Genomic DNA, 57,671 nt, shown 5'->3' on the forward strand with positions numbered 1-57,671 from the left:
GAGACGATCACCCGCTCCGACTTGTAAAGACCTGACGATTTCAACCCGTCGAGTTCCGAGCGGAGATGCGAAAGAAAAGCACTGGTCATGGCGGGTAAAACCTCACTCTGGCTGACGGCACTCTTGGTGTCGCTGCACTGGGAAATCCATATTGAAACAACGAGGACGGGACGGTTTCCCGATCGTTTGCCCCGTTCGTCCGGCCCTCAAGCGCTACCGGCAGGCTGGCTGCCGCAAGCGCGTGAAGGCCGACGCTCGGCGCTGAAGTCAGGCCGCGACTGCAAACCCGTTGCGGCACAACTCCTTGAGTTCGTCGAGCGACATCGCGTCGAGATCAAGGGCTTTGAGAAGGTCGTTTTCCGCAGTGAAATCGCGGCCATACATTGCCGAGAAAATTCGAATGCCCGCCTCATGCAGTTCCGCGGGGTGGCCAGCGAGACGTCCGATCTTCGCCGTCATGACCAGGCCGAAGGGCACGTCTTCCGTCACATAGCGACTATCGGCGGTGGTCGGGCCGCTGCCACCATTGCCAGCCTCGTGCATCTCCTGGTTCATCTGGGAGATGGAGCTCATCGGCACGTGGAACGAGAGGTGGAAATGCTGAAAGATGTTGCGGACCTCAAGGCCGAGCTTGCTGGCGATGGCGATGCGCTCCTGGTCGAGGTCCTCAAGAAGGCGTCCGACGTTCGGCGTCACGTTCTGGCCCTGGCTCCAACTTTCGCCGCGCTCCATCCGGGTCATGTTGCCGAGCGCGATGCCCATGTGGTTCTGCGGATTGAGGTTGGAGAGCGCAATCGCCATCAGGCTGCCGCGGTCGAGGAAACGATCGCCGAACAGCGACTGGCAGACCGCGAGGCCCTTGGCGCTCTCTGACGCCGGCACCGTCGCAAGATCGACCTGCTTGCGGATCGTGTTCACATTGACCGAGGTCGGGCTCAACTGCCTGCCCGACACCGCCGTCGTGCCCCATGCAACGATCGGAACGACGACGCCGCGCGCTGCCAGCAGGCGCGATAGGTACAGCGCGCCAAACGATGCGTGCGAACTGAAGATGACGATCTGCAGCGGCGTGATATGCGGCGCGATGGCGTCGAGGACAGTCTTGTGGCCATAGGCCGGCAGCGCAATGACAAGCGCCTCGGCACCTGCAACGAGATCCTGCGCACTTGCTGCAACGGCCGGATGGAAGGTGCCCTTGATCGCTCCTTCGGCAACCAGCGCCTGGCCGCTGGCCAGGGCGCGCGTCCGCTCGCCGGATGGCGACCACAAGGTCACTTCGTGGCCTTGCTGTTCAACAAGCGCCGCCGTTCCAAAAGCGATCGAACCCGCGCCGACTATTCCTACCCGCATTGTCATTCCCTTTTCTGCTCATGAATTCGGCCGGCTGGCCGATCGTTATTTCGGACGTATCGACGTTCTCGGCGTGTTCGGTCCGACGTCGCCGGAAGCAACCACCAGGAATGCCCCCGCCCCGACAGGACCGACGCTCGTCAGCGAGTGTGGGACGTCGGCCGCATAGCGTGCGGTTTCTCCGGCCCGCACGATCATCGTGTTACCGGCGCTGCGCACCACGATCTCACCCTTGGTGCAGTGCAAATGCTCGACGGTCCCGGTCTCATGCGGGTCGCTCACCAGTTCCCCTTCGGCCTCAAAGCTCAGCAGGTACCATTCGATCAGCGACACCATGCTGGCCGGGGACAGGATCTGCAGCGTGCAACTGCCGTCCGCACTGCGGATGGTCGGCGTCAGGTTTCCCGGCTGGAGATCGATGATGGAACCGCCGCGCTCTTCACTTGCGCCGCTGACCAGACTGTTGAGGTCGATCTTGAGCGCACGCGTCAGATGCCACAGCGTGCCGTAGGTCGGGTTGGCGTTGCCGCGCTCTATTTCCGACAGCATGGAGCGCGACACGCCCGACATGGCAGCCAGTTCGGCGAGTGTCAGATTCAACTCTTTTCGATATGCCTGCAAGCGTGGCCCTATCTCGGGCGGGTTGACCAACACCATGGTTTGTCCCTCTTTGCCAATCGAGTGAGTGCCTCCTCCTGTCATTCCCTGATCGGCTCGCCGAGCGTGTGCATAAGCCGGTTGGCCCAGCCGAACAGAGACGTGGACAGAATGAGATCGAGGATTTCCTCCTTACCTAAACCGGCCTCCACCAGCGCCGCCATATCATCGGCGCTTGCTTCGGACGGGCATTTCGAAAGCTTGACTGCAAAATTCAGGATCGCCTTCAGCCGCGGCTCGATCTCGGCATCGACGCCATCGGCGAAAATGGCTGCGATCACATCGGCACTTTTGGTCAACTGGTTGTAGCGACTGGCATGAACGGCCGCGCAATAGATGCAACGGTTGACGATGGAAGCACCGACGGCCCCGATCTCGCGCTCGGCGCGTGACAGGCCGCCGCTATTATACATCACCCCGTTGAAGAGCGGGCTTCTGTGCGTCAGCGTTTCGACGTCATGCGCCAGCACCAGCACGTAGTCCGAGACCTTGGTGTTGGATGGTGTGACCTTGAGCGCTTCGAGCTGCTCGGCGCTCGCATCCGCCAGGTTGAGCGGCGTCACATAGGGCTTCCAGACCGGAATATCGGTGGTGAAGTCGTGCACGATCTCGCTCATGCCAGCCCCCGCATCAAGTCCAGGCCGACGGCAACCCTGATCTGGTAGCTGACGAAAGCGACAAGTTCTGAAAGCCGCACGATGTCGTCATCGGCAAGGCCGGCTTCCTGAAGCAGTTCGATGTCGCGACGGGTTGCCTCCTTGGGCGCATGCGCCACCAGGTCGACGTGGCGGATCAGCGCCTTGGCGCGGATATCTTTGCCACCGTCGAACCAGATATCGGCCATTCGGGCAGCGGCGTCCGGCGCACCCGCTTTTTCCAGCAATGCCTCGAAATGATCCTCGAAAGCCTTGTCATCATTGATCTTGGCGATGCGCCAGGCAAGTGCAGCGCGCTCGGCATGCGACAGGCCGCCTGGATTTTCCGGGGTCAGCGCACTGTCATGCGTCTTCTGGGTCAGCACCATGATGTCGGCCCGCCCCGACACGACGCCGGCGATCGCACTGCCGGCCCCGATGCCGACGATCGCGGCAATCACGTCTTCGTTCTCAGCCATGTCGTCCTCCTATGCCTGCTTGCGATCGTTGACCGTTACGCTGTCCGGCAAGGGCGATGCCGTCCATTCGTCGCCGCGCAATTCGGGCGTGTCGTAGTCAAGCAAACGCTGCCAATATTGGTCGAAATTCTCACTGTAGAGCTTGGCTGCGATCTCCCGCACCAGCCACGACGCGCCCTCGCTGATACCAGGAATGTCACCGCTGACCTTGCCGAGGCTGGCGGCCGCGCCCGAATTGAAACTGTGGATGTTGGCAAGCCACGGCGCCTGGCCCGGTTCGCGCTCGAGGAAGCTGAAGTCGTCGGCGAGATAGGGGAACCGGCCGAGCTGGTCATTCTCTTCGCCCGCGGACGGCGTGAAGCGGTCTTGCCACAAAAGGATCTTGTCGGCGTAGCCGTCGAGCTCCTTGCGCGCCAGCGGATCGACGCCGAAGCCAGTGCCCAGAATGAGGAAATCCGTGCGGACCGACTTGCCCTGCGACGTCTCGATGGCGATCTCGTCACCGTCGAGTTCGACGCTTTCGACCGCGGCGTCAAAATGGAAATAGGCGTTCGGATGACGGCTGACGCGCATCGTCGAACCACGCGGCGCGGGTGTCTGGGTGCGCAGCGAGTAGTTCATGATCTGCCACCGCCTGGCGTCACCCAGCTGCGGGAATGCGGCGGTGAAGCCGAAGGAGCCGATACCCATCAGCTTGTTGATGCACGGCATTTCCTTGCGCCGGATGAGATGGCGGACTTCGGAAGCCCCTGCCTCCAGCGCCTCTGCAGCGTTGTCGACGGCCGACGCGCCGACCCCGACAACCACCACCCGCTTGCCGCTGAGCGCAGCAAAGTCAATCTCGTGGGAGGAATGCGCCCAGAATTTCGCCGGCAGATCGCTGACGAAGTCGGGAATGCTCGGATGACCCATGCCGTCGCGGCCGGTCGCCATTATCACCTTGCGGGCGAGCACCGACGTTTGCCGGGCGCCCTTGCCCGTTGTCGTCAGCCGCATGAAAGCGCCTTCGGGCCGGATCGCCTTGACCTCAACGCCGTTTTCAACCGGCAGGGCGAGCACCTTGCGGTACCAGCGCAGATATTCCATCCACATCGGACGCGGGATTTTGTCGAGCGCTGCCCATGCCTCATCGCCGAACTGGGCAACATACCAGGCACGGAAGGTCAGCGAGGCCATGCCATAGGCTGGGCCGGTCAGTTGCTTTGGCGAACGCAGGGTTTCCATGCGCGCATAGGTCAGCCACGGCCCTTCAAGGCCCTCGTCGCTGCGATCGAAGATGCGGATGTTTTGAATGCCAGCGCCGATCAAGGCGAAACTGGCGACGAGGCCGCACATGCCGCCACCGATGACGACGACGTCATGGACCTGTTCTTCGCAAGCCGTGGGCACGACCCAGTTTGCCGGCGGATAGCACAGGCAGGCTAGGTCGTCTCGGACACGCTGCTCCAGCTCCGGCAGGCTCGTCGCCGCCGATGGGACCGGTGTCTCTACGTTATAGGCCATGGTTCACCTCCGTCGCCCAATGGAACTTAAGTCCGCATTGGCCGCCTTGCCTGCTTGTGGACCCGCACCAATGCGATGCGGGCCGTTAGTTGATTATTTGTGAGCGTGCCGGTCAGGAATGACCGTCGCCGTCTCGGGCTTCCAACCGACCCAGATGTCCTCGCCGTTAAGTTGCGCGACATCGCTTGGATGCACAAGGGTGTTGAGCAAGGTGCCCTCGCCGACTTCGACCATCAGCGACGTGTGGTTGCCCTTGAACACCCGTTGACGGATCTTGCCCTTGATGCGGTTTCCGCTCGTCGGCTCGGCGGCCGAACAATGGATCGCCTCCGGCCGCAGGACGACGTAGAGATGCTCGCCGGCCTTCGGCGAAAGCCCGCCTGGGTTTGCCTTGATGGTAATGCCGTTCCAGCTGAGGGCCGCGACATCGCCTTCGGTTCCGACAACGGTGCTGCGCAAAAGGTTGGTCTCGCCGATGAAGTTGGCGACGAAGACCGAGCCGGGGCGGCCGTACAGCGTATGGGGATCGCCCATCTGCTCGATCCTGCCCTTGTTCATGACCACGATCGTGTCGGACATGGTCAGCGCTTCCTCCTGATCGTGGGTGACGAACATGAAGGTCTTGCCGGTCTTTTCCTGAATGGCCTTGAGTTCAATCTGCATCTGCTGACGCAGCTTGGCGTCAAGTGCGGAGAGCGGCTCATCGAGCAGCAAGACGTCCGGATCTGGCGCAAGGGCGCGCATGAGCGCGACGCGCTGGCGCTGGCCACCGGACAGCTCGGCCGGCAGACGATTGGAATAGTCCTGGAGCTGGACCAGTTCCAGCAGCTCCGATACCCGGCGATGAATGGACCGGTTGTCGAGGCCCTTCAGCTCGAGGCCGAAGGCAATGTTCTTGGCAACGGTCATATGCGGAAACAGGGCATAGTCCTGGAAGACGATGTTGACGTTGCGCTTGTTGGGTGGAACCTTCGTGACATCCTTGCCGCTCAACAGGATGCGGCCGGACGTCGGCGTCTCGAAGCCGCCAAGCATGCGTAGCGACGTCGACTTTCCGCATCCGGAAGGTCCGAGCAAGGTGACGAACTTGCCTGCCTCGATGCTCAGGTTCAGGTTGTCGACGGCGACGTGCTTGCCGTAGCTCTTGTTGACATTGTCGAATTGGACGACGGGTTCCATCAGCGGGTCCTCGCGCGGCGGGTGAGATGTTCGGCGTACAGTCCGACAGCGGCCGTAACCACGAGGACAAGTGTCGCCATTGCGTTGATTTCGGGAGACATGCCGCCCTGCACCTTGGCAAAGATCAGCATGGGCAAGGTCGGACGATAGCCACCAAGGAAGAAGGTTCGGACAAAATCGTCGATCGACAGAAGCACGCAGAAGATCATGCCGCCGAGGAGTGCCGGCCCGAGATAGGGCAGCGTCACGCGGAAGAAGGCAACGACGCTGTCGGCACCAAGATCGCGGGCCGCATCGACGAGGTTGCCCGGCATCGAGCGCAGGCGGGTGAGCGCCATGACGACGACGAACGGCACGGCGTGCACGGTGTGGCCGAGGATGATTGCAGCCGTTCCCGTTGGCATATCGATGGTCGAGATGAAGATGCGCAGCGAAATCGCCGAAATCATGCCGGGCACGACCGCCGGCAGACAGGCGAGCGCGAAGATGATGACCTGGCCGCGGACGCCCTCGGCAACGATGAGCATGGCTATCCAGACGCCGAGGGTCGTCGCCGCAAGCGTCGTCGCTCCCGCGATCATGATCGAATAGAGGCAGGCTTCCAGGAACTGCTTGTCCTGCATCACCTTGACGTACCAGTCGAACGTCCACTCCCCGATCGGGAAGGCGACGAAATTGGCGCCCTTGAAGCTCATGGCCATCATCAGCGTGAGCGGTAGAAGCAGATAGAGGATGAAGGCCCAGTAGAACGCCGTCAGTGATGCGCGCGGGGCATCGGAAAACAGGGTGCGCATTAGATTGCTCTCCTTTTGCGCCCGCCGACCAGCCGCATGAAGATGGCGGCGGCGACAAGAGCGGTCACCAGCATGATCAGGGCGAAGGCGGCACCAACAGGCCATTTGTCGCTGGCGCCATGGAAGAAGCCGCTGATCGTTTCGGGAAACAGCACGGTGTTGGGGCCGCCGAGCAGCATGGGGGTCGCAAAGACGCCGATGCATGTGAGAAAGACCAGGCAGCAGCCCGATACGATGCCGTCGCGCGACAGCGGCAGAATGATCCGGCGGAAGCGCGTGAACGGACCGGCACCCAGATCGGCAGCTGCATCGAGCAACGGCGACGGGATCTTTTCGATCGCCGAATAGAGCGGCAGCAGCATGTAGAGGCAGATCAGATAGACAAGGCCGAAGCCCAGCGAGAAGGATGTATAGAGCATCGGGATCGGCCGGTCGATCACGCCGATCTCGCGCAGCAGAACGTTGACCGCGCCACGGTTGGCAAGCAGCATGATCACCGAGAACGTCCGGATCAGCTCGCCCGCCCAGAACGGCACGAGCAACAGCAAAAGCGCCTTGGAGCGGCCCTCGGGCTTTACGACCTTGGCGACGTAGTAGGCAACGGGATAGACGACCACCAGGGTGGCAGCGGTCGCCGCCGTCGCGAAGATGAAGCTCTTGATCAGAGGCGTGAAGTAGATCGATTCCCGAAAGAAGATCGCGTAGTTGTCGAGGGTGAAATGCGACTCCACGCCCGGTTGGACCGGATAGTGCGACAGAAGGCTGATCTTCAGCATCTGATAGATCGGCCCGACATGCAGCATGATCAGCCAGATCATCGGCACACCGGCCAGAAGGATGATGCGACCGATCCGCGACTCCACTGCCGCTCCCAGCGTGTGCCGGTAAAGCGCGGAGTTGACGACCTTGGCTATGCCGGTCGAATATTTCGGCACGGCCGCCTCGTGCAGCGTGCCGTATCCGGCTGTCGTGTTGCTACTCACCATGAAACGATCTCGGTTTGGCGCAGCCCGACCGGCACCGCGCGGCGTCGCCGGCAGTCGGTCATTGCGCGTTGTTGGCTGGAAGGGGCTCGCAGACCGGCAGCCATCCCGGAGCTTGCCGAAGCGCTCCGGGACAGGTGCAAGCTATGCGAAGCGTCGCCCGATCAGGCCGCCTTGACCTCTGCGGTCGCGCGGTCGATCATTTCGTTCTTCATGTCGCGGTTGACCGACGAGAAGAAGATGATGCGGTCGACTTCTTCCTGCGGAAGCGTCGAGGCAAGCTTTTCGCGCTCGTTCAGCAGATCGCCGACGCCGTTCATGGTCGAGCTGTAGCCCGACTGGCGGGTCATCGCAGCGCCGACTTCCGGGTTTGCGAGGATGGCGTCGAGCAGCTTGTAGGCATTTTCCGCGTTTGGCGCGTTGTTGACGACGTTGAGCGTGTAGCAGAAGCCGAACGTGCCTTCCTTCGGCACCGACAACTGGATCGGATGACCGTCGATGATCAGCTTCGCAGCCGGGCCCGACCACGAATGGGCGAGATAAATGTCCTCGTTGATGAACATCTGCTGCACTTCAGAACCGGCATCATAGTACTTGCGCACCATGTCCTTGTTCTTGATCAGGAAGTCGCGCGCTTCGTTGGTCGCCTTCTGGGCAACGTCTGCTTTGCCGGCATAACTGACGAAGTCGCCGTCATGGCCGAGATATTGCATGACGATGGTCATGAAGTCGCTGACGATGTAGGAGGTCTGGCCTTTGAACTGCGGATCGAACATGATCTCCCAGCTCGGCGCTTCCTTCACATAGTCGACGTTGCGGGCGAGCCCCTCGTAGCCGGCCAGGATCGGCAGGCCCCACAAATTGCCGTCGACACGCGCCCAGGGAGCGTCCTGATAGGCGGTGTTGAGATTTTTCCAGTTGGCAATCTTGCCGGTGTCGAGCGGCTGGAGCAGCTTTGAGCTGATGAACTGCGAATAGCGGTGGCCAGCAACAGTGACGATATCGGTCGAAGGATTGGCACCCTCGGCGGTGAGCAGGTTGTACTGCTTGCCCTGGTCGTCGGTCAGGCGGATGCGGACCTCGATACCGGTATCCTTCTGGAACTTGTCGATGAATTCCTGCGGCAGGAACTTATCATAGGTGGTGATGTTAAGGACACCATTGTCAGCCCAGGCCGGGCGCGGACGAATAATGTAAGGCGCCGCAAGAACAGCCCCTCCTGCGCCAAGCAGTTTCAGCGCAGTTCTACGGTTGATGGATACAATTTCACTCATTTAAGTCCCCCTTTTTTAGTTTTGACTTGTGAGAGCAGGTATTTTGGAATGTCTATACGCGCTGCGGACGCATTGGTCCGCCGGCAACATGGCTGCCTGGGCGTGATTTTGAAGAAAAGGCCTCCCCGCCTTTGTCCGGTATACCGAACTTTGTGTCCGCTAAACAGGAATTGACCTGTATAATGGATGAATGTCAAGCAGCCTTTATGGGAAAGTTACTGGGTCTCGCACTGGACAGGTCAAAACCAGGCCTGAGAGATGGCGCTGAGATCACACGACGGAGACCGCGCAGCACAATTGCATTAGCTCTGTCACTGAAAGTCGTGCGCAAGAGCGATTGCTTTCCTATATCGAGAAATGCCAAATCCGGCACAGTGACATGTTTTCGATGAGACAGGGTTGAACTTGATGACCGAGAAATCCCCCGCCGATAATTTCCCCGCCGGCTATGAGCTTCCTAAGGTCTGGACCTGGGAAGCGGGCAATGGCGGCGCGTTCGCCAGCATCAACCGCCCGATCGCTGGCCCGACCCACGACAGGGCACTGCCCGTCGGCAAGCACCCGCTGCAGCTCTACTCGCTCGCCACGCCCAATGGCGTGAAGGTCACGATCATGCTCGAGGAGCTTCTGGCTGCCGGCCATTCGGGCGCAGAGTATGATGCCTGGCCAATCCGCATAGGCGATGGTGACCAATTCGGTTCCGGCTTCGTCGAGGCCAATCCGAACTCCAAAATCCCAGCCATGATGGACCACGCGCCGAAGGGCGGCGGAGCACCGGTCCGCGTCTTCGAATCGGCTTCCATCCTGCTCTATCTCGCGGAAAAATTCGGCGCCTTTCTGCCGTCGGAGCTTCGAGCCCGCACGGAAACCTTCAACTGGCTGTTCTGGCAGATGGGTTCGGCCCCCTTCCTCGGCGGCGGTTTCGGCCATTTCTACGCCTACGCGCCGATGCACATCAAATACGCCATCGACCGCTATGCCATGGAGGTGAAGCGTCAGCTTGACGTGATCGACCGCCATCTGGAAGGCAATCAGTTCATGGCCGGCTCCGAATACACCATTGCCGACATGGCGATCTGGCCCTGGTACGGCAACCTCGCACTCAATCAGGCTTATGGCGACGCCGGCACGTTCCTCGATGTCCAGAGCTACAGGCACGTCCAGCGCTGGACGGCCGAAATCGCCGCCCGTCCGGCGGTCAAGCGTGGCCGTATGGTCAACCGGCTGAGCGGCGACCCGTCAGAGCAGCTACACGAACGCCACGACGCCTCCGACTTCGACACGAAGACGCAGGACAAGATCGAGCAGAAACAGACAGCGTAAGGAGAATAGAATGGCGAAGTTGGCTGATATGACGAAACACCGGGGTTTTCCCTACGCCATGCCGGGTACAGGCATCCAGTTCGTCATCCGTCGCGCCAATCCAAAGGGGGCAACGCCGATCAAGGCATTGCCCCGCCATGCCCGGCCGGGCTCGGGGGCGCACCGCATCGACGCGGCATTCCTCCACGCCCTTTGGCATCATTTCGGCGCGGAGCCGTTCGAGCGCGGCAATCTTGACGCCGCCCGGCTTAACCTCCTGTTCGGTCGCGAGGTTATGGCTGTCGAAAAGGATTTCGATCCGGTGTCCTATGAGGCCCTGCTCGTCATCAACGAAAAGGTCGCCCGCCAGAGCTTCCCGGAATCCTTCCAGGACGTCTTCGAGGTGTGAAGGTAACGGGCCGCGATCAGTGCAACTTCCGCGGCCCGCACCAGCAGATACCGGGATCAACGGCGACATGAGCCAACCGTGAGGCGGATGGAAACTCTCCGGACACGGACGCGACAATGCCTCGGCGCGATGCAGGCCCCGACCCACACAAAATCCGTCGGGTAACGCTTGAAGAGTGAAACGACGCGAGTGTGGGCGAAAAACTTGCGAACGCTGTGGTGAACAAGGGATCCCGATGAAAACGAAGATCGCGAAGACGGTGTTCGCCGGCGCGGCGGCACTTCTGGCAACATCCGTCGCCATGCCCGTCCTTGCGACCGATGGAACTGTCGTCATCCGCAATGCCGCGATCCATACCATGGCATCGTCCCAGGATGAGGCGCAAGCTCTGGCGATCGATGCCAAGGGCATCATCGTCGCCGTCGGCAAGGAAGCCGATGTGCTGTCGAAGGCTGGACCGGATGCACGTGTGATCGATCTCGGCGGCAAGGCGGTTCTGCCAGGCTTTCAGGACGCCCATGTCCACCTCATCGCGGCCGGCGTCAACGAGATCCTCTGCGACTTCGAGCCTTTCGCGACATTGAGGCAGACCCGAGAGGCGATCGAGGCCTGCGACGCCGAGACGGAGAGCGAATGGGTCCTCGGCTCAGGTGTGAGCATGCCGCATCTGCTTGACCAAACGGACGACCCGGTTGCGGTGCTGGACGATATCGTGCCCGACCGACCGGCTCTCATCCTGGATGACATCGGACACGGCGCCTGGGCCAACAGCAAGGCGCTCCAGGCGGCGGGTTATGACACGATAAAAGGGTACCCGCTTGGCGGAATCATCCTGCGCGATCCCGGGACTGGCCGGCCCAACGGCATCGTTCTTGAAAATGCCCAGCAGAAGCTGCGCAATCTGGCTTTTCCCGATACGCCTGAAAACGAAGAGTTTGTCTATGAAAGCATGCTGCCGACGCTGAAGACCTTCGCAGAGAACGGCATCACCACGATCAGCGATGCCGGCGGGTTCTGGCCCCAGGGTCACGTCAAGGCATGGGAGACAGCCGAGCAAAACGGGACGCTGACGGTGCGCGCCTTCAACGCCCTCTACGTTTACCCGGATCTGCCTTTCGACGAGCAAATACAGAAACTCGCGAAGCTCTACAGCAAGGATCCGGATCGGCTCCTGAAGTTCAACTAGGTGAAACGCTATGTCGATGGCATTCTTGAGCAGCGCACCGGTGCGGTGCTGCAGCCCTATCTGAAAGGGCCGGGCATCGATCATGGCTTCGACTCAGGATTCCTCTACTTCGAAACAGCGGTTTTGAATGACTACGCACAAGCCCTTTCGCGACTCGGCTTCAAATTGCACTTCCATGTAACGGGCGACCGGGGCGCGCGCTTTGCGCTTGATGCGATCGATCAGGCGGACAAGAAGGCCGGCCCGCATCGTCTGACGCACCTCTATCTGCTCGACCCGTCGGACTATTCCCGCTTTCGCGAGACGGGGACGGTTGCTGATTTGCAGTTGGCGCCAAGCTCGCTCGCACCTGATTACATCGCCTTCATCCGCAAATTCGTTGGTAAGCGCGCCGATCACATGATGCCGGCGGCGAGCCTCGAAAAGAGTGGCGCGACCGTGGTGATGAGCAGCGACTTCGACGCGGATGAGCTCTCGCCGCTGGTCAAGATCCAGGCCGCCCTGGAACGTCCGAAGGAAGGGGCGCGGGATGTGCGCACCGCGGTCAAGTGGATGACCGTCAATCCCGCCCGGCTCCTGAACCAGGAGGACCGCACCGGAACGCTCGAAGTGCGAAAATTCGCCGATATCGTGGTTCTGGAGCGAGATATCTTTGATATCCCGATCAACGAGATTGGAGAGACAAAAGTCGAGGCGACCCTGCTACAGGGTAAGCCGGTCTACGATGCGGACAAACTTTTCCAGCCAAGATGACGTACCGCAAGCGGCTATCTCGTCGCGCAGCCCGGGTTCGGCACGAAAATCCCGAACTCGATACTCCGGCACAACCAGCTCGGGCAGCGAACCAAACTGCAGCGCCTGAAGGGCGCTGGAACTGCTGCAAAAAATGCGCCACCTCTGCCCCGCGCGGAAGCCTGCCCCGTTTGAAGGCCGCCGGCTAGTTCGGAGCGATTGCCTTGACACCGGCAGAACTGAGTTGGCCGCACCGCCAGACGCCGTAGCCAGCGTGGGTATCCCAGTCATAGTAGAAAGCGGCTTCCAATCGTCCTGCCGACATTAGGTCGTTAAAAACCGATCGTATCGCCGCAACCGCGTCGGTGCGCTTCTGGTCGTCGAGCGGGCAGGAACGGGCGGAGTTTGCCACACCCCATTCGGTGATCCAGCAGGGCTTGCCCGCGTCCCCTGCCCCGCAGAAACGAAGGAGTTCGCGGATATCGCCGGCAAGCTTCGGCCCCGCCTTGCGCCCCGGATAGACATGAATGCCATAGGCATCGACGTGCTCGTCGAGCCCACGCAATTTGAGAAGCGTGATCACTTCTTGCGGGTCCAGGCGCTCCATGCCCCGTTGGTCCGCCTCCCCGGCGCTCATGTCGGACAACCCGGCCGAAACGACCACGGCGTTGCGGCTATGGTTCGTCGCCTTCAGCTCCTGCCGGGTAATCCTGGCAACCTCCACATAGGTTGCCAATCCGCGTTCGAAGGCCTGCCTGTTGCGGATGTCGGAGGCACGGCGCGGCGTCGCAGAACCGGGTTTTCGAAAAACGACGAGATCGCCATTGTAGGCGCTGTAGTTGATCTCGTTACCGGGCTCGACGGCCATGAGCGTGACGCCGGCATCGTCTAATCTGCGCAACGTCGCATTGAGGTTTTTACGGTACTTCCCCGGATCGAGGTCGGAAAGGCGGCGAATGTCCCAGATCCGCCCGAAGCCGGTCCGGGCGCGAACCTCATCGGCATAATAATCCGGGTTGGTGAGCTGAATCTCCAGCAAGATCTTCAACCCGAGGCCATGGGCGATCTCGATCGCGTCGATGCTCCGGTCAACCGGGGCCGACAGGGAGAGCCGCACGTGGGTTGCACCGCTTGCGGCGATGTCGCCCAGGATTTTTCTCTGCTCGCCGGGCGTCAGCCAAGCGAGATTGACCCTGTTGATGCCGACGATACCGGCCGGGTTTTGATCGCGTGCGATCGCCGAGCCGGTGCAGAAGACAGGAAGCGAAAGCAGCGCGCAAAGAAGGACTCTGTGCGCTGCAACCTTCCATGCGACGCGCTCAGATCCCGATCTGACCAAGTACATTTCTGAAGTTGGCTTCACAGGCCCGATAACGGTCGATGGCCGCCTCTGCGTCAATCTTGGACAGGAAATTCGAGAGGTAGGTCCGCTTGTCCGCGTCGCGGTTCCAGGTTCCCGCCTCGATATAGGGGAAGCCGATGAACTCCAGCATTTCGCGCATGCGATCGTCCACCGCGATCATCAGCGCTGGCACACCGGCCTGCATGCCGATGATGCAGCCGTGGAACCGGCGACCGAAGCACATGTCTCTTGTCGTCGTCCAACCTCGCCATTGATTGGTATCGAAGAAAGCGATCAGCTCGTGTTCGCGCTGCCACTTCTCCTTGTGCTTGTACTGCGTCGCTCCGGTAATCCGGCCACTGGCACGATCGTAGACCGGGATCATGTCGTCTCCCGGCAGATCAAGATTGTAGGCGATGACCTCGTCCTGGACGACATAGCTGGCGACGGACTTCGGCCCGAGCAACGCGTGCGCGTCGACGATCGTATCGGCGACGCTGCCGAGGTAACCGCCGAAGGCGATCTTCTGCGCATCGGCCAAAGCCGGATTGGCGAGTGCCGTGAGCGAGCGGACCATCTCGTTCGGCGCGAAATAGAGTGAGGGGCAGCCCGTTGGCTTGACGAATTTCATCCCCTGCTCTCTCAGGAACTCCGCGGTAAAATAGCCGCGCGTCAGGAAGAAGCTTTCCCGGTTTCTGAGAACGTCCAGGAACTTGAGCGTCCCGGCCGGCAGCAACTCCTTGAGGCCTTCCTTGCGCTGGATGCCGATGCCCATCACCACCACGGGCATCTTCAGCTTGGCGAAAACCTCTGCTTCGAGGTCAGCGGAATATCCGGGCCGCAACAGGTTGGCAGAAGCGAAGACGCAGATATCGAATTCGCGGTTTGCCTGCTCGTAAACATCGTCGGAGGTGCGGTTGTTGACGAGGTGCCAGAAGGGCACATAGGTGACGTCGTGCCCGCGCAGGCTTTGGGCTGCCCCTTCGCCGATCAGGTAGTTGCCGGTATTGGCGATTTTCCTGACCTGGGAGAGGAAGTCCTTCTTCGCCGACACCTCGTCGAAATAGGGGCGGTGGTGCACCGTCATGCCGGCAACCGAGCCGATCGTGCGCTGCAGATACGAGGGGATCCCTGTAAGTAAGATACGCATAACTGTCCTTTGAACGAGCCCTTGGGAGGATGCCGGGTTCAGCCAGAGCGTTTCCAGCTCGAACGGAGCCGCAGAAACGCTCTGTCTCTTTGTTTTTCACGCACTTCCTGACGGAAAACCGCGTCGTACTTTCCTGAAAATGCTCTACTGACCGATGCCGATTTCGCGCAACGTAGAACGGAACGCACGCTCCCGATCGGAATATCTGTCGACGAGTTCCGAGGCATTGAGCTTCCTCAGATGGCCGGCGACGAATTCGCTGCGGTCCTCGGCGCTGTCGATCTCGTTGATGTCGACCGCCGGCAATCCGGTGTAGCCGAGCATTTCGCGCATGCGGTCGTCTACCGCGACCATCAGGCTCGGCACGCCCGCCTGCATGGCGATGATCGAGCCGTGGAAACGGCGGCCCAGATTGAAATCCATCGACGAAGCCCAGGCTCGCCACTGGTTGGTATCAAAGAAGGTGCGCACCTGGAAAGGCTTGCCGAGCCTGTCGGCGCCGGGATAGGCGAGGTCGCCGACCATCGTGCCCGACGCCGTGTCGTAAACGCGCCCCTCCGCGTTGGGCTCGACGCTCATGTCGAAATGGAGGAACTCGTCCTGGACAACGTATTGCGGGACGCTGTTGCCACCGGGCAGAGCCTTCGCATCCAGGACCGTGTCCTGGTTGCCGCCGAGGTAGCCGGAGAAAATGGTGCGCGCCTTGCCGACATCGACCTCAGGCAGTTTTCTGAGCGATTTCCGCATATTGTCGGGCATGAAATAGACGGACGGGCAGCCCGTCGGCCGCACGAAGTTAAAGCCTTGATCTTTCAGGAAACCTTCCGTCTCGAAGCCGCGCGTCAGGAAGAAGTGCTCGCGATCCTTGAGGATGGCGAGGAGCCGCTTGGTTCCCTCCGGCAGATTGTTCTCGAGGTCCTTGCGGTTCTGCTGGCCGATGCCGAGCATGACGATCGGCATCTTGAGCTTCTCGAGCACATCCGCCTCGGCGTCCGCCGAAAGGCCCTTGCGCAGCAGGTTGGCGCAGGTGAAGACGCAGATATCGAAATTCGCGTTGAACTCGTCGAGACCGACGCCATTCTTGGCGCAATTATAGAGATGCCAGAACGGCACGTGCTTGGCGTGGGGTGAAAGCGCACGCAGGGCCCCTTCGCCGATGAGGTAGTTGCCGGTGTTGCTGATGTTGCGCAGCTCCTGCAGAAACTCCTCTTTCGTCTCCGGCTGTTTCTGGCGCTCCGCATAGGAGACGGACAAACCGTGGGCGCCGTTGACGAGGCGGGTGTAGTGACCGGGAATACCGGTCACAAGAATCCTTGCAGGCATGCAATCGACCTTTCTGCTTGATAAACCGGCGTGGCTCAGCCAGCCGCCCGGATACCAGCGTCTACCGCTGTATCCGCTGGAAAGACGGCGGTTCTCGCCTGGGACGAATTGTCGACCCAGGTGTCGCACCACGCGAGAAACTGCGAAAACGAGGATGTCCACGAACGACGGGATGCAGTCTTGATGCAGCCCTCTATCAGCGGAGCAAGCTGGTCCGGGTTGAGGGCAACCTTTTCGATGGCCTCAGCCATTAACCTGACGACTTCGGGATCGGCCGCCGCATGGATCAGCACACCGTCTTCGCCGTCGATGATGAGCTCGTCGACGGCCCCAACCGCCGTGGCGATGGGAACGCATCCGAGCTGCTGCGCCTCGGCAATGGCGAGCGGTGCACCTTCCCAACGGGAGGGCATGACGAGCACATCCGCCCAGGACAGCGCCTTGATGAGTTCCTTGCTAGCGAAGGCCGGTGGGCGGACATCGACGGAGAGATCCTTCAATCGTTCCGTCCATGAGACGCTCGAGTCGGCAAGAATTTCGCCGCCGACTGCACGCGCCTCGAACGGAACATTCCTCGCCCTGAGTTCGGACAGCGTCGCGGCCAGCCTGTCGATTCCCTTCTGCCGGTCAAGCCGCCCCATGTAGAGTACGTGCAGACGCCCGTCGCTGCGCGGCTGCCGGCGGGCGGCGATCACCTCTGCCTGGACTTTCGGCGGAACCGAAAAGCCCGCGCTGTTGGAGACGGCAAAGACCTTTGCGTGCGGCACTCCGAAACTGTGCAGGTAGGTCTTCAGCTGTTCAGAGCAGGTGAGGAATGCATCGTAGCAATGTTCGTGGGCGATGGCGGCGAAGGGTTGGCCCGCAGGGCGCTTGAACGCTGTGTTATCGACGACGTGAAGATAGCATGCCGTGCGCGTTCCCTCGGAACGCAGCCGGGCGATGAGGGGATGGACGGCCATGACATGGTTGTTGATCACCAGATCGAAACCAGACAGTTGGCCCTTCAATGCCTGCCAATCGACCCCATGCTCTTCGGCGATGAAATCCTGGCCGAGAAACGAACCCGACCCGCCCCACGCAGGAACGCCGGCATCCCAGAAGTGGATGTGATCGAAGCTCTGATCGAATTCGTCGATGACGTCCATCTTGGCGCTGCCGAGCACGAACAGATGCGTTTCGAAACCGGTCCGCTTGAGTTCTCGCGCGACGGCATAAATAACCTTTTCAGCCCCACCGAACGAAGCGTTCGGCACCAGCAGCGCGGCGGTCCGCCTGCCGGAGCTGTGGCCGAGCGGAAGGATCGGCGAGCCTCCGATTTCCCTTCGCAGCTCCTTGTAGAGGCTCCCATAGGGCACCAGCCGCGAAGGCCGCCATGTCCACCGTTTGCCCGCCGTATGACGCAAGGGGCTCGAAGCAATGGCATTGATGCAATTGATCATCATCTGCTGCGGCGTAATCAGCGATCGGCGCGACAGGCTCTTGGGGAAGGGAAAGCGAACTTTCAGCAGCGTCACTGTCGGCCAGATCTGCTGGTTGCCGATCGACGCGAACCACTCCAGCGCGTTGTTCTGGATCACGTCTCTGACCAGCGGCGTCGGAAGGAAAACGAGGTCCGCCGGACCGACGTTCTGCGAACCCGCCGGCAGGGCAATCGCCTCGATCCCGCGCTTCACGCCATCATTTGCAAGCTGCACGAACAAGGCGTTGGTATTTTCGCTCAACCGCTCCAGGTGGGCGAGAATGTTTGGGAGCATGCGCGAGCGCAGCAGCAAATCGAAAGCCGAACCACTGCCTGCCACAAGAAAGGGCGGGAAATGCACGTTGTCGGGTTCGCCGACATTCGCCCAGAACGCCGGAATGATGTCGTCCAGCCGAAGCACGGTCGGCGCCTTGGTCGGATCGGTAAACAGCGAGATCGACGCATTTTCGGTGCGTGCAAAGAGATAGCGCGGCGCTTCCTCATGCTCGAAATCGACGAGCATCGGCCGGCGATACAGAGCCTTGTGGCGTTTTCTGAGGTAGCTGACCGATGTGGCGCGTTCCCGGTTGGCTTCCTTGAAACGGCTTTCGGCGCGCAACCGATACTCGAAGACCGTGTCGTGGCATGGCACACCGACGAAGCCGTTCTCGATGCAGGACAACCAGAATTCCCAGTCTTCAAATCCGTTCTGCCGGTCGTCGCTGAAGCGCACGCCAGCGCGGAAAACGTCGATGGAAATCAGCGATCCCGTGTCGCAAATGTTATCGGTGATGCAGTGAGCCAGCCGCGAATATTGATTGCCGTAATGCGCGCGCCAGGACACGGAGAACGTATCGATGTTGGTATAGACCCAGCCACAAGAACTGCTGCCGAGCTTTTCATAGAGCGTCTCGATCGTGCGAGGCAGAACGCGATTGTCGGCATCGAGGAAATACACCGCCCGCGCCTCGGGCAGTTGCTCGAGAATGAACTCGATGGCGCGATTGCGGGCACCGCCCGGCCCTGCGTTGCGGCCGAATATCACGTGAATGAAAGGATGGGCCGCAGCATAGAGCAACAACTGGTCGAACGTTTCGTGGCACGGATCGCCATCGACCGAAACCACGATTGCAAGTCGGGATGTGCTCAGATCGGACGCCAGAGCGGATTCGATGGCTTCCAGGACAAGCGCCGCATGACCGTAAAGCGGCATCGCGATGGCGATGAGATCGGCCTCCGGATTACCTGGCATTCAGGGCCTCCGTCGATTGTTTTACCAGTCGGAAACTCGACAACTTGAGCCAGCAAAAATCGACGGTGTCGCCCACGGCCCGGCTGAGGATGATCAGATCCATCGGAACGCGGATCGCCTCGTCCATCTGCATGCTGATGCTGATGGATTGCTGGGCACCAACCTCGCGCCAGCCGCTGAACAGGGTCGAAGGTTTTACCGAGCCCTTGCGTGCGAGCTCGGCGACTTCCGCGCGGGCGTTCGAACTGGCGGGGCTCAAGAGAAAACTGACGGCTGCAGGCGCGCCCTTGGGATGATCGATAATGGCGCTGGCCGACAACGAGACGGTGCCAGGCTCGATGGCGCGATTGATTGCCCCGGCTGAGATGCCGCTCGGCAGGGGGTGACAGACGATCGCATGTTCGTGTTCCAGGAACCGGATGGTCTGGAAATCCGGGACGATTTGGGTCACCGAAACGTCGGTTATCTGGCTGAGCTTCTCCAGCCCAAGCCTGTAGTCGACGGTGAATTGTCCTTCCAGCAAACTGGTGGGAGCGATCATGTTCGCCGTGCTGGCGGGCTTGACCCCGGGCAGCCCCGTAAACACCCGGAACGCGAGCGGGCGCAGATCGAGGTCAGGATGCGGGTGTTCCGATCTCGCCGAGTAGCGCTCGCTTGCGATGTGGTGCCCGAGCGAAAGGCCAAGCGCGTCCGAGCCGCTGGCCGATACGCGCAGACGAAGGGTTCTAGCCGCGCCGCCGCAGGCACGCGGCAACGAAAAGAAGTTCCAGCCGGAAACCAGGCCGACATAGGGAACATTCCATTCCGCAACGCCTTCGCCACTTTCCAGGTAGTTCAAAGTGACGATCAGCTCTCCACTGCCCTTCGGCAATGAGTGAAGGTGAAGCGCAAAGCCGGCGACCCCGAGGCTCGAGACGGGCAGGAGCTGCTCTATGAACGCGCTGCTCAACAGCTGCCCCACGCCCTCATCCTTCGGATCGGCAAAGGGATCATGGGCAAAGACTTCGGCAACCGGCTCCCAGTTTCGCGCATGGAAGGCGTCTTCCAGAAGGCGATAGTTTTCGAACAGCTCTTCGCGCTCACGCCGGAGCATGGCGAGTTCCGACGTGATCGAAGCCGAATATCGGGCAAGTCGGCCCACGCCGTCTTCGGCAAGCGCACGCAGGAGCGCCGAGCTCTCGGCCACATTGGTGGGGTCAAGACGCAAGACCGCCAACTCTGGGATAGTTCGCAAGGCCGACAGTCGCTCCAGCCCCTTCTTCAGATCCACCTCTCCCTTGTCGGAAAAGGCGACCGCAGCAATCGGAAACGCATCCTTCAACGTGTCGAAGGAACCACCATCGGCTTCCACGTAGTCCACCAGATGGGCAACATTGCTGCCCTGCAAGATCGCCCGATCGCGATCCGATGCCAGCAGCAGCTTTTTCAAACCGAGCCGAGGCCCCAAGGCGGATTGTCTTACTTCTTGCACGTAACGCCCTCAGAAGAAACGATAACGCATATCGATGGAGTTTCTGAACCGGCGACAGATATACTGTCGATCGCCATTCATCACGCTAACTACGTAGCAGTGAATTTCGCAGTGCACAACGGCAAAATACATAGAGCACGCAACAATAAACATAACAAATACTTCAATATTTGAAGTATTGTGAAATGTTATTGTCACATGGCTGCCGCATGCCCCGTCATCGTTGTCATAAGCTCTCGCTGGCGCAGCAGGCAATCCTCCAGCCGGAAGCGCCGCTCGATGGTTCTTCGCGCGGCGGCGCGCATACCGACGGACGCCTGCGGATTGCTGACGGCGCCGAGGATTGCTTCGCCGAGTGCGTCGGCGTCGAAGAACGGCACAAGGATACCGTTGTGGCCCGTGCGGATGACCTCGCGAACCGGAGGCGTGTCGGATCCGATGACCAAGGCGCCACATGCCATGGCCTCGAGCACGGACCAGGAAAGCACGAAGGGATAAGTCATGTAGACATGCGCCGCTGAGACCTGGAACAGCTGGCGAAGAATATGATGCGGGACGACGCCTGGAAAAATGATGTTGTCCGGCGGCACGTCGAGCGAGGCCAGCAGGTGCGATTTCCATGAACCACCACCAGGAGGAGGAGGCCCGTAACTGGTTCCGTCACCTCCGACGAAGACGAAAACCGTGTCGGGACGTTTCCTCACCACCTGAGCGGCAGCCTGCAACGCCTGGGGAAAACCACGATAGGGCTCAAGATCGCGCGCGACAAAAGTGACAACCGGCGGATCGTTGGCCTTCAGCACGCGACCATCCGGAAGCCTCACCGACGCCGAAGCGTTGGGGCGGAACAGCGCGGTATCGATACCTTCGTGGCAAACGGCAATGCGCTCGCGTGTGTCGGCGGGATAAAGGCTCTTTTGCCATTCGGTGGGGCTGATGCCGCCATCCATGGCTTCCAGCGACAGCAGTTGGGCGACGTTGCGCAGTCGCAATCGCTTGCGCTCTTCGAGGTCTGGTTCATCGTCGGGCGCAAAGCCGATGTCGGCCCCCTGCGACCGATAGAAGAACTCGCAATAGCCAAGGGCCGGAACGCGAGGAAGGGCATCCTTGACGAACATCATGCTGCCCCAGCCGATGTGGCCGACGACGATGTCCGGCGTCATGTCCTGCCGTGTCATCGCATCGAGCGTTTCGGCGACGCGATGTCCGATCCTGGCATGGTGATCCGGCACCGCCATGTGCCGAGCGATGGCCGCGGACATGCGCGGCCCGGGCTCGGCCCGGTGCCGAATGACGCGCACGGACGGAATCTTCTGATCCACGGTTTCGGTGATCAGGCTGACGCTGTTGCCCGACCGCACCAGGTCAGCCGCCAACGCGGCGAACTGGCCGAAGCCGCGCCGATGAACAAATGCCACATGCATGCTATCTAATCCGCTACCTGAATGACGTGCACATTGGGTTCCGCCCGGTCACATGTCGTAACGTGACACGCTGCCCCAAACGAGTTCGAGTTGATGCAGGGTTTGGAAGGCGGTCTCCAGGTTCTGGCGATCCTGATGCCCGCGATTGAGCGCCCGCTCATAGGCCATCGCCGCATCGCGCAAGTTCGCCCGAAGCAGCCGGCCTTTTTCGGTCAGCTTGATACGCGCCGAACGCTTGTCGCGCTGGGAGGCAACCCGATCGATGTAGTCTCCATCTGCCAACTGCTTCAGATAGTACGACACGTTCGAGCCGACATAGTGCCCGCGATCGAGCAGTTCGGCCACCGAAAGCTCGGCATCCCCGATTGCCAGCAGGACCATGGCCTGAGCCGGCCCGATGTCGTCGACACGCAGCTTGGTCAGCTCGGCGCGCACCAAGCCGGAAAACCGCCTGCTCACCCTCTCCATCAGGCGCGCAAGCTCGAAATAGGTTAGCTGTCGGCAATCGTTCGCGGCTTCGGCTTGATCGTGGGCTCCTACCGCCTTCGACGTCTGGTCCTCCTGCTGGAGCAACGACACATCTTTGATCCCCGTGGACGGATAGAGTACTCTTTCATTCATCCAACTCTCCATTTCGAAATTTACTTCAAATCTTGAAGTAAATCTAACTACAACAATCCCCTCCCCTCGACCTTGAACTTGCATTACCTCTTACTTTTGTGCCACACATAGCGAAGCAATACTACGCTTCACCCTACTTTAAAGCCAGGCGTCCTCCACGGATGGCTTTAACGTTAACTTCAGGCAACCGCCCATGCGTGATACTGTTCGGAACGAGACGATAAGCAATGGTCAAATTTTAGGGGTTATGCGCCAGGATGAGATTATCAATCCAAGATTGCTAATGCTGCAAGCCAAGCGTGTGTTTCTTTCCGTATCACTTTACGCCGCATTGCTCAGTGTCTGCATAAGCCTGCTTCAGCTTACGATACCGCTGTTCATGTTGCAGATTCATGACAGGGTTCTCAACAGCCAGAGCTTTGATACACTTACGATGCTGACGCTGCTCGCGATCAGCGCATTGGTCGTCTATGGCGTCCTCGACCTCATCCGCGCCCTTGCTTTCCAGGCGATGGGCAGCGCCATCGTGCGAAGGCTAAATGCCCCGGTTCTGGCATCGGCGGTGCAGGCGTCGGTGAACCAGGGGCTTACTCGCGCCGCACAATCCCTCCGCGATCTGTCGGAACTTCGCGGCTTCCTCACGTCATCCGCGGTGGTCGCACCGCTCGACGCCGCCTGGTCCCCGATCTTTCTAGGGGCACTGTTCCTGTTGCATCCTCTTTTCGGCCTTGTCGGCGTCGTGTCGGTTGCGTTGCTCGTGTGTTGCGGGCTGGTCAACGATTTGATGACGCGTCAGCTGACCAAGGAGGCCAACCAGGCGAATGTCGAAGCGGTCTCGAAGATCGCCGGCTCCCTTAGGCACGCCGAAGCGATCGAGGCGATGGGCATGCTGCCGGCGCTCGCAAAGCGGTGGCGCACCCTGCAAATTCACGCTTTGGGCGCACTTGAAGCCGGAGGAAGCAGGAGCAAGGCGATGACGTCGCTGACGCGCAGCCTGCGGTACTCGATCCAGGTCATCACGCTTGCGGCAGGCGCCCTGCTGGTGCTCGACCAGGCCATTACCCCCGGCGCGATGATGGCTGCGAGCATCCTCGTCGGCCGCCTGCTCATCCCCTTCGACACGATCATCGAAAACTGGCGCCAATGGGTGCTTGCCGCTGCCGGCTGGCGCCGGCTCGAGGCGGCGATCGGCGAAGATCTGGCGATCCGCCAGACGACACCGACGCCCCATTCGGCCGGCGACATGATTGTGGATAAACTCGTCTACGCCGTCCCGGGCGTCGAGGTTCCGATCATCAAGGGCATTTCCTTCTCGCTTTCCCCCGGCGAAGTTCTGGGCGTGGTCGGCCCATCGGCCGCCGGCAAATCGACGCTTGCCCGGCTACTGGTCGGCATCTTGAAGCCGACTTCGGGTGGGGTCTTTCTCGATGGCCACAATACTTACCTCTGGGAGCGCGGATCCTTCGGGGAATCGGTTGGATACCTCCCGCAATCGGTATCGCTGCTGGAGGGCACGATCCGGGAAAACATCGCCAGAATGGAAGATGGCGACCCCTACAAGGTCATCGAGGCCGCACGCTTGGCAGAAGTGCACGAAATGATCGGCCGCCTGCCGCTCGGCTATGACACGCCCGTCGGCGACGGTCACCTGACGCTTTCCGGTGGACAACGGCAGCGCATCGCGCTGGCGCGCTGCCTCTACAATCGCCCGCGCCTTGTCGTTCTCGATGAACCCAATGCCAATCTTGATTCGCTGGGCGAGCGCGCTCTGGTGCGTGCGATCCAGCGCATGCGCGACCAGGGCGCTATCGTCATCATGATCGCCCATCGGCCATCGATCATGCAGGTCGCCGACAAGCTTCTTGTCCTCGAGAATGGTCGTATCAGTCAGTTTGGGCCACGAACGGACATCCTGACGACCGTGCCTGGGCCCGGCGAAACTCTGCGCGAGGTTGCTTCCGCATGACCGACAAACACATGCTTCCGCTTCGACCGCAACCTTCGGAGCCCGCTGTCAGACCGCTTACAAAAATCACCCATCAGGCGGCACCGACCCTGACCGATATCGATGAAGCGCATGCCGAACGCGCCCTTCGCCGCCTGATGGTCGCAGGGCTTGCGACCATCATCGTATCCTTCGGCGGCTTCTTCACATGGGCGGTATCGACGGAACTCAGCAGTGCGACCGTTGCCAACGGCAGCGTCATCGTCGACTCCAAGCGCAAGACGATCAGTCATTTCGAAGGGGGCGTCATGGGGCGCCTTCTGGTTCAGGAGGGCGAGCAGGTGGCCGTAGGTCAGCCGCTCATCCTCCTGGAAGACACGCGGGCACGCTCTAACTTGAATGCCCTCAACAGCCGTCGCATCGGCCTCATCGCCAGGCTCGCCAGGCTTAAGGCGGAACAGGACGGCGCGGCCGCAATCACCTTCCCGAAAAACTTCGGCGAAGCCGGCGAAATCGCCGTCGATGAAGCGATCAAGGCGGAGAATGTCTTCTTCGACAAGCGACACGAGGCCAAGGCCGGGCGCGTCGACGTTCAGACGAAAACGATCGAGGAATATGGCGAACAGACAAAGTCGCTGCTCATCCAGCTCGAAGCGACCGACCGGCAGATCGCCCTCATCACCGAACAGCGCACCGCAATCGCCACGCTGGTCGCGAAAGGCTTCGTGCAGCGCGCCAAGCTCATAGAGGTCGATACGCGCCTGAGCGAACTCGCCAGAGCGCGCGGCGAACTGGCCGGCGACAAGGCACAGGCGGAAAAGGCAAGGGCCGGCGCCCAGCTCGCGCTGATCGGCATCGAAAGCGAGTTTCAATCGACCATCGCAGGCGAGATCACCACGGCACGCATTGACCTGACGGATGTCGAAGAACAGATCGTTGCGGCAAAGGATGTCTTGCGGCGCATGGAAATCCGCTCTCCGCAGGCGGGTGTGGTCAGCAACATCTGGCTACGCACCCCCGGAAGCGCGGTCACGCCCGGCCAGCCCCTGATGGAAATCGTACCCGAGGACGAACCATTGGTCGTCGAGATGCGCGTGAACCCTCGCGACATCGACAGCATATCGGTGGGCTCCCCGACGCAAATCCGGCTGACCGCCTACAATCAGCGCTCGCGCATGCCCTTCAATGGGGCAGTGACCTACGTTGCCGCAGACCAGTCGGTCGACGAGAAATCGGGCGTCTCCTATTTCACCGCTCGCGCCAAGATCGATGCGGCGTCTCTTGCCGCCGATCCCGATGTTCGCCTGTATCCGGGCATGCCAGCCGAGGTGCTGATCGTGCACAAGGCGCGCCGTGCCATCGACTACCTGGTGTCTCCGCTCACCGAGAGCTTCAATCGCGCCTTCAGGGAAGATTGACCCAAGACCCCTGGGAAAAATGACGCAGTAAATTACTGCAACTTTTGAAATAATTTGGAGGTAAAGTATCAGAACAATTCTGATAAACTGTGTATAGGTTAATTTGTACATCAAATACCCATAAATAGTGACAATAACATCGGCAAGATTTCATGATTTAATCATGGAATCTCTGTTGAAATATACTCGGAGCCAAGGCACACTCCCGGCGCATCAACATCGACCCGGTCGATGGACGTGCGATTTATCCACCAAGAGGAGAGGCAGATGGCCACACTAGAAGGCGGCGCATACGATGACGCGCTGTTCGGCTCTCGCTTCAACGATTTCATCCATGCCCGAGCGGGTGATGATTTCGTGAGCGGCGGCAACGGACATGACATCATTTTCGGTGACGAAGGTGACGACCAGCTATTCGGCGGCAACGGCAACGATGCGCTGTTTGGCGGCGAAGGCGACGACGTTCTCTACGGCGAGAACGGCAACGATACGCTGACCGGCGGATGGGGTGACGATCTCCTGTCCGGCGGCAATGGCAGCGACATTTTGCTCGGCGGTCAGGGTAACGACTTCCTGTCCGGCGGCAAAGGCAGCGACATGCTGTTCGGCGGTGGTGGCAATGACGTCATCGACGGCGGCGCTGGCGACGACCTCCTGGTTGGCGGAGCCGGCAGTGACGTCTTCGTATTCGACGGCGGCGGCGGCAACGACGTCATCCTCGACTTCACACCCGGCGAAGATCTGCTGCAGATCTCGAAGGGCATCAATGGTCTCGATATCACCACGCCTGACGATCTCGCTTCGCGGATCACCCAGGTCGGCGGCAATGTCATCATCGACCTCGGCCACGGCGATTCACTGACCCTGGTCAACGTCGACGTCGACGACATTCACGCAAATCCCGAGAACTATTTCACGGTTCACTAAGCGTGGACGAGGCGTGCCCTGCATTCCTCCCGCAGGGCGCGCACTCCAAGAGGGATCGAATTTGCCGTTCAGCGATATCAAGCAGCCGAATACCGATCATCGGGACGCAAACGCATTTCGTTTAGGATCGGACCTGGCTGTTCTCATCTGGGACCTGCCGCCGGCGCTGCCAATTCCGACGCGGCCGGTGCTGACGATGTCAAAGCCGCCGGTGCCGCTCGTGAGCGTAACTCTCTCGCTCGTTGACGGACATCAGCGAACGCTGTGGGCAATGCGGACAGCGAGAGCGCCGATGTCGGCCGTCATTGCCGTCGAAGGCAGCGACAGCGCGGTACCGATCAGCATCGAACCGGCAAGCGGTCTGCCTCCTCTCGACATGGAGCAATTGTTCCTGGAACTCGCGCCGGAAGCGCGCGTCAGATTTCTCAACGTCCTGCTGACGACGTGGCGAAGCGCATTCAAGGTCGCCAATGATCCATACTTCGGCCTTATCGTCGAAGACGCCCTCAACGCATTGGCGCCGACGCCTCGACCGGCGCGCATCGCCTGCGAACTGGGCCGCGGACGGTTCTTGATCGAAACGACCATCAATCCGGAGTTCGACGACAAGCTCGGGATCTATGTCGTCGGCTCGGCAAGCGTCAGCCAATTGCGGCCCAAGGCGATCATCCGCCGCGGCACACGGGCAGCCTGGCAGGCCTGCCACTTCATTGCCGAGATGCCAAGTCTCAGCCCACCCTTTCAGCTTGTGCTGCTCAGCAAGAACGGCGTCGCCATTAGGCAGCTTTCCGAGCGCGAAGCGCAATGTCCAAACCTTACGCGCTGGTGGGCCGACAAACGCGACGCGGTCGAACTGCGCGAATTGCTCGTTCAGCATCTCGCCACCTGGCCGAACGGTGGACCGGCTACCGCGATCGACCTGCAGATCCGGGCGCCATTGAAAGAGCGGCACGTTCCGAGAGCGGCACAGCAGCCATCCGGCCAGGTCGACCTGGCGCTCGCACTTTCCGACAGTCTGCTCGTCGGCGGCTGGTATCATGATCCGTCATCCATGCTCGCCGGCATCGACTATCTGCAGGCGGATGGGAAAACGGTGCCGCTGGACGGCAATATCTACGAATTCCCCGGATGGGCGCAGACACAGGCCGACAAATCGAAGACCGATGTGACGGGCTTCGTTGCCCGGCTACCGCTCGATCAATCGCTCGGCCCGCTGCTTCAGCCGCGTTTTCAGATGCGGCTCGCCTCAGGGGCCGTGAAGCCCCTCATCCCGCCGCCGCAACCCTTCGAACCGGTGCTGCAGCGAAACCAGATCCTGCGCGCGGTCCCGCCGCAACACGCCATCGATGATGCATTCCGCACGATACTTGCGCCGGCACTGAGAGAAGTGGAGCAACGTCTGGGCAAGACGGTCGAGGTGAAGCGGACGAGAGACTACGGCCTGTCGCAGCATGCACCGCTCGTTTCCATCGTCATTCCGCTCTACAAGGTTCTCGATTTTCTCCGCTTCCAGCTGTCGGGCATGGCCACGGACCCCTGGCTCATGGAAAATGCGGAACTGGTCTTCGTTCTGGATTCCCCGGAAATTCAGGACGAGACCGAGCATCTGCTCGGCGGGCTGCATCTGTTGCACGGTTTGCCCATGCGGCTGGTGGTCATGAACCGGAACGGCGGCTACGCGCGGGCGTGCAATACCGGCGCGCGTATGGCGCGCGGCTCCGTTCTTGTCATGCTCAATTCCGATGTCGTGCCCTGCGAACCCGGCTGGGTTCAGACCCTGATACAACCGATCGTCACCGGGGCGTTCGGCGCGGTCGGCCCCAGGCTGATCTTCGAAGACAGATCGCTGCAGCACGCGGGCCTCTATTTCGGCCGCGACCAGCGTGGGATCTGGCTTAACCACCACTTCTACAAGGGCATGCCCAGCGACTACGCGCCGGCACAGCACGCACGAACGGTTCCCGGTGTCACAGGCGCCTGCCTCGTCACCTTGAGGGACATCTACGAGAGCGTCGGCGGCTTCACCGAGGACTATATCATCGGCGACTATGAAGACAGCGACCTTTGCCTGAAGATCCGCCGGGCCGGCTTCGAGATCGGCTACGAGCCGTCGGCTTGCCTGTATCACTTCGAGCGCCAGTCGATCCGACGCAGCCAGGACTACATGCGTGGGGTCGCCAGCCAATACAACTCCTGGCTCCACACCCAGCGCTGGGACGGTGACATCGCCGCGCTGATGGCGCGCGACTACCGATCGCCGAGCAGACCCAAGACCACGTCGCCCGATGACCACACAATTGAATGGACGAATGCATGATCGATGCCCTGCCGCGCGATGAAATCGGTGCGCCACCGCCACTGGACGACGCACACCTTCGCTGGCTGACCGACAGCGTCTCGCGCAACCGGTTCCTCCCGCAGCCGGACGCGAGCAGCATTTTCGTCGGCGACGGTGATTTCCGGGCGATCGGCGCGGAATTTCTCGGGCATTTCATCCGCATGGGCGGCTTGCGCGCCAATCATCGCGTCCTCGATATCGGCTGCGGCATCGGTCGCATGGCCGTGCCGCTCACCCAATATCTCGATGGCGACCGCGGTCGCTACGATGGCCTCGACCCCGTGGAGGGCGGCATCCGCTGGTGTCGTGCGACGGTGACGCCGACCTATCCGAACTTCACGTTCCAACGCCTCGACATCGCCCATGATCTCTACAACCCTACGGGCTCGATCAAGGGCCAGGAGCTGAAACTGCCATTTGCCGACGCCCAGTTCGATTTCATCATCATGACGTCGGTCGTCACGCATCTGCCGGCAGACGAGGTCATGGCCTATCTGGCGGAAATCGTCCGGGTGCTTGCACATGGCGGCCGGTTGTTCATGACAGCCTTCATCGTCGACGACATTGCCAGGCGAAATGCCACGGGCCGCCGCGATCCGCGCCTTGCCTTCGAGCGCGCCGGTCAGGGGCCCTGCTGGTTCGTGCCGGGTCAACCGCCACTGGCCGCCGTCGGCTTCGACGACGGCTTTCTTGAGGGCGCGTTCAATCGTACCGGTCTCTCGGTCGCCCTCAAATCCTACGGCCACTGGCGCGAGCCGGGCGGTACGCACTATCAGGATGTTCTCGTGGGTGAGCGTCAACGGAGCCGCCCATGAGCAAGCGCATACTCGTGGTGGCGCACAACCATCCGGCCCTTCATCCCGGCGGCACCGAGGTTTTTGCCCATGACCTCTTCCGCGCCTACCAGCGGGCAGGACACGAGGCCCTGTTCCTGGGCGCGGTCAACCAGGTTCATCGCGAGGCAAGACCGGGTACGAGTTTCCAGGCCATTGGGCCGACGGGCGACGAAATCCTGCTTTGGGCTGGGCATTTCGATCGCTTCTTCATGAGCCAGATCGACCTCTACGGTTTCGTGCCTGATCTGGTGGAGTTGCTCCGCGAATTCCGGCCCGACGTGGTGCATCTTCATCATATCCTGCTGATGGGCGCCGAGTTCCCGCATATCGTGCGCCGGACGCTCCCGGCGTGCAAGATCGTCATGACGCTGCATGACTACTACCCCATCTGCCACCATGACGGCCTGATGGTGCGCACCGACAGGCGAGAGCTCTGCCACAGCTCCAGTCCGGACCGCTGTCACGCCTGCTTCAAGGACATCAAGCCCGACCGCTTCGCGCTGCGGGAACAACATCTGAAGGCACTTCTAAGCACAGTTGATTGTTTCGCCGCGCCAAGCGAGTTCCTGAAACGACGATATGTCGACTGGGGAATTGCCGAAAACCGCATCTCCGTCATTGCCAACGGCCTGCCGCCCCGGGCGCTCGAAGCCGGCAAGGACAAACCCAAGAGCGGCCGCCCCGTCTTCGGTTACTTCGGCAACCTGAACCCTTGGAAAGGGATCAAGGTACTGCTGGAGGCGGCGCGCCAGCTGATCGCCGATGGTGTCGATTTCGAGCTGCGCGTTCATGGCGGCGCTCCGTTTCAGACCCAGGAATTCGTTGCCGACATCGACCGCCTGTTTTCCGAAACCGCCCCCTTCGTCCAACGGCGTGGCCCCTATCGACGGGAGGATGTCGCCGCCCTTATCGGCGCCGTCGACTGCACCGTCGTCCCCTCCATCTGGTGGGAAAATGCGCCGCTGGTGATCCAGGAGGCGCAGGCGCAAGGCCGCCCCGTGATCGCCAGCAATATCGGCGGAATGGCCGAACTGGTCAGGAACGGCATCAATGGCCTGACCGTGGCACCCGATGATCCACGCCAGCTCGCTGCGGCCATGCGCCAGATGATCGAAAAGCCGACGCTTCTACGCCAGCTCGCCGGCCGAGCCGTTCGGCCCGATGATATCGACACGACAGCTGGACGTTACCTCGCTCTTTTCAATCTCCAGCAGGTTCAGGCCGCATAAAGAGGACCCATGGCTCAAGTCGCAGAGAAACTCGACACGCCGCCCGAGAACGAAGGCGCCAACCCCCTCAACGGTCGCGTCGATGCCATCGATGGGGGACGCATGTTCGGCTGGGCACACGATCCCGCCGCCCCCGGCGAACGGCTCAAGGTGCGCGTCCTTCTCGATGGCGCACCGGTCGCAGAAGCGGTCGCGGACCGCAACCGCCCGGACCTCAGGCGAAACGGGATCGGGGACGGCAAGCACGCGTTCGAGATCGCCCTGCCGGAGGCGGTGCAGAAGCGGAGCCGCGATCTCGTCGTCATGGCGATCACGGGAGACGGCGCGGGGCAGCCTCTGCGCGTACCCCAGCCAGATGAGCAAGCAGCCGAAGCGCTGATCGCAGCACCGTTGACCAGGGTGCTCGACAAGCTCGACGTGCTCATGGCTGCGCAGCGGCAGCTGCAGATTTCTCAACGTTCGCTGCAGCGCGCACCTCATATCGGCGCAGATGCGGCGGAGCCCGACGCAGCGGAAGACCCGCGTGCCGGCATCGTCGGCCTTCGAGCCGAGATGAGCCGGCGGCTTGATGATCTGGATGTACATCTGCTGCGCATGGATGGTGTCGTGGCGGGCATGGAGAAGACACTCTCTACACTTCAGAAGCGGGCGGGCGGCGACACCAAACCACTCGTGCTGCTTCTCTTCGTCCTCATGGGATTTGCAGCGGGGGCGCTGCTGGCGTTGCTGGCAAGATGATGATGCGGCAGGCGACAGCAATCGAGGAAAGGCTCGCTGGCACCAACGGCACCCGCAGCGCGGGGGCGGCACCCTTGCGCTTCGGGAAGGGTCGGGCCGTTTGCAGCCGGATCGATCAGGAAACCGTGCTCGTCCTTGGCGGCGGCCGGACCAGGGGTCATTCGGTTTCCGTCAGGGCGGATGGCGCAACGTCCGCGCGGGACGGCGCTTTTGTCGCAAACTGGGCCTTGTCGGCGTCTTCGCCGTCGGCGACACACGGCTTCGCGGCACTCCTGACGCAACCGAAGCCCGATCAGCCCATCTCGATGATCGACCTTGACGACGGGCGCATGAGCGAGCGTTTCATCGTTGCCCCGAGACCGATTTCGATCGAAGACGCGGCAACCCTTATTGCGCAGACCGCAGCGGGAGAAACGGCCGCCGTCGTCAGTCGCCTCGCCGACCAGCTCATGGCGCAGCCGGGCAATCGTAACAGGGTTTCCGCCGGGCTTTCGCTGATCAAGGCGCTGCAGCCGTCCGACGGCTTCATCGAACTGGTCGGAGAGACGCATGATGGCGTCATCGTCATCATGGGGTGGAGCCGCGCATTCATTCCTGGACGTTGCCGGGCCTATCTTCTGGCCGGTGCAACGACGGTCGCCGATTGTTTCGTCGCCAGTTTTGCCCGACCGGACATCCCGGAGGGTGAGCTGGGCTTCATCGCCGTTCTGGAAACGGCCGGAGGGGTGCGCGCTGACGCTCTCAAAGGCATCATCTACAATGCGGGCGGAGGCTGGCATCTGACACCGGCGCATTCGCGGGTGCAGGTCAGTGCGGCCCTGGACACCCCGGACCACATCCGTTCCGTGCTGCTCGAAGCCCGGGCGACGCCAGAGGCCCTGCTGCGCCTGCGTTCGGCGGCAAACGCCTTCACCGGCAAGGACACGATATCGAGCCTTCCATACCCGGTTCGCATGGACGTCGACAGGGTTTTCGAGACCGACGAAGGCGACATGCTGATTTCCGGCTGGCTGCTCGACCCGGAACAACATGTCTCCGCCGTCAAACTGCGGCGGCCGGGCGGGCAAGCCAGGCTCGACGACATCTGGACGCGGCTCGATCGGGTCGACGTTTCGCAAAGCTTCGCCGATCAGCCCGCATTCCGGGCATCGCTCGACAACGACGAGCAGGCACACGGATTTGTCGCGCATGCGAAACTGCCTGGCAGCAATCTCGACGCCACACCCTATCTCGAACTGACCTTGAGAGAAGGTCGGCGCGCGTTTCTGCCCTTGACACCCAAGCGGATGCCTGCGCGGCGCGCCGCACTCCAGCAATTGGCGCTGTTCGATACCGCCAACTGGGCGCTGCCGGCGATTGTCGATCACCAGATCGTTCCGCTCCTCTCAAAGGCCGCCTGCGCTGCGCCGCGCATGGAAACGTTTGTCGACGTCGGGGTGTTCGATGAAAATGCCGGCGTTCCCATCATCGTCGGATCCACGGTCGGCGTGCCCGAAGTCGGCCCGCTTCTCGCATTGGTTGCGCTCGACCCGCAGACGCGCTGCGCTCCGCTCGTGATCGTTATCAGCAAGCCCGCCTTCCAGAGGGATCTCGTCCGTCTACGACAGCTGGCACGCTTCTATGGGCTCTCGGTTCGCTTGGTCTGCGCAGCTGCGGCGCAGGATCGCTTCGATCTCCTGTCAGTCGGGGCGGAGGTCGTTTCATGCGACACCATCGTAACCATGGCGGGTTCGCTCGTCCCTACCGGCAAAGGCTGGTACGACGCACTGACGGCAGTCGGATTGGCGCACGTGGGAAGCGTGATTTCGCCGATGCTTGCCTATGACGATCACTCGGTGAAATGGGCGGGAAGCTGGCTCGCCGAGGACGGCGATCAACTGCTGCTCGATCGCTATGCCGGGTATCCGCTGATGGCGATTGCAGCACTGCAATTGACGCGCGTCGACGTCGCGTCGCTCGAATGCTGCATCATGCCGCGTGCGGTCATGAAGGACGCGATGCGCGATTGCGGCGTCTATCTCGGTTCAAAGCAAAAGGCCAGCGAGATAGGTCTCCGGATCAACCGGGCAGGCATCCCTGCCTTCTTGCTGCCATCGATCCAGTTGCTCGGCTGCGACGAGCCGATGTCAGGAGAGCAAAGCGGCAAACTTGCCGCGCTCGCCGAACGCATCGATGCGGAAATACTCAAGTCGCGGTGGCGAAGCGCCCACCAGAGCCAAAGATTGTGTGACAGGATTTCCGCATGAGGGAGCAAAAGCTTCGCGTCCTAGTGATCTCGCATGCGCACCCCTCCTTTTCGCTGGGCGGGGCGGAGATCGCCTCGCACAACCTGCATCGCGGGCTGAACGTGATGGAAGGTGTCGAATCCGTGTACCTCGCGGCCGCCTCCCCGCCGCTGCAAAGGCACGCGTCGTCCGCACTGATGAGTGCGCGCCTGCCGCAGGAAGAGGTGTTGTTCCACACGGATGCGTATGATCATTTTCACCTCGCGAATGAGGATGTCTTGTCGATCGAGCGCGATCTCCTGCGGTTCGTGCGAGATGTGAAACCGGATGTCATTCATTTCCATCACGTTCTGGGTTTCGGCCTCGAAGCGCTCTATGCGGTGCGCTCGGCACTGCCCGACGCGGCAATCCTTCTCACGCTCCACGAATTCGTGCCGATTTGCCATAACCACGGGCAGATGGTGAAACGGCCAACGGGCCAGCTTTGCGAGCAGGCTTCGCCCACAGCCTGCAACAGCTGTTTTCCGGATATTCCGGCATCAAGGTTCCTCCGGCGTGAAGCGCTCGTGCGCACCATGCTCCTCGATATGGTCGACGCGTTCGTTGCGCCGAGCGCCTTTCTCGCCAAGCGCTATGCGGAGTGGGGCATAGATCGCCAACGCATTCACGTCATTGAAAACGGGATCATGGGCGAGGAGGCGACGCCGGCGCGCGAACTGGCGCGAAGCGACGCGCGACGCAATCGCTTCGCCTTCTTCGGTCAGATGACACCGTTCAAGGGCGTGGATGTGCTGATCGATGCCATCGGCCGTGTACCGGATGAGATATGGGGCGATGACGCCTACCTGATGATCTTCGGCGCGAACCTCGAGCGCCAGCCGGTCGAGTTCCAGGAGCGGATGAAGAAGCTGATCGAGCGAGCCGGTCGTCGGGTGCGCTTTTACGGCAGCTACCAGAATGCGGATCTGCCAAAGCTCATGCGCTCCGTTGATTGGGTGATCTTTCCATCGATCTGGTGGGAGAATTCACCCGTCGTCATCCAGGAAGCGCTGCTGCACCGCCGGCCGATCATCTGCTCGGACATTGGCGGCATGGCCGAGAAAGTCCGCGATGGCGCCGATGGCCTGCACTTCCGCGCCGGCAACGGCCAGCATCTCGCAGACCGGATCGTCGAGGTCCTGAACGACGACACGGTCTGGGAACGATTGCGCAGCACCATGCGCGGTCCGTTCAGCTTCAAGGATTGCGCGCGGGAACACCTCGGCGTCTATCGCAGCCTGCTGCGCGAGAAAGACAATGCCGCGCCTCGCGAACATCGCGTCGAGATGCGCGTCTCGTCACAGTTCCAATGACGGAATAAGCTTTTGGCACGCATATTGGTCATGATCCCCGCCGGCGAAGTCTACGCACATGACAGCGTTCGCTGGTATCAACATCAAGACATCCAGTCTCACATCAACACCTATCACAATATGGGCGATGCGTTCGTCTTCGACTCGTCGCTGAAACTGCTGCGTTTCGAAGAACTCGGCGTGCTCGAAATATCGGAATTCAGGCCGCGCGAAATCGCCCGGCTTCGGGAGGAATACGATTACGTGTTCCTGCGTGGGTCCAATTACATTCACGACGCCATGAACTGGGAGGCAGCAGCGACGGTCCTGCAGGCGCTCGGCCTGCCTGTGATCGGCTTTGGCATCGGCGCACAGGCGCCGGTAGATGGAAAAATCAGGCTCTCCGACGATACGCGCGCCGTCCTGCGCCTGATGTCCGAATCGACGACCTCGATCGGTGTGCGCGGCGCCTATTCGGCCGAAGTCCTCTGGGACCTCGGCATCCGCAACGTCCGGATCATCGGATGCCCGACCGCCTTCCGCCTGAACGACCCGGAACTGCGTATCACGCTGCCGCCACTCGAACAGGTTCGCAAAGTCGGGGTCACCGTCAGGCGAGAGGTCTCCGACGCCTACGCCAAGGACATCGAACGTTATCTCGGTTTCCACCGCGAACTGGTGAAAACCATGGCCGGGCGCTTCGAGACCGTGCTGTTGACGCAAGGCGAGGTCGAGGAGAAAAAGCTCGTTCTGGGAGACGGTGTGCAGCGCGACGAAGCGCTCGCCGCGCTCAAGGCCGACCATTGGACATCATCGTGGTATCTCGATGAGACGATGCTGCGTCTCTACCAGCAAAGGCTTTTTTATTCCGATGTCGTTGCCGATTACGAACGGCTGATCAGCGCCCAGGACCTGGTGCTCGGCTACCGCCTGCACGGCAATCTCATGGCGCTGGCGAACGGGGTCCCGTCGATCTACTGCACCTATGACAGCCGAACGGCCGAATTCTCAGACACATTCAAGATCCCCAGTTTCGACATCTTCGGGCAGACGGCGTTCTGCCTGGAGGACTATTGGGACCAGGCCCTTTTCGACAGGTACAACCGAGCCTGGTTCCACACATACGGCGAAATGTACCGTTTCCTCACCGAAAACGGTGTCGCGCACAAGATGCACGACATCCTCAAATCCCCACCCGCGAAAATCTCCCGAGTTGCTTGAAGCGAAAAGGTGCTGACATGCAAAACAAAGTGCGCAAGGCGATCATCCCGGCCGCCGGATTCGGTACGCGAATGCTGCCGGCAACGAAAAGCGTTCCCAAGGAACTCCTGCCGATCGTCGACCGGCCCATCCTCGACTATATCGTCAGCGAGGCGTTTGCCGCGGGCATTGAACACGTCATTATCGTCACCGGCCGCATGAAGGGCGCGATCGAAGATTACTTCGATCATGCATTCGAGGTCGATGCCACGCTTCGCAAGGCGGGCAAGAACCCGCTTGCCGACCGGCTGGCAACGGCAACGCCCGATGTGGGAAGCATCTCATTCGTGCGTCAGCAACAGGCCCGTGGCCTTGGCCACGCTGTGTGGACCGCGCGCCACATCGTCGGCGACGAACCGTTCGCCGTGCTGCTGCCGGATATGCTGATGGTCGATCACGAGCCCTGCCTCCAATCGATGACGAGCCTTCATCAACGGCATGGCGGCAATGTCGTGGCGGTCGAACGGTGCTTGCCGGAAGAGGCCCACAAATTCGGCATCGTTTCCCTGAAGCAGACCATCGGGGGCGCACTGGTCGATGGCCTCGTGGAAAAACCGGCTCCGGGCACGGCGCCGAGCAACCTGTTTATCTCAGGGCGCTATATTCTCCAGCCCGAGATCTTCAACATCCTCGAAAACCAGGAACCCGGCGCAGGCGGCGAGATCCAGTTGACCGACGCTATGATCACTCTGATGAAAGACCAGGAAATTCGCGCCTTCGAATTTGGCGGCCGCACGTTCGACTGCGGAAATCCTGCCGGCTTTGTCGCAGCCAACCTGCACATGGCAATGACGCGCGCGGACATTGCAGCGGGGATCTCCGGCGAGATGCATGCGCTCATGGCGCCCGTGCGCGCAATCGCCTGATGGTGTCATGAAGGCGCTTCGAAGTCCGACGCCGGCGACAGACTGAAGCAGAAAGCAAGTTCGATAGGCGACCAGCGATCCTCTCGCGTAGGTCGCCTTCGAGCTGTTGTGTGGAAATACGACGGCGGAGGTCACCCGCACAACGCCCGTCAATTCCGCCGAGGCGAGTGCCGCCGTCAGTGTGCAGCCGCTCCACGGCATCCGCCTCGGTGGATTGTTCGTGTGCGTTGCAGCCATCGCGGCCGCGCGCTGGCGTCAGAAAAACAGATCACTCATGACAGATCCTCCTGCCATGAGTGAATCAAAACTCAGCTGAACTTGGAACCGCCTCACTCAGTAGGTCCTGAGCCTGGTTCTCAGCTCAATTGCGGACCCGGATCAACTGTCTGGGCCCGCAGAGCTGGCTGTCCACAACCGTCAATTCAAGGTGGTCGGAGGAAGTGTGTCGCGGATCTGATCGATCTTGCCGACATCGGGCCCGACGCCAAGAATATCCTTGGCTTCGTCAAGCATATCATCGGTCACGACACCGTCTTTCGAGAAGCCGGCAAGCGCGTCGCGCAGGGCCTCGTCGCTGAGGGCCGGGTCGCTTGGGATGGCGTCTACGCCATTCTCGGCTTCGAACTCGGCATAGGCGATGGCGTAGGCAGAAACCGCGGCCATTCGGGGATCGTTCGAGTTGAGATAAGCGTGATAGTTGCGGTTCAGGGAGCGCAGTCCCGGCGTGCCGACGCCAGCTTCAATTGGCTCCACCTTGGTCAGCTTGTCGGCCTTCGCAGCTTTTTTCGCCGTGTCCGGTCCTTTGCCACGTGTGAACAACGATTTCCACGTCGGCTTGTCGCTGGCGCTGGCCTTGCTCGGCCGGGTGTCCTTGTTTGCACGCGCGGTTCCCGATTTTCCATGGCTGGAACCCGAGCCCCCGCCATGGCTGCCGCCATTTCCGTTACCGCCGCCACCACCACCGGAATTGCCATGGCCCTCCTTGGCCAGGGCTGTGCCGGCAGCACCGACCATCCCGCCCGCCGCGGGAGCCACGACCAAACTCAGCGCCACGACGCCACGAGCGATTGCTTTCGCGAAAACCATAGGAAACTCCTCCTCGAATAGCCGCGGCACCGACTTTGATGAGGGCCGCGCTTGCAGGTGAGCTGAACTTATCTTGGGCAAAAGGGAGCGACTATGCCCCCCGGACCATTGCGGCAGCCAATAGGACCTTGGTCCTGTCGGGCAGACAGCCAAAGGTCCGACAAGGATTGAGAACCGAGCCACAGGATTGACCGGCCTGCCCAAGCGGTTAGGGTATCGCGGGTTTGTTGTACCACAGCGACGCTGGCGACCAGCGTCGATCCCGGGAAATTTCGTGCGCGCCACCCAACTCATCAAAAATTGGAACGCCCGTTCACTGGCAACGCAGTTCCTGCTGATCGGCGGCCTTGTTGCAGCGGCTGCAATGGTGCTGGTCGGGGCGTTTGTTTCACGCCTTATCGAGGAGGCAGTCACTCGGAACTCCGCCGCGACCACGGCCCTCTATGTCGACAGTGTGATCGCACCGTTGTTGCCCGATATGCAAAGGACCCAGATACTCGACGGCGCTGTCGCACGCGCGCTCGACGAAACCCTTGGTCAGGGCGCCTTGGGAGACCGTCTTTTGTCCTTCCGCCTCTGGCGGGCAGACGGCACGGTTCTCTATTCAAGCGACGAGGCCCAGATTGGAAAACGGCTCGAACTCAACGACGAACTGCGAACGGCATTCTCTGGCAGCATGGTGGCGCTCTTCGATCAATCAGGGGAGCAGTCAGACAAACGCCCAGCCGACATGCCGGTCCTTGAGATCTACAATCCGGTGCTGCAACCGTGGTCGGGAGAGGTCGTCGCAGTTTCCGAATTTCATGAAGTCTCCTATGATTTCCAACATGGCTTGAACCAAGCGCGTTTCTATACCTGGTTAGCGGTCGCAGCCTTTACGCTCGCTTTTTTCGTGGTCCTGTCTGCGATCGTGCTGCGAGGCAGCCGGACGATCGAAAACCAGCGCCATGCACTCAAGGATCGGATCGCCGAGCTTTCCACGTTGCTCGCTCAGAACGAGGCTCTACGTGGACGTCTCCAGCGGGCCTCACAGCGCACGGCGGCGCTCAACGAAAGCCATCTGCGCCGCATCGGAGCTGATCTGCACGACGGGCCGGCGCAACTGCTGGCCTTCGCCTCCCTGCGGCTCGACAGCGATGCCTTCACCAACCCGAAAACATCCCGCGCAACGCGCGAGCGCAGCATCGCCGAAATCAAGGAAAGCCTTGATGAAGCAATGCAGGAGATCCGGACGATCTGCAGCGGTCTTGTTCTGCCGCAGATAGAAACGGCGACCCTGCCCGAGATCTTGAAGCGGGTCGTTCACGCCCATCAGCAGCGAACGGGAACGACCGTGGAGCTGTCGGCGTTCGACCCGCCTGACCACCTCTCTCTATCTGCCAAAATCTGCATCTACCGCTTCGTGCAGGAAGCTCTCAACAACGCCTACCGCCATGGTGGCGGCGTCGGCCAGCGTGTCTCGCAATCGACGGTGGGTGAGCAGGTGATGGTCGAGGTCGGGGACAATGGGCCTGGCTTCGACCCGGATCACGTTGTGCCAACCGGCCTTGGCCTTGAGGGATTAAGGGAACGCATCGAAAGCTTGGGTGGAGCCTTCGAGATTAAAGTCTCCACCACCGGCACCGTTATTCGTATGACAATCAGCACCGAGGAGACAAAAGCGGTATGAAGACAGCGATACGCATAGCCGTGGTAGATGATCATCCCTTGTTTCGAGAGGGCGTAACGAGAAGCCTGCTGGAGATCGGCGGCTTCGAAATCGTTGCCGAGGGGAGTTCCAGGGATGATGCCCTACTTATTGCCGAGAATCTGCGTCCCGATGTCTTGCTGCTGGACATATCCATGCCGGGGGGCGGCCTGAACGCAATCCTCCCTATCCTCGAGTTATCGCCATCGCAAAAGATCATCATGCTAACCGTTTCCGAAACGAGCGACGATGTCACCGCGGCCCTCGACCGAGGAGCGCTGGGATATGTGCTAAAGGGTGTCGGCGGTCGAGCGCTGGCGGAAATCATACGCAGCGTCGCCGCGGGCGAGAGCTATGTCACTCCGGCGCTCTCAGCCAAACTTCTCTCCAACCGCACGCGCGGTCCGACAAACCTTTCGGGCCTGGTCGCCAGCCTGACCGCGCGCGAACATGAAGTGCTACAGTTGGTGGCTGCAGGCATGAGCAACAAGCATGTCGCCCGGAAGCTCGAGCTTCAGGAAAAGACAGTAAAGCACCATATGACGCAGATCATGGCCAAACTCGGCGTCACCAACCGAACCGAGGCTGCCATGGTGCTGCGGGACGCGGTCGATTGGCGTCCGGTCATTGAATGAGGGACTGAATTCGCTTCAGGTCCGCAAGGGTCGCCCTTCGGTTGATGATCGTTCGCCCACGCGCATCCTTCATGATGTAGCGGCCGCCGCTGATCTCCTCGCTCATGCCATCGGAATGGCGCACGCCGACCCTGGGCGCACCGCCGCCGGCACCCGTCGAATTGCCACGAGCATTGCCGCCGCTCGAGTTGTCTTTTCCGGACCTGCCCCCTCCGTTTCCTCCGCCGTTACCACCGCCATGTCCTCCGCCATTGCCTCCACCGTTTCCACCGCCGCCCCCCCCACCATTGCCATTGTTCTCGCCGTTCTTGGCAAAAGCGGCTTGGGGAACAAGTTCCAGCAACACGCCGGCAGGGTCGACGGTGTATGGAAGAGCTGTGGCGAACAGACAAACGGCTCCCGAGCTGACTGCGGTAAGAAATTTCCGACGCGTAGGCATGACATCTCCTCGGAACAGAACTTTGCCCGGGCTTCGACAGGTTGTCGAGATTGGGCATGTTCTGCCAGACGGCAAACCGGCCGTCGATAGTGTGGGTTCGACCGAGACAACCGCCTCGACAAAACCTGTAGATAAAAGCCCGGATCGCTAGAGGGCATTGGGCGAGCGCGCCCGCAAACGACCCGTGGCAGGCTTTCAGTGCGGACCTTCCGCTTTGCCGACGCGGTCCACCTTCTCTATGCATGACATGAGCTGTACTTCAATATCGCGACACAGCACTTCAAACTCCCGGATCGCATCTTCCCGCGGATGCGTTTCTACCTGCAACCTGTGCAGCTCCGCGACCGCCAGGTTGTAGGCTTGGCAAAGGTCAAGAAGCGACTCCAGAACATACGTCCTGGGCGCCGGTCTTTGCCCGACCGACGGCGAAAGAAGTCGGCGCAGAGAGTTCTTGATCCTCATTTTCGCGACACCAGCCAACAATGCTATCAGCGTGCGGAACAAGCGGGCCGGTGTCAAAGCGGACTGAAGTCGGATCAGGAGTAGGACCAAAGTCCGCCAAGCGCCAGGGTCAAATGGTGGACGAGAATCAAAAGACACCCCGTTGGTCCGGCATAGGATCGTAGCATGTCGCCGCTCCGATCAGCGAATACCTGTCCCCCCGCAGAGCGGCATCATATCAACCTGCGCTGGTATTACAGGTGAACCTTCGAGTGCGCACGAGGAGCCAGGCGCGCTTTTCCGACAGCGGAAGAACAGGATTTTCCCCGCGGCTATCTTGAAATCGCACGCCGGGCGCGAATATTCAGGCGGCAGTTATGCCGTTTTGGTGCATTCCCGTGGGCATTCTGTCCGGTGCATAAAGTTGTAGATACCTGGGAAAGGGAATATGCATAAAACTGCACTAGACCGATTATCGTCAGTGAATCGGGAGCTGGATGCATGCAGAGAGAGTTACCATTCAACGGGCAGAGGGACTGGCGGATCGTGCGATATGTCCTCGGCGGCATCGTTGGTTTCGCCGTACTCGCCCAGGTTCTGGTCTATCTCAGCCTAGTCGCTCTCGTCGATCGGCCCTATGCGGCCGCAGTGGTCGGCGCGGCCTTGATTTCCTTGCTGATGGGTGTGCCGCTGATCGTCGCTGCGGCCATGCAGTTTCGCCGGGCCCAGCGCCTCCGCAACCAGATCAACCACGTCGTTGCCCATGACGCTACGACCGGCTGCGTTACCGGCCGCGGGCTTGTCCAGCATGTCAATGGTCTCGAGCGCCGCCGTCAGCGCGCTGACGAGGAGCTTCATGGGGCTCTCATCCATCTGCGGATCAACAACCTCGACGATGTCGGCGCCGCCTTCGGCCCGGAATGGAGTGACGAACTGCTCCAATTCGTCGCCTCCACCATCAGCACCTCGGTGCGGCGCGATGATGTCGTCGCGCGAACCGGTCCAGCGAGCTTCGACGTCCTGTTGGTGGGTGCGACCGAAGCCGATGCAGAGCAGGTTTGCACACGCCTGACGAAAGCGCTGACCTCGTCGCATTTTGCGGCCGACGGCAGCAAGGTCGATCTTGCATTCAGCGTTGGCGGTGCGTTGTTCGACGGCAGTGTTGATCTGGAGCGGCTACGCCGCGCCGCCGCTTCCGAGGCCGTTGCAGTTGCTGCCGCGGAGACTCAGAGCGTCGGTTTTGTCCGCCTGCCCTCGGCTTGAATCAATGCGGGCGCTGGCGCCCGCGTCAGGTGAAAATCTAGTCTTTGCACGCCGCGACTGAGGTTCAACTGCTGATTTCGCGTCTTCATTGAATTGTGGACCGCTTCTTAGTCGCTCTGAACTGGCTCAAGTCCTGAAGCAGCTACGCGCGACCAATTTCATTTCAATAGGTTAGCGGGTCCCGGTTTAGCGGGGCGATTGTTCCATTTTTGCAACATGGCCGTGCGAAAGGTTGGGATGCACTTGCACCACCCCAAAAGTGGTGGCCGCCCTTTATTACAGCTGTATTATTTAGCGATAAATTTCTGCAGCTTTAATGTGCGCTTGGATTTGCAAGCGTGGCGTACTGATTGCGAGGGGGATAGTATTGAACGTGGGGAAAACCTTTAAGGGCGGGCTGTTTTCCATTCTGCTCGCGTCGACCGTGTTTGCGGGTGGTGCGGCCGAAGCGATGACGCTCAGGGAAGCGCTTCAAATCGCGATGGAATCGAACCCGGAGATCGGGCAGTCGATGGAGAACCGCGAGGCGATCGAGTTCGAACTGCGGCAGGCCCGCGGCCTCTATCTGCCGAGCCTCGATGTGGAAGCTTCGACGGGTGTGCGCCATCTCGAGGACAACGGCCGACGGCTCGCCTCCATCGAGAACGACCCGCTCTATCCTTCCGATGTTGGTCTGACCGTCACTCAGAAGCTCTTCGACGGCGGCGGTCGTCGGGCCGAGCTGGAGCGGCAGGCAGCACGCGTCGACAGCGCCTCCTTCCGTGTTCTGGAGCGTTCCGAAACCATCGGGTTGCAGATCGTCCGCGAGTACTTCGAGTATATTCTTCAGCAGCAGATCGTGGCGGAAGCCCGCAAGAACGTCGGCGTGCATCAGTCGATCCTGTCGGATATCAGCTCGCTGATTTCAGGTGGAACGTTGACCGACGCGGATCGCCAGCAGGCCAGTGAACGCCTGCTTTCCGCAAAGGCCCGCCTACTGGAAGCGGAGGAAGCGCTCGATACCGTCAAGATCAGCTTCAATCGCTTGGTAGGCCAGCCGCTTACCAAGCCGTCCATGCCGAAGTCGGTTGCCAACGTCTTGCCGAAAACGCTGGAGACAGCGATCGGCATCGCCCGCGGCAACAACCCGCGCATCAAGGCCGCCGATGCCGACATCAATGTCGCGGACTCGCAGGTAAAGGCCGCGCGCTCGAACATGCTTCCGGAAGTCTTTGCCGAAGGGCGCGTGCGCAGCGGGAACGATATCGACGGCTCGACCGGCAATACCTGGGACGCGCAGGCGCGGATCGTCGCGAAGTGGAATCTCTATCGTGGCGGCATCGACATCGCCAATGAGCAGGAGCAGATGCGCCGGGCAAGCGAGCAGCGGCTGGTCTTCCACCAGGCGCATCGTGAGGTCGAGGAGGCCGTTCGCATTTCCTGGGAACGCCGCACGAGCCAGTATGACATTTCGCGCACGCTGAATGCGCAGGCCCAGATGAACGTGCAGCTCGTCGAGTCCTATCGCGAGCAGCTCAAGGTCGGCCAGCGTTCGCTGCTCGACGTGCTGGGCGCGCAGAACGCGCGTTTCAACGTCAGTATCCTGGCAAAGACGTCGCAGTACGCGGCCTTGTTTGCCGAATATCGCCTGCTTGCCGCAACCGGACAGCTTCTGTCGACGATGCAGATCAAAGCACCGGCTCAATCCGAAGCCTACGCCCGCAACGAGTTCAATGTTCCGGACGCGCCGGCTACGGAAACCTATCGCCGTGTTCCGTCGCGCCAGACGAACGACTTGCCACTCGACTTGTTGGCGCCGATCCGGCAGAAATGATAGTCCTCGCGAGGGCGGACACAACCGGTGGTGATGCAAGCTATTGACAGGCATGTGCAGATTGGCCCGTCCCTGACCGGCTTTTCCGAGGCGTTCAAGGAGATTTGCATCTTCTTGAACCGCCCTTCGTCAGACAGCGTGCTCTATTCCGACGTTCCCTTCGACGCCCGGTCGCCGAGCGCCGAAGACGTTTCCCGCATAGCCGAGCGCGTTGGCCTGGAGACGGAGCTCGTTTCCACCCGGGCCCTTGCCAATCGCGATTTCGTGTTCCCGCTGCTGCTCGTCTTTCGCGATGGCAGCGCCACGGCGTTGTTGGAGGAGGCGCCGGACGGCACTCTCAGTCTTTCGAACAAATTGGCGAGGCCCGACGAGACGGCAGCGAAGCTTTCTGATCTGCAACTCGGCGGGCTCGCCTATGCCGTGTCGTTCTCGGCGACCTATTTGAACACGGCAGCCGGTCGGGGTGTTGGCGAGGCGCGCAACATCGACCGCCGACACTGGCTGACCTCGACGATCAAGCCCTTCTGGCAAGCCTATGTGCAGGTGGCGGTCGCGACATTCTTCATCAACGTCCTGGCGCTCGCCGCGCCGCTCTTCACGATGAATGTGTACGATCGCATCCTACCGAACAAGGCGGTCGCGACACTCTGGGTCCTGGCGCTGGGCATCAGTACCGCCATCCTCTTCGACTTTCTATTGAAGACGGTACGCGCGGCGCTGATCGACTACGCCGGCCGCAAGGCCGATCTGAAACTCTCCTACATGCTGTTCGAGAAGATCCTGCATGCAACCATGGCGTCGCGGCCGCCGTCCACCGGCGAGTATGCGAACCGGGCGATGCAGTACGAATTCGTGCGGGAGTTTTTCACGTCGAATACGCTCAGCATGATCATCGACAGTCTTTTCGTCTTCGTCTTCATCGCGGCCATCTATGGGGTGGCAGGCTGGATCGCACTCATTCCAGCGATTGCTTTTATCTTGAGCCTCGTGATCGGCTACGTTGCGCAGCACAAGATCGGCAATCGCGTCGCCGCGGCGTCTAACGAGTCCGCCCAGCGCCAGGCGCTGCTGGTCGAAACGATCAGCGCGATCGAGACGGTGAAAACGCTGCATTCGGAAAAACAGCTGCTCCGCCGCTGGAACGAACTGGCCAAGCATTCCTCAAACACGGCCGAGAAAATCAAGGAAATCTCCTCCTGGGCGTCGCACGCGACGCAGTTCGTGCAGCAATTGGTGACGGTCTGCATCGTCGTGGCCGGCGCCTATGAATTCACGGAGGGCAATATCTCCTCCGGCGCGATCATCGCCGCCAGCATGTTGGCCGGCCGCGCCGTCGCGCCGCTCGGCCAGATTGCGATGACGCTGGCGCGGCTGCGCCAGGCACTTCTATCGCTGCGGATCCTGAATGCGGTGATGGAGCAGCCGGAGGATCGGCCCGATACGATCGGTTTCGTCAATCGCGAGATCCGCAACGGCAGCATTACCTTCGCAAATCTCGACTTCGCCTATCCGGGTACCGACCACAAGGTCGTCAGCGGCATGAACGTGGCGATCAAGGCAGGAGAGCGGGTCGGCATCATCGGCCGCATCGGTTCCGGCAAGACGACGATCGGCCGGCTGCTTGCCGGCCTCTATCCGCCAAGCGCGGGGCGAATCCTGCTCGATGGTGTCGATATTCGCCAACTGCACCCCTCCGTCGTTCGCTCGGCAGTCTCGTTCGTGTCGCAGAATTCGGATCTGTTCTCGGGCACTATCAAGGAAAACCTCCTGATGGCAAACCCGACCGCCAGCGATGAAGAAGTGGTGGCGGCAGCGCGGCTTGCCGGCGTGGACGAATTCGTTTCCCACCATCCGCGCGGCTACGACATGCCCGTGGGTGAACGCGGTTCTCAACTTTCCGGCGGGCAACGCCAGGCCGTTGCCATCGCACGGCTGCTGTTGCGCAAGCCAAAGGTCGTCTTCCTTGATGAACCATCCGGGGCAATGGACCTTGCAAGCGAACGTGAGCTGATCAACAAGCTCTCCACTGTCTTCAGCAGCGATGTCACTCTTTTGATATCGACGCATCGCCACAGCATGCTGAGCCTCGTCGATCGGCTGCTGGTTCTTGACCGCGGGCGCGTCGTTGCCGATGGCCCGAAGGCCGAGGTCATCGAGCAGTTGCAGAGGCGGCCCGGCCCTGCCGGCCCGGTGGCGGGAGCTGGCCTATGATGCACGCTTTCACAAAGATAACAAAAAGGCGTCGGTTCGCACGTGGCGGGAGGGGTCAGCATGACTGAGAAACCGCCACTAGCCGCGCGCGCCGGGTTGCTTGTCATAGGCTTGCTGATCAGCTCTTTCGTCGCCTGGGCGGCGATCGCGGAGGTTGATGAGATCGCCCGCGGTGAAGGCAAGGTCATCCCCGTCTCGAAGACGCAGATCATCCAGTCGAGCGAGCCCGGCATCGTGCGCGAGATCGCGGTGCAGCCCGGACAGGTCGTTCGCCGCGGCGACCTGATCCTCCGGCTCGACGATACCGCGAGCGGCTCCTCCCTTGGCGAACTCGAGGCCAAAGGGCGATCGCTGCGCGCGCAAATCGCGCGGCTGGCGCTCGAGGAGACCGGGGCCTACGACGCAAAATACAAATGTCCTGACGACATCACCAAGGTCGCGCCGGCCATCTGCGCCAACGAGGAACAATTGCTTCAAGCCAAGGCCGGCAATTTCAACAACAAGCTGTCGGTCATGCAGGCCCGTGAAGGTCAGCGCCAGAAGGAACTGGCCGAAGCAGCGGCCAATATCGCCCGCCTGACAGAGAGCCTGCAGTTGAGCGAGCAAGAACAGGGAATGCTCGCGCCGATGATCAAGCGCAAGCTCGTCGCGCAGACCGAGGTGCTCAGGGTCGAGAAAGAACTGACCGACACCAGGGGTCAGCTTGCCCTCTGGAAGGAGTCGGTCGGAAAGCTGGAGGCGGCACTCAGGGAGGCAACCCTCCAGGTGACCGAATTGTCGCTGCAACTGAAGCAGGAGGCCCTGGCTGAGAAGACCGAGGCGCTTTCGCAGCTTTCCGTAATAGAGGAAACCATCCGCGGCGCCAGCAGCCGGGTGGCCAACACCGACATTCGTTCGCCGGTCGACGGCATCATCAACACACTCGATGTCAACACGGTCGGCGCCTATGTCACGCCCGGTGGGGTGATCGCCGGGGTCGTGCCGACGTCGGAGATTCTGCTCGTGGAGGCGCGGCTATCTCCACGGGACGTTGCGTTCGTGCGCGCCGGCCAGCCGGCGCTGATCAAGGTCTCGGCTTATGATTTCTCGATTTACGGTGGCCTCGGCGGTGTCGTCGAGACCATCAGCGCCGACAGTCTGGTCGATCAGAACAATGGCGAAACCTACTATCTCGTGCGCGTCAAGACCGACACAGCCGCGCTGGTGAAGGATGGGCGCGAATATGCGATCATGCCCGGCATGATTGCGTCTGTGGATATCATGACCGGCAAGAAAACGATCCTTGCCTATCTGATGAAGCCGATCAACAAGGCGCGCGAGGAAGCTCTGCGGGAGCGCTGACCAATGAACGAGACGCCGCCTCCCCCGCCCAACGCTGACCTGAGCGCGCTGCGGTTCCGCGTCGTCACCGTCGGCGGTCAACGCCGCGGGATCAAGCTCGAGGAGATCTATTGGCAGAGCCTTCAAGAACTCGCCGCGCGGCAAGGCAGCAGGCTCGCCGATATCATTGCTGCCTGCGAAACAGAACTCGAGGGAGAAGGCAACCTGACGGCGCGGCTGCGTTTTATCGCCACGTGCTACCTGCGCGACGAACTATCGTCGGCCAAGGAGCGCAGCAATCTTGCGATGGTTGCGGGCCAGGTCCGCGCAAGCCCGTCGCCGGCCTTTGCGCTCACGGGGAACAAGCAAATCATTGCCTATAACCCACCCTTCCTCTCCTTCGTCCAATCTCGTGTCCTGCGGTCGCACCTGCCCCAACCCGCACAGGGCTTGCGGCTCACCTTCGACGTTCAGTTTGTCGATCTCGTGCGCCGCCTCAAGGAGACCCCCGGCGAGCCGCAATCGGCCGGCTTCACCATAGGAGCGCAGGGGCAGATCGCGCGGGGCAAGCTTACCGCCGCCCTCGCTCCGCTCTCCGACCAGGACGTTATCATCGGCTTTATTCTAGCCTGATCCAACGGGACCGTCGCTGCGGCTGCGTATTTACAATGGCCACCCTTTCGAGCCGCCGCCCATTCGGCGAAAGGTACTGCATTTGGGATTGAGGTTTAGCGAAGCGCGACGCCCTCCCCGGGGACAATTCCGGATTTGGGGGCGAAAGGCACCCTAAACGTTTTGCTCCTTCGGCCATAGATACTCGCCGAGGATCACAGATACGGCGAGTGCTGTTTGCGTGGGGAAGTCATGAGGCATCGGATATCGGCGGGCACTCGCCACTGGATGCAATTGAGCCTTTCGGCGCGGCTTAGCTCCCATCAATAGTGGGAGTTTCGCCAAGCTCTATCGCGCCGTCTTCCGGCTCGCTATTTCCCGAGCTGCCGTGGGCTTCCCTGCTGCCGCAGAGCAATCCGATTGCCATCGAGATCCAGGGCAGTCACCCGCACGCCATAGGCGTAGTCCTCGGGCTCCGGCTCGACGAACTTGATGCCGCGCGCCTTGAGCTCGGCGAAGTCCTTCCGAAGATCGTCCGTCTGAAGAAAGATCGTGCCCATTTTGTCCTCCTCGGAAGCCGCGCGGCCTCCTCTGCCGGGCCAAAGCAGGATCGGCCATCCCTGACCTTTGTAGCTCATCGACAGGAATCGGCCCTCAGGCCCGGGGTTGTCGGCCACCTTCTCGAAGCCGAAGTTACTCGTGTAGAAGTCGAGTGCCTTTTCTTGATCTGACACAAACAAGACGGCGAACATGATTTTGCTGAACATTGTTATACCTCTCTGCTCCGTGCGAGCGTCGGCGTTTGAATGAGACGACACCACCGCCGGAACCGACCGCTGTCACATCCGCCAGGTTTCGTTCGTCATGCTCATGACGGAGCCAACGAAGGAAATGTGACCGATGGAAGCAAAAAAAATCTCACTGGAACAGTTCGAGACCAATCGCCCCCACCTGCGCGCAGTCGCCTGCCGCATGCTCGGTTCATTGAACGAGGCGGAGGACGCGGTGCAGGAAACGTGGCTGCGCCTGTCCCAGACGGAGGCAGGGGACATCACGAACCTGGACGGTTGGCTAACCACGGTCACAGCCCGAATCTGCCTCGATATTCTGCGATCACGCAAAGCGCGGCGCGAGGAACCGCTCGACAAAATCGAATCCGATCCTATCGGCACAGGCGAACCTGGCAAAAGTCCGGAGGATCAAATATCCGCAGCGGATTCGGTTGGCCTAGCCCTGTTTGTAGTACTCGAAAAACTTGCCCCCGCAGAGCGGCTGGCGTTCGTGCTGCACGATGTATTTGCCGTACCGTACGGTGAGATCGCTCCCATTGTCGGCCGTTCCACGGAGGCAACACGCCAGCTCGCAAGCCGAGCCCGCCGCCGCGTACAAGGTTCGCCCATTGCGTCCAACGCCAACCGCGCCAGCCAGCGGAGGCTCGTCGAAGCCTTTCTCGCAGCCGCGCAAAACGGCGACTTCGATGCACTTGTTTCAGTGCTCGATCCGGACGTCGCCTTCCGGGCTGACAACGAAGCTATGCGTCAGGGTTCAGCTCCTGAAATCCGCGGCGCAATGGCGGTGGCAGAGGCGTTCAAAGGTCGTGCGCGCAGCGCATTGCCGGTGCTTGTGGATAGAGGCTTTGGTCTCGTCATAGCTCCCGACGAACGTCAGCGCATCGTGCTCCGTCTCTCGTTCAAGGATGAAAAAATCACTGCGATCTGGGCGATTGCGGATCCGGAGAGCCTCGCACGGCTCGACCTGGCACTGCTGCCGGATTGAAGCGGCTGCTAGCGTCCCCGCCGCCCTCGTCCGGGAGAGATCGCGCATTATCGAAGGGCCCTGTGCTTCTGTGTGCGATGGGGATGCCAGGTCAACTGCAGTGATTGCCACCGGGTGCAAGGACCGCTTGGTAACCCCTTCCAAGCTTCGTGTCTCGCGACGGCAACGGCCGGAGAGGGTCGCGCCATGCCGTCTACTAGGTGCCCGTCCAACCACCGTTGTGCGGCGGAAACCGGCCATATGCCCGTCGTGTGAACGTGGCCACGGCGCTTAGCGTGTCATTTCGTCCCCTACCGGAATCGACCCCTCCCCGGGCATGACATCGGACAGAGGTGCAGCCGAAGCGACCTTGTCGCCGGTCGACTTGACGCCGTGGATCCAAGAGCGGTCGGCGCTGACCGAGAAGAGCGGCTGGTAGTTGGGCAGGGCACGGTCGAGCTTCACCTCATCGCTCAGATTGTCGAGAATGAAGTGGCCCTGGCTCGTCGTGATCGCTAGCACCGCGTGATAGAGGTTGCGTCGGACATCGCGCAGAACGACGACCGACATCGCCTCCGCCGGCAGGCCGGCCGCCGTCAGAGCGGCCATCTTCAGAATGGCATAGTCTTCGCAGTCGCCCTTGCCGCGAGCGAGAATTTCGTCCGGCGTTGCCCAATAATCCTTGGAGCCGTAGTTCTCAGCGTCCGGCTGGTAGCGCACAAGCCGGTTCACCGTTCGGTTGATGCCGCTGATCTTCTGCCGGAAGGCGAGGTGGTTGGCGTTTTCGATCGCCTTGCCGAGGATGCCGCGAGCGGCACAACCACTCTCCTTTGCGCAGTGGTCGAAATCGGCTGCAGCGACCGCCGGAAAGACGGTTTTCCATTTGCGGGCCACAGGGATCGAGGAGACGCGGAAGGCTACGGAATGGAAGACGGCGGAGGGTGTCGACTGCGCCGGTGTTTGGCCGCCGAAGTTCGTGCGTGTCGTCACCGCCACTTTTTGCACGTGCTGACGCGTAAGCACTTCGGAAGCTTGCTTCGTCCAGACGCCGATTGTCTCAGTGGCGACGGCCGCCAGCGGACTTGCGAGGCTCAGCATCTGCTGGACGAGGCCAAGCTGGAGCATGCCGGACTGTCCGGCCTGCACTGAGGATGTCGCAGAAAGCGATACCAGGCCGATCGCAAACACCGAAGTCTTCAGGTATTTTCCGCAGTGCTTCCAGCTCTTCTTGGTCATCGCCGTGTCTCTCGGTTGCATGAAGACACTCTACGAATGAAAAGAAAAACTCAGGTAAAGCCGTATGTATTATTTAGCGTGTGCCGCAATAATACGTTTTATGTAAAATTTTATTCAAATTTTATACTTTTGTATATTTTTGGGGCGGCGGCGAATTCGCTTATAAAAGTCGCCGACTTCTCATCATGAAGTGTTGCAACGGGCTGGAACATGCCGTTTGCCCTTCGTGCCGGCTTGTTTCGTGGGGATGCGTTCGAGGGAACGCCTTGCAATGCGGCCAACTGCGATTGACGGGTGCATCTTGCCACTGTTCTCTGTGAGGTCAGGGCTTCTTTTTGTGGCTCCGGCGGCCTGGATGGGCATTCGTTTCGGGTCCATGACCAGAACCGTTAAAATTGCGCTAATCTAACCAATTTTGGGTATTAGCATAACATATTATGCTGTTTTTCTCTAATCCCTCCGATGCCGATTGCGACCGCACAAGGTTGATGTTTTCTTGCCCGCAAAGGTCGAGGAGTATTTTCTATGGCAACCGAAGGCACCGCAATTTCCAATGAATCCGCCGCAGCGCCGGCAGAGGCAATCGAGTACCGCGACGCACCGGATGGCAAGGCCGGCCGATTGGTGGCACAGACCGGTGCTGGCGCGGCGGGAGAGCCGCAGCTCCTGGACCAGGCAACCGGCGCTCCGGTGAAGGGCGCTGAGAGCGTGCCCCAAACGCCGCCGATGCCGGCGACGGTCAGCGCCGATGCTTCGAATATCGTGCACCTGCCTGAAGGCGCGTCGGTCGAAAAGATCAAGGTGGTCGGCACGGATATCGTTTTGGAACAGCCTGATGGCTCCACGATCACGATCCAGAATGCCGCATTGAAAGTCCCGACCTTCGTCATCGGCGACGCCGAAATCCCGCGCGAAACCCTTGTGGCGGTGCTTGGAGAAAACGGCATCAACGTCGCCGCAGGCCCGGATGGCAGCATCAGCGTCGTGTCGAACCAAAGCAGCGGCGGGGATCTCTCCGATGCCGACGGCGACATCGGCCAGGCCGGCCCGGTCATCGACTTGCTCGCCCCGACCGCCCTCGAGTTTCCTGCGCTTGAAGCGACCGAGCGACTGCCCTTCGCGCTTGACCCCAACGAAGGTCCGTCGATCATCCCCGATTCCGAAGATAATCCAGGCGGCATCGCGGTGAGCGACAGGCAAGTCGACGAAGCCGGCGTCGGAGGCGGATCGCGTGCGGGCGATGGTACTGCGTCGGTCAGCGGTGTATTTGTTCTCACCGATCCGGACGGCCTCGACGACATCGCTAGCCTGACCATCAACGGTCAGACGTTCGCCATCGGCGGTCTCATCGGACAAACGGTTGCGGGTCAGTTCGGGACATTGACCATCACCAGCTACAATCCGGTTACCGGTGTGGCGGAGTACACCTACGAGCTGACGAGCTCGGTTACGAGTTCCGGGGTTAATCCTGGCACGAATATTGAGCAGGACCGGGACATCTTCGACCTCACGGTCACCGATCGGGATGGCGCCGGCGGTTCGGCCATCCTCCAGATCGATATCGTCGACGACGTGCCGGTGATCGGGATCACCGATCCGGCCTCGCCGAACGTGGTGGAAGGCCAGACGCTTGCCGGCAACTGGACGCTTTCGGCAGGTGCCGACGGTGTCGGCACGGTCGACGTGACGGTCGGCAACACGACGCAGATACTGACCCTGACGGCAGGACAGTCGGTGGCGTTCACGCTGGCCGAGGGCACGCTGACGGTCAATGCCGACAAGACCTGGACGTTTGCGGCCAACGACAACCTGTCCAACCCGGCTGGTGTCAATGTCAGCTTCACGCTGTCGGCCAAGGATGCCGACAACGACACGACCAGCGACAGCCAGACGATCACGGTGACCGACGGCGCCGGTCCGACGGTCGACCCGCTTGCGGCGTCCGCATCGCTTGCACTCGACGACCAGAACCTGGCCGGCGGCTCGACGCCGCTGGGCTCCGACACCAGCAGCGGCACGATCGGCTTCGTCGCCGGTTCGGATGCGATCGCCACCATCGTCTTCGGCGACACCTCGACGCTCACCGGTGCGCTGACTTGGGATCGGGTCTCCGACACCCAGATCGTCGGCAAGGCCGGCGGCGTCACCATCGTCACGCTCGACCTGGTGCGCAACGGCGACGGCGCGACGGTGACGGCGACGCTTTCCGACAACTACGCCAGCCATCCCGGCATCAACGCCGACGACCTCGCCAGCCTTGGCTCGGTCAAGGTCATCGCCTCCGACACCGACGGCGACCAGGCCGAAGGCACCGTCTCCGTCTCGGTCTCCGACGACGTGCCGACGGCAGTGGCGGACACCGATAGCGCGACGGAAGATGGTGTGCTCGTTGCGGACGGCAATGTCCTGACCGGCTCGGGTGGCACGGATGCCAACGGTACGGACGGTGTCAAGGACGTGCGGGGGGCAGACGGGGCGTCGGTCACAGCCGTATCGTTTGGCGACACAGCGGGCGTGGTCGGTGCTTTCACGGCGGGGCAGTACGGCACGTTGGTGCTCAATGCCGACGGCAGTTACAGCTATGCGCTAAACAATGCGCATGCTGTCGTACAGGGCCTTGCTGCGGGCCAGGTGGCAATAGATACGTTCAGCTACGAGATCACCGATGGCGATGGCGACAAATCGTCAACGACGGTGACGATCACGATCACCGGCACAAACGATGTTCCGGTGATCACCTCTGCGGTGCAGAGCGGTTCGGTGACGGAGGTCGCCGACAACGCGGGTGGCGAAAACGCCACGACACATGCGCAGAACGGCGCGGTGACCTTCGCCGACGTCGACACGCTGGACACCCACAGCGCCAGCTTCTCGGCACAGGGCGGCAGCTATCTCGGCAGCTTCGCGCTGGCGGCGGTCAACCAGGCGGGCGATGCGGTCGGCTGGAGCTTCGAGGTCGCCGACAGCGTGCTCGACTCGCTGCAGGCCGGCCAGACGCTGACGCAGAAGTACGACGTGACCGTCGACGACGGCCATGGCGGCACGGCGACACAGACGGTGACCATCACCATCACCGGCACGAACGACGTTCCGGTGATCACCTCTGCGGTGCAGAGCGGTTCGGTGACGGAGATCGCCGACGGTGTTGCGGGCGAGAATGCCACGACGCATGCCAAAAGCGGCGCAGTGACTTTTGCCGATGTCGACACGCTCGACACCCACAGCGCCAGCTTCTCGGCCCAGGGCGGCAGCTATCTCGGCAGCTTCGCGCTGGCGGCGGTGAACCAGACAGGCGATTCGATCGGCTGGAGCTTCGAGGTCGCCGACGGCGTGCTCGACAGCCTGCAGGCCGGCCAGGTGCTGACGCAGAAGTATGACGTGACGGTCGACGACGGCCATGGCGGTACGGCAACACAGACGGTGACGATCACCATAACCGGCACCAACGACGTTCCGGTGATTACCTCGGTTGCGCAGAGCGGTGCGGTGACGGAACGCGCGGATAACGCGGCCGGTGAGAATGCGGTTGTACATGTGCAGGGCGGCGCGGTCACCTTTGCCGATGTGGATACGCTCGACACACACAGCGCCAGCTTCGCGGCGCAGGGTGGCGGTTATCTCGGCACCTTCTCGCTCGGTCCGGTGAATCAGGCGACTGACAAGGTTGGCTGGAGCTTCAAGGTCGCTGACGGCTTGTTGGACTCGCTGCAAGCCGGCCAGACGTTGACGCAGAAGTACGACGTGACCGTCGATGACGGGCATGGCGGCACGGCAGTGCAGACGGTGACGATTACGATCACCGGCACCAACGACGCCCCGGTGATCACGTCCGGTTGGCAACTCGGTGGCGTGATGGAACGCTTTGACGGTACTGTGGGCGAGAATGCGGTGACGCACACAGAGAACGGCACGGTGACCTTTGCTGACGTGGACACGCTGGACACGCACAGCGCCAGCTTCACGGCGCAGGGTGGCGGTTATCTCGGCACCTTCTCGCTCGACTCCGTCAACCAGACCAACGACGCGGTCGGCTGGAACTTCCAGGTTGCCGACGGCGTGCTCGACTCGCTGCAGGCAGGCCAGATCCTGACACAGAAATACAAGGTGGTCGTCAATGACGGCCACGGAGGTACGGCGGCGCAGACGGTTACGATTGTAATCCTCGGGACGAACGACGCACCGGTGATCACCTCTGGTACACAGAGCGCTACCGTGACGGAGCGTGCTGACGGTGCAGCCGGCGAAAATGCGGTCATACATGTCCAGGGGGGTGCAGTAACGTTTGCCGACGTCGATACGCTCGACACCCACAGCGCCAGCTTCTGGCCGCAGGGCGGCGGTTATCTTGGCAGCTTCTCGCTCGGCTCCCTAAACCAGGCGACTGACTCGGTCGGTTGGACCTTCAAGGTTGCCGATGGCGTGCTGGACTCGCTCCAGGCCGGCCAGACCTTGACCCAGAAATACAACGTGATCGTCAATGACGGCCATGGCGGTATCGCGACGCAGACTGTTACGATCGTGATCACCGGCACGAATGACGCACCGGTGATCACCTCTGGTGCACAGAGCGCTGCAGTGACGGAGCGTGCCGACGGTGCGGCCGGCGAGAATGCAGTGGTGCATGTTCACGGCGGCGCGGTGGCGTTTGCCGACGTCGATACGCTCGACACCCACAGCGCCAGCTTTGCTGCGCAAGGCGGCGGCTATCTCGGTACTTTCGCGCTCGCCGCTGTGAACCAGGTGGGCAATTCGGTCGGCTGGAGCTTCAAGGTTGCCGACGGCGTAATAGACTCGCTACAGGCCGGTCAGTCGCTGACGCAGAAATACGACGTAACCGTCAACGATGGCCATGGCGGCACCGCGACACAAACGGTGACCGTGGTGATCACCGGCACAAACGACGCACCGGTGATCACCTCGGGTATGCAAAATGGGACTGTGACGGAGGTCGCCGACAACGCGGGTGGCGAAAACGCCACGACACATGCGCAGAACGGCGCGGTGACCTTCGCCGACGTCGACACGCTGGACACCCACAGCGCCAGCTTCTCGGCACAGGGCGGCAGCTATCTCGGCAGCTTCGCGCTGGCGGCGGTCAACCAGGCGGGCGATGCGGTCGGCTGGAGCTTCGAGGTCGCCGACAGCGTGCTCGACTCGCTGCAGGCCGGCCAGACGCTGACGCAGAAGTACGACGTGACCGTCGATGACGGTCATGGCGGCACGGCGACACAGACGGTGACCATCACCATCACCGGCACGAACGACGTTCCGGTGATCACCTCTGCGGTGCAGAGCGGTTCGGTGACGGAGATCGCCGACGGTGCTGCGGGCGAGAATGCCACGACGCATGCCAAAAGCGGCGCAGTGACTTTTGCCGATGTCGACACGCTCGACACCCACAGCGCCAGCTTCTCGGCCCAGGGCGGCAGCTATCTCGGCAGCTTCGCGCTGGCGGCGGTGAACCAGGCGGGCGACTCGGTCGGCTGGAGCTTCGAGGTCGCCGACGGCGTGCTCGACAGCCTGCAGGCCGGCCAG

The 57,671-nt window shown here is 61.2% G+C and carries 43 protein-coding genes and 1 pseudogene (1 of these 44 running past the window's edge); 23 read left to right on the forward strand and 21 right to left on the reverse strand.

What is annotated here, in order from left to right:
* Nucleotides 1–267 precede the first annotated feature (267 nt).
* The 9 genes from ABIE33_RS30570 to ABIE33_RS30610 all read right to left on the reverse strand — a co-directional run bounded on the left by ABIE33_RS30570 (nt 268) and on the right by ABIE33_RS30610 (nt 8,854).
* The gene (locus ABIE33_RS30570; protein ID WP_429132043.1) at nt 268–1,350 is read right to left on the reverse strand and encodes an NAD/NADP octopine/nopaline dehydrogenase family protein; all 1,083 of its coding nucleotides are present in this window, start codon (nt 1,348–1,350) and stop codon (nt 268–270) included.
* Nucleotides 1,351–1,395: 45 nt separating this feature from the next.
* Nucleotides 1,396–2,007 carry a helix-turn-helix domain-containing protein gene (locus tag ABIE33_RS30575; RefSeq protein ID WP_429132045.1) on the reverse strand — a complete coding sequence of 204 codons (612 nt, stop codon included), beginning with the start codon at nt 2,005–2,007 and terminating at the stop codon, nt 1,396–1,398.
* Between the two features lie 41 nt (nt 2,008–2,048).
* A complete protein-coding gene (locus tag ABIE33_RS30580; RefSeq protein WP_429132047.1) occupies nt 2,049–2,624 on the reverse strand; it encodes a peroxidase-related enzyme in 576 nt (191 codons plus the stop codon).
* Complete coding sequence (locus ABIE33_RS30585) at nt 2,621–3,121, reverse strand: CMD domain-containing protein (RefSeq protein ID WP_429132049.1); 501 nt, start codon at nt 3,119–3,121, stop codon at nt 2,621–2,623. Before ABIE33_RS30585 ends, ABIE33_RS30580 begins: the two co-directional genes overlap by 4 nt.
* 9 nt (nt 3,122–3,130) lie before the next feature.
* Nucleotides 3,131–4,624 (reverse strand): NAD(P)-binding domain-containing protein, encoded by a 1,494-nt coding sequence (locus tag ABIE33_RS30590; RefSeq protein WP_429132051.1) that lies wholly within the window; start codon nt 4,622–4,624, stop codon nt 3,131–3,133.
* A gap of 93 nt (nt 4,625–4,717) precedes the next feature.
* Nucleotides 4,718–5,803 carry an ABC transporter ATP-binding protein gene (locus ABIE33_RS30595; RefSeq protein WP_429132052.1) on the reverse strand — a complete coding sequence of 362 codons (1,086 nt, stop codon included), beginning with the start codon at nt 5,801–5,803 and terminating at the stop codon, nt 4,718–4,720.
* A complete protein-coding gene (locus ABIE33_RS30600; RefSeq protein WP_429132054.1) occupies nt 5,803–6,597 on the reverse strand; it encodes an ABC transporter permease in 795 nt (264 codons plus the stop codon). Before ABIE33_RS30600 ends, ABIE33_RS30595 begins: the two co-directional genes overlap by 1 nt.
* Nucleotides 6,597–7,583 carry an ABC transporter permease gene (locus tag ABIE33_RS30605; protein WP_429132056.1) on the reverse strand — a complete coding sequence of 329 codons (987 nt, stop codon included), beginning with the start codon at nt 7,581–7,583 and terminating at the stop codon, nt 6,597–6,599. The genes ABIE33_RS30600 and ABIE33_RS30605 overlap by 1 nt, the downstream gene beginning before the upstream one ends.
* Nucleotides 7,584–7,744: 161 nt before the next feature.
* Nucleotides 7,745–8,854, reverse strand: coding sequence for an extracellular solute-binding protein (locus tag ABIE33_RS30610; protein ID WP_429132057.1), 1,110 nt, complete (start codon nt 8,852–8,854; stop codon nt 7,745–7,747).
* A gap of 408 nt (nt 8,855–9,262) precedes the next feature.
* Between ABIE33_RS30610 and yghU the strand changes: the two genes are divergently transcribed.
* The 3 genes and pseudogenes from yghU to ABIE33_RS30625 all read left to right on the forward strand — a co-directional run bounded on the left by yghU (nt 9,263) and on the right by ABIE33_RS30625 (nt 12,504).
* Nucleotides 9,263–10,177: a glutathione-dependent disulfide-bond oxidoreductase gene (yghU, locus tag ABIE33_RS30615; RefSeq protein ID WP_429132059.1), complete on the forward strand. Its 915-nt coding sequence runs from the start codon at nt 9,263–9,265 to the stop codon at nt 10,175–10,177.
* A gap of 10 nt (nt 10,178–10,187) precedes the next feature.
* Entirely contained in the window at nt 10,188–10,565 is a 378-nt protein-coding gene (locus ABIE33_RS30620; protein ID WP_429132061.1) for a hypothetical protein, read from the forward strand.
* A gap of 358 nt (nt 10,566–10,923) precedes the next feature.
* Nucleotides 10,924–12,504: pseudogene (locus ABIE33_RS30625) on the forward strand (amidohydrolase).
* A gap of 184 nt (nt 12,505–12,688) precedes the next feature.
* Here ABIE33_RS30625 and ABIE33_RS30630 read toward each other — a convergent pair.
* The 7 genes from ABIE33_RS30630 to ABIE33_RS30660 all read right to left on the reverse strand — a co-directional run bounded on the left by ABIE33_RS30630 (nt 12,689) and on the right by ABIE33_RS30660 (nt 22,525).
* Nucleotides 12,689–13,828: a glycoside hydrolase gene (locus tag ABIE33_RS30630; RefSeq protein ID WP_429132063.1), complete on the reverse strand. Its 1,140-nt coding sequence runs from the start codon at nt 13,826–13,828 to the stop codon at nt 12,689–12,691.
* Nucleotides 13,803–14,975, reverse strand: coding sequence for a polysaccharide pyruvyl transferase family protein (locus ABIE33_RS30635; RefSeq protein WP_429132065.1), 1,173 nt, complete (start codon nt 14,973–14,975; stop codon nt 13,803–13,805). The genes ABIE33_RS30630 and ABIE33_RS30635 overlap by 26 nt, the downstream gene beginning before the upstream one ends.
* 144 nt (nt 14,976–15,119) lie before the next feature.
* Nucleotides 15,120–16,298 carry a polysaccharide pyruvyl transferase family protein gene (locus ABIE33_RS30640; RefSeq protein WP_429132067.1) on the reverse strand — a complete coding sequence of 393 codons (1,179 nt, stop codon included), beginning with the start codon at nt 16,296–16,298 and terminating at the stop codon, nt 15,120–15,122.
* A 35-nt stretch (nt 16,299–16,333) separates the two neighbouring features.
* On the reverse strand, nt 16,334–19,009 hold the full coding sequence (locus ABIE33_RS30645) for a glycosyltransferase (protein ID WP_429132068.1): 2,676 nt from the start codon (nt 19,007–19,009) through the stop codon (nt 16,334–16,336).
* Nucleotides 18,999–20,480 (reverse strand): DUF6212 domain-containing protein, encoded by a 1,482-nt coding sequence (locus ABIE33_RS30650; RefSeq protein WP_429132070.1) that lies wholly within the window; start codon nt 20,478–20,480, stop codon nt 18,999–19,001. The genes ABIE33_RS30645 and ABIE33_RS30650 overlap by 11 nt, the downstream gene beginning before the upstream one ends.
* Before the next feature lie 194 nt (nt 20,481–20,674).
* A complete protein-coding gene (locus tag ABIE33_RS30655; protein WP_429132071.1) occupies nt 20,675–21,904 on the reverse strand; it encodes a glycosyltransferase family 4 protein in 1,230 nt (409 codons plus the stop codon).
* Between the two features lie 48 nt (nt 21,905–21,952).
* Nucleotides 21,953–22,525, reverse strand: coding sequence for a MarR family transcriptional regulator (locus ABIE33_RS30660; RefSeq protein WP_429132073.1), 573 nt, complete (start codon nt 22,523–22,525; stop codon nt 21,953–21,955).
* Between the two features lie 193 nt (nt 22,526–22,718).
* On the opposite strand from ABIE33_RS30660, the gene ABIE33_RS30665 reads away from it, so the two are divergent.
* The 11 genes from ABIE33_RS30665 to ABIE33_RS30715 all read left to right on the forward strand — a co-directional run bounded on the left by ABIE33_RS30665 (nt 22,719) and on the right by ABIE33_RS30715 (nt 37,638).
* The gene (locus ABIE33_RS30665; RefSeq protein ID WP_429132075.1) at nt 22,719–24,491 is read left to right on the forward strand and encodes a type I secretion system permease/ATPase; all 1,773 of its coding nucleotides are present in this window, start codon (nt 22,719–22,721) and stop codon (nt 24,489–24,491) included.
* Nucleotides 24,488–25,888, forward strand: a complete 1,401-nt coding sequence (locus tag ABIE33_RS30670) for an HlyD family type I secretion periplasmic adaptor subunit (RefSeq protein WP_429132077.1) — start codon at nt 24,488–24,490, stop codon at nt 25,886–25,888. The genes ABIE33_RS30665 and ABIE33_RS30670 overlap by 4 nt, the downstream gene beginning before the upstream one ends.
* 267 nt (nt 25,889–26,155) lie before the next feature.
* The gene (locus ABIE33_RS30675) at nt 26,156–26,815 is read left to right on the forward strand and encodes a calcium-binding protein (protein WP_429132078.1); all 660 of its coding nucleotides are present in this window, start codon (nt 26,156–26,158) and stop codon (nt 26,813–26,815) included.
* A gap of 292 nt (nt 26,816–27,107) precedes the next feature.
* Complete coding sequence (locus ABIE33_RS30680; RefSeq protein ID WP_429132080.1) at nt 27,108–29,132, forward strand: glycosyltransferase family 2 protein; 2,025 nt, start codon at nt 27,108–27,110, stop codon at nt 29,130–29,132.
* Nucleotides 29,129–29,968, forward strand: a complete 840-nt coding sequence (locus ABIE33_RS30685; RefSeq protein ID WP_429132081.1) for a class I SAM-dependent methyltransferase — start codon at nt 29,129–29,131, stop codon at nt 29,966–29,968. Before ABIE33_RS30680 ends, ABIE33_RS30685 begins: the two co-directional genes overlap by 4 nt.
* A complete protein-coding gene (locus ABIE33_RS30690) occupies nt 29,965–31,218 on the forward strand; it encodes a glycosyltransferase family 4 protein (protein WP_429132083.1) in 1,254 nt (417 codons plus the stop codon). The genes ABIE33_RS30685 and ABIE33_RS30690 overlap by 4 nt, the downstream gene beginning before the upstream one ends.
* A gap of 9 nt (nt 31,219–31,227) precedes the next feature.
* Nucleotides 31,228–31,956 (forward strand): hypothetical protein, encoded by a 729-nt coding sequence (locus tag ABIE33_RS30695; RefSeq protein ID WP_429132085.1) that lies wholly within the window; start codon nt 31,228–31,230, stop codon nt 31,954–31,956.
* A 2-nt stretch (nt 31,957–31,958) separates the two neighbouring features.
* A complete protein-coding gene (locus tag ABIE33_RS30700) occupies nt 31,959–34,202 on the forward strand; it encodes a hypothetical protein (RefSeq protein ID WP_429132087.1) in 2,244 nt (747 codons plus the stop codon).
* Nucleotides 34,199–35,533 carry a glycosyltransferase family 4 protein gene (locus tag ABIE33_RS30705; protein WP_429132089.1) on the forward strand — a complete coding sequence of 445 codons (1,335 nt, stop codon included), beginning with the start codon at nt 34,199–34,201 and terminating at the stop codon, nt 35,531–35,533. The genes ABIE33_RS30700 and ABIE33_RS30705 overlap by 4 nt, the downstream gene beginning before the upstream one ends.
* Nucleotides 35,534–35,545: 12 nt before the next feature.
* Nucleotides 35,546–36,733, forward strand: a complete 1,188-nt coding sequence (locus tag ABIE33_RS30710) for a polysaccharide pyruvyl transferase family protein (protein ID WP_429132091.1) — start codon at nt 35,546–35,548, stop codon at nt 36,731–36,733.
* 17 nt (nt 36,734–36,750) lie between these two features.
* Nucleotides 36,751–37,638, forward strand: a complete 888-nt coding sequence (locus ABIE33_RS30715) for a UTP--glucose-1-phosphate uridylyltransferase (protein ID WP_429132093.1) — start codon at nt 36,751–36,753, stop codon at nt 37,636–37,638.
* A gap of 417 nt (nt 37,639–38,055) precedes the next feature.
* Here the strand turns inward: ABIE33_RS30715 and ABIE33_RS30720 are convergent, their stop codons facing one another.
* Nucleotides 38,056–38,724 (reverse strand): hypothetical protein, encoded by a 669-nt coding sequence (locus tag ABIE33_RS30720; protein ID WP_429132095.1) that lies wholly within the window; start codon nt 38,722–38,724, stop codon nt 38,056–38,058.
* A gap of 274 nt (nt 38,725–38,998) precedes the next feature.
* Here ABIE33_RS30720 and ABIE33_RS30725 point away from each other — a divergent pair, with 274 nt between their 5' ends.
* Nucleotides 38,999–40,393, forward strand: a complete 1,395-nt coding sequence (locus ABIE33_RS30725; protein WP_429132097.1) for a sensor histidine kinase — start codon at nt 38,999–39,001, stop codon at nt 40,391–40,393.
* A complete protein-coding gene (locus tag ABIE33_RS30730) occupies nt 40,390–41,046 on the forward strand; it encodes a LuxR C-terminal-related transcriptional regulator (protein ID WP_429132100.1) in 657 nt (218 codons plus the stop codon). The genes ABIE33_RS30725 and ABIE33_RS30730 overlap by 4 nt, the downstream gene beginning before the upstream one ends.
* On the opposite strand, the gene ABIE33_RS30735 is transcribed toward ABIE33_RS30730, so the two are convergent.
* Both ABIE33_RS30735 and ABIE33_RS30740 read right to left on the reverse strand, forming a co-directional pair.
* Nucleotides 41,036–41,485: a hypothetical protein gene (locus ABIE33_RS30735; RefSeq protein ID WP_429132102.1), complete on the reverse strand. Its 450-nt coding sequence runs from the start codon at nt 41,483–41,485 to the stop codon at nt 41,036–41,038. The two genes, ABIE33_RS30730 and ABIE33_RS30735, sit on opposite strands and share 11 nt — an antisense overlap.
* 195 nt (nt 41,486–41,680) lie before the next feature.
* The gene (locus ABIE33_RS30740; RefSeq protein WP_429132104.1) at nt 41,681–41,947 is read right to left on the reverse strand and encodes a hypothetical protein; all 267 of its coding nucleotides are present in this window, start codon (nt 41,945–41,947) and stop codon (nt 41,681–41,683) included.
* Between the two features lie 480 nt (nt 41,948–42,427).
* Here ABIE33_RS30740 and ABIE33_RS30745 point away from each other — a divergent pair, with 480 nt between their 5' ends.
* The 5 genes from ABIE33_RS30745 (at nt 42,428) to ABIE33_RS30765 (ending at nt 49,166) form a co-directional block, all read left to right on the forward strand.
* A complete protein-coding gene (locus ABIE33_RS30745; protein WP_429132106.1) occupies nt 42,428–43,189 on the forward strand; it encodes a GGDEF domain-containing protein in 762 nt (253 codons plus the stop codon).
* Between the two features lie 367 nt (nt 43,190–43,556).
* On the forward strand, nt 43,557–45,002 hold the full coding sequence (locus tag ABIE33_RS30750; RefSeq protein ID WP_429132108.1) for a TolC family outer membrane protein: 1,446 nt from the start codon (nt 43,557–43,559) through the stop codon (nt 45,000–45,002).
* Nucleotides 45,003–45,035: 33 nt separating this feature from the next.
* On the forward strand, nt 45,036–47,213 hold the full coding sequence (locus ABIE33_RS30755) for a type I secretion system permease/ATPase (protein WP_429132110.1): 2,178 nt from the start codon (nt 45,036–45,038) through the stop codon (nt 47,211–47,213).
* Between the two features lie 60 nt (nt 47,214–47,273).
* The gene (locus ABIE33_RS30760) at nt 47,274–48,554 is read left to right on the forward strand and encodes an HlyD family type I secretion periplasmic adaptor subunit (protein WP_429132113.1); all 1,281 of its coding nucleotides are present in this window, start codon (nt 47,274–47,276) and stop codon (nt 48,552–48,554) included.
* A 3-nt stretch (nt 48,555–48,557) separates the two neighbouring features.
* A complete protein-coding gene (locus tag ABIE33_RS30765; RefSeq protein ID WP_429132115.1) occupies nt 48,558–49,166 on the forward strand; it encodes a ribbon-helix-helix domain-containing protein in 609 nt (202 codons plus the stop codon).
* Nucleotides 49,167–49,516: 350 nt separating this feature from the next.
* Here the strand turns inward: ABIE33_RS30765 and ABIE33_RS30770 are convergent, their stop codons facing one another.
* Complete coding sequence (locus ABIE33_RS30770; RefSeq protein WP_429132117.1) at nt 49,517–49,912, reverse strand: VOC family protein; 396 nt, start codon at nt 49,910–49,912, stop codon at nt 49,517–49,519.
* A 133-nt stretch (nt 49,913–50,045) separates the two neighbouring features.
* Here ABIE33_RS30770 and ABIE33_RS30775 point away from each other — a divergent pair, with 133 nt between their 5' ends.
* Complete coding sequence (locus ABIE33_RS30775; protein WP_429132119.1) at nt 50,046–50,921, forward strand: sigma-70 family RNA polymerase sigma factor; 876 nt, start codon at nt 50,046–50,048, stop codon at nt 50,919–50,921.
* A 270-nt stretch (nt 50,922–51,191) separates the two neighbouring features.
* On the opposite strand, the gene ABIE33_RS30780 is transcribed toward ABIE33_RS30775, so the two are convergent.
* Nucleotides 51,192–52,157 carry a transglutaminase-like cysteine peptidase gene (locus ABIE33_RS30780; protein ID WP_429132121.1) on the reverse strand — a complete coding sequence of 322 codons (966 nt, stop codon included), beginning with the start codon at nt 52,155–52,157 and terminating at the stop codon, nt 51,192–51,194.
* A gap of 504 nt (nt 52,158–52,661) precedes the next feature.
* Between ABIE33_RS30780 and ABIE33_RS30785 the strand changes: the two genes are divergently transcribed.
* Nucleotides 52,662–57,671, forward strand: partial view of a beta strand repeat-containing protein gene (locus ABIE33_RS30785; RefSeq protein WP_429132123.1) — the 5' portion only. Its footprint extends 3,603 nt past the window's final position; 5,010 of the gene's 8,613 nt are visible here — the first part of the coding sequence; its start codon is at nt 52,662–52,664; its stop codon lies beyond the right edge, outside the window.

Source organism: Ensifer sp. 4252, from assembly GCF_050434565.1.
Lineage (GTDB): Bacteria > Pseudomonadota > Alphaproteobacteria > Rhizobiales > Rhizobiaceae > Ensifer.

Bases quoted from the DNA above. Each gene is read 5' to 3' on its own strand.
- ABIE33_RS30570 (WP_429132043.1), bottom strand. From the start codon at position 1,350: ATGCGGGTAGGAATAGTCGGCGCGGGTTCGATCGCTTTTGGAACGGCG.
- ABIE33_RS30575 (WP_429132045.1), bottom strand. From the start codon at position 2,007: ATGGTGTTGGTCAACCCGCCCGAGATAGGGCCACGCTTGCAGGCATAT.
- ABIE33_RS30580 (WP_429132047.1), bottom strand. From the start codon at position 2,624: ATGAGCGAGATCGTGCACGACTTCACCACCGATATTCCGGTCTGGAAG.
- ABIE33_RS30585 (WP_429132049.1), bottom strand. From the start codon at position 3,121: ATGGCTGAGAACGAAGACGTGATTGCCGCGATCGTCGGCATCGGGGCC.
- ABIE33_RS30590 (WP_429132051.1), bottom strand. From the start codon at position 4,624: ATGGCCTATAACGTAGAGACACCGGTCCCATCGGCGGCGACGAGCCTG.
- ABIE33_RS30595 (WP_429132052.1), bottom strand. From the start codon at position 5,803: ATGGAACCCGTCGTCCAATTCGACAATGTCAACAAGAGCTACGGCAAG.
- ABIE33_RS30600 (WP_429132054.1), bottom strand. From the start codon at position 6,597: ATGCGCACCCTGTTTTCCGATGCCCCGCGCGCATCACTGACGGCGTTC.
- ABIE33_RS30605 (WP_429132056.1), bottom strand. From the start codon at position 7,583: ATGGTGAGTAGCAACACGACAGCCGGATACGGCACGCTGCACGAGGCG.
- ABIE33_RS30610 (WP_429132057.1), bottom strand. From the start codon at position 8,854: ATGAGTGAAATTGTATCCATCAACCGTAGAACTGCGCTGAAACTGCTT.
- yghU (WP_429132059.1), top strand. From the start codon at position 9,263: ATGACCGAGAAATCCCCCGCCGATAATTTCCCCGCCGGCTATGAGCTT.
- ABIE33_RS30620 (WP_429132061.1), top strand. From the start codon at position 10,188: ATGGCGAAGTTGGCTGATATGACGAAACACCGGGGTTTTCCCTACGCC.
- ABIE33_RS30630 (WP_429132063.1), bottom strand. From the start codon at position 13,828: ATGTACTTGGTCAGATCGGGATCTGAGCGCGTCGCATGGAAGGTTGCA.
- ABIE33_RS30635 (WP_429132065.1), bottom strand. From the start codon at position 14,975: ATGCGTATCTTACTTACAGGGATCCCCTCGTATCTGCAGCGCACGATC.
- ABIE33_RS30640 (WP_429132067.1), bottom strand. From the start codon at position 16,298: ATGCCTGCAAGGATTCTTGTGACCGGTATTCCCGGTCACTACACCCGC.
- ABIE33_RS30645 (WP_429132068.1), bottom strand. From the start codon at position 19,009: ATGCCAGGTAATCCGGAGGCCGATCTCATCGCCATCGCGATGCCGCTT.
- ABIE33_RS30655 (WP_429132071.1), bottom strand. From the start codon at position 21,904: ATGCATGTGGCATTTGTTCATCGGCGCGGCTTCGGCCAGTTCGCCGCG.
- ABIE33_RS30660 (WP_429132073.1), bottom strand. From the start codon at position 22,525: ATGAATGAAAGAGTACTCTATCCGTCCACGGGGATCAAAGATGTGTCG.
- ABIE33_RS30665 (WP_429132075.1), top strand. From the start codon at position 22,719: ATGCGTGATACTGTTCGGAACGAGACGATAAGCAATGGTCAAATTTTA.
- ABIE33_RS30670 (WP_429132077.1), top strand. From the start codon at position 24,488: ATGACCGACAAACACATGCTTCCGCTTCGACCGCAACCTTCGGAGCCC.
- ABIE33_RS30675 (WP_429132078.1), top strand. From the start codon at position 26,156: ATGGCCACACTAGAAGGCGGCGCATACGATGACGCGCTGTTCGGCTCT.
- ABIE33_RS30680 (WP_429132080.1), top strand. From the start codon at position 27,108: ATGTCGGCCGTCATTGCCGTCGAAGGCAGCGACAGCGCGGTACCGATC.
- ABIE33_RS30685 (WP_429132081.1), top strand. From the start codon at position 29,129: ATGATCGATGCCCTGCCGCGCGATGAAATCGGTGCGCCACCGCCACTG.
- ABIE33_RS30690 (WP_429132083.1), top strand. From the start codon at position 29,965: ATGAGCAAGCGCATACTCGTGGTGGCGCACAACCATCCGGCCCTTCAT.
- ABIE33_RS30695 (WP_429132085.1), top strand. From the start codon at position 31,228: ATGGCTCAAGTCGCAGAGAAACTCGACACGCCGCCCGAGAACGAAGGC.
- ABIE33_RS30700 (WP_429132087.1), top strand. From the start codon at position 31,959: ATGCGGCAGGCGACAGCAATCGAGGAAAGGCTCGCTGGCACCAACGGC.
- ABIE33_RS30705 (WP_429132089.1), top strand. From the start codon at position 34,199: ATGAGGGAGCAAAAGCTTCGCGTCCTAGTGATCTCGCATGCGCACCCC.
- ABIE33_RS30715 (WP_429132093.1), top strand. From the start codon at position 36,751: ATGCAAAACAAAGTGCGCAAGGCGATCATCCCGGCCGCCGGATTCGGT.
- ABIE33_RS30720 (WP_429132095.1), bottom strand. From the start codon at position 38,724: ATGGTTTTCGCGAAAGCAATCGCTCGTGGCGTCGTGGCGCTGAGTTTG.
- ABIE33_RS30730 (WP_429132100.1), top strand. From the start codon at position 40,390: ATGAAGACAGCGATACGCATAGCCGTGGTAGATGATCATCCCTTGTTT.
- ABIE33_RS30735 (WP_429132102.1), bottom strand. From the start codon at position 41,485: ATGCCTACGCGTCGGAAATTTCTTACCGCAGTCAGCTCGGGAGCCGTT.
- ABIE33_RS30740 (WP_429132104.1), bottom strand. From the start codon at position 41,947: ATGAGGATCAAGAACTCTCTGCGCCGACTTCTTTCGCCGTCGGTCGGG.
- ABIE33_RS30745 (WP_429132106.1), top strand. From the start codon at position 42,428: ATGCAGAGAGAGTTACCATTCAACGGGCAGAGGGACTGGCGGATCGTG.
- ABIE33_RS30755 (WP_429132110.1), top strand. From the start codon at position 45,036: ATGCAAGCTATTGACAGGCATGTGCAGATTGGCCCGTCCCTGACCGGC.
- ABIE33_RS30760 (WP_429132113.1), top strand. From the start codon at position 47,274: ATGACTGAGAAACCGCCACTAGCCGCGCGCGCCGGGTTGCTTGTCATA.
- ABIE33_RS30765 (WP_429132115.1), top strand. From the start codon at position 48,558: ATGAACGAGACGCCGCCTCCCCCGCCCAACGCTGACCTGAGCGCGCTG.
- ABIE33_RS30770 (WP_429132117.1), bottom strand. From the start codon at position 49,912: ATGTTCAGCAAAATCATGTTCGCCGTCTTGTTTGTGTCAGATCAAGAA.
- ABIE33_RS30775 (WP_429132119.1), top strand. From the start codon at position 50,046: ATGGAAGCAAAAAAAATCTCACTGGAACAGTTCGAGACCAATCGCCCC.
- ABIE33_RS30780 (WP_429132121.1), bottom strand. From the start codon at position 52,157: ATGCAACCGAGAGACACGGCGATGACCAAGAAGAGCTGGAAGCACTGC.